General features: G+C 59.1%; 51 protein-coding genes, 1 tRNA gene, 2 pseudogenes and 1 riboswitch (2 of these 55 only partly in view). Of the genes and pseudogenes, 27 read left to right on the top strand and 27 right to left on the bottom strand.

All coding sequences use genetic code 11. The features are described 5' to 3' along the window. Both ACOI7D_RS13830 and ACOI7D_RS13825 read right to left on the bottom strand, forming a co-directional pair. Nucleotides 1-1,239, bottom strand: partial view of a multifunctional CCA addition/repair protein gene (locus ACOI7D_RS13830; RefSeq protein ID WP_023291037.1) — the 5' portion only. Its footprint begins 3 nt before the window's first position; the window shows 1,239 of its 1,242 coding nt (coding positions 1-1,239); its start codon is at nt 1,237-1,239; the stop codon falls past the left edge of the window. 61 nt (nt 1,240-1,300) lie between these two features. Further along, nucleotides 1,301-1,921, bottom strand: coding sequence for a TIGR04211 family SH3 domain-containing protein (locus ACOI7D_RS13825; RefSeq protein ID WP_023291036.1), 621 nt, complete (start codon nt 1,919-1,921; stop codon nt 1,301-1,303). Nucleotides 1,922-2,135: 214 nt separating this feature from the next. Between ACOI7D_RS13825 and ACOI7D_RS13820 the strand changes: the two genes are divergently transcribed. From ACOI7D_RS13820 to hldE, 3 genes are read left to right on the top strand one after another with little or no spacing between them, the layout of a single operon-like run. Further along, entirely contained in the window at nt 2,136-3,434 is a 1,299-nt protein-coding gene (locus ACOI7D_RS13820) for an inorganic triphosphatase (protein ID WP_080820307.1), read from the top strand. 20 nt (nt 3,435-3,454) lie between these two features. Further along, nucleotides 3,455-6,292 carry a bifunctional [glutamate--ammonia ligase]-adenylyl-L-tyrosine phosphorylase/[glutamate--ammonia-ligase] adenylyltransferase gene (gene glnE / locus ACOI7D_RS13815; RefSeq protein ID WP_162543109.1) on the top strand — a complete coding sequence of 946 codons (2,838 nt, stop codon included), beginning with the start codon at nt 3,455-3,457 and terminating at the stop codon, nt 6,290-6,292. Between the two features lie 58 nt (nt 6,293-6,350). Beyond that, on the top strand, nt 6,351-7,784 hold the full coding sequence (hldE, locus tag ACOI7D_RS13810) for a bifunctional D-glycero-beta-D-manno-heptose-7-phosphate kinase/D-glycero-beta-D-manno-heptose 1-phosphate adenylyltransferase HldE (protein ID WP_023291033.1): 1,434 nt from the start codon (nt 6,351-6,353) through the stop codon (nt 7,782-7,784). 80 nt (nt 7,785-7,864) lie between these two features. Here the strand turns inward: hldE and ACOI7D_RS13805 are convergent. Continuing rightward, a pseudogene (locus ACOI7D_RS13805) lies at nt 7,865-8,011 on the bottom strand (hypothetical protein); the annotation flags it as partial. On the opposite strand from ACOI7D_RS13805, the gene glgS reads away from it, so the two are divergent. Next, on the top strand, nt 8,003-8,200 hold the full coding sequence (glgS, locus tag ACOI7D_RS13800; protein ID WP_004205248.1) for a cell surface composition regulator GlgS: 198 nt from the start codon (nt 8,003-8,005) through the stop codon (nt 8,198-8,200). The pseudogene ACOI7D_RS13805 and the gene glgS overlap by 9 nt on opposite strands. 34 nt (nt 8,201-8,234) lie before the next feature. Here the strand turns inward: glgS and ubiK are convergent, their stop codons facing one another. Beyond that, nucleotides 8,235-8,507, bottom strand: coding sequence for a ubiquinone biosynthesis accessory factor UbiK (ubiK, locus tag ACOI7D_RS13795; protein ID WP_004174355.1), 273 nt, complete (start codon nt 8,505-8,507; stop codon nt 8,235-8,237). 120 nt (nt 8,508-8,627) lie between these two features. After that, a riboswitch (FMN riboswitch) is annotated at nt 8,628-8,779 on the top strand. A 105-nt stretch (nt 8,780-8,884) separates the two neighbouring features. On the opposite strand from ubiK, the gene ribB reads away from it, so the two are divergent. Continuing rightward, nucleotides 8,885-9,538: a 3,4-dihydroxy-2-butanone-4-phosphate synthase gene (ribB, locus tag ACOI7D_RS13790; RefSeq protein WP_023159075.1), complete on the top strand. Its 654-nt coding sequence runs from the start codon at nt 8,885-8,887 to the stop codon at nt 9,536-9,538. A 63-nt stretch (nt 9,539-9,601) separates the two neighbouring features. On the opposite strand, the gene zupT is transcribed toward ribB, so the two are convergent. Beyond that, nucleotides 9,602-10,372 (bottom strand): zinc transporter ZupT, encoded by a 771-nt coding sequence (gene zupT, locus ACOI7D_RS13785; RefSeq protein WP_064155330.1) that lies wholly within the window; start codon nt 10,370-10,372, stop codon nt 9,602-9,604. Nucleotides 10,373-10,558: 186 nt separating this feature from the next. Between zupT and ygiD the strand changes: the two genes are divergently transcribed. Beyond that, complete coding sequence (ygiD, locus tag ACOI7D_RS13780) at nt 10,559-11,350, top strand: 4,5-DOPA dioxygenase extradiol (protein ID WP_004205244.1); 792 nt, start codon at nt 10,559-10,561, stop codon at nt 11,348-11,350. A gap of 42 nt (nt 11,351-11,392) precedes the next feature. Here the strand turns inward: ygiD and ACOI7D_RS13775 are convergent, their stop codons facing one another. From ACOI7D_RS13775 to tolC, 3 genes are all read right to left on the bottom strand, one after another. Beyond that, on the bottom strand, nt 11,393-12,553 hold the full coding sequence (locus tag ACOI7D_RS13775; protein ID WP_023291031.1) for a glutathionylspermidine synthase family protein: 1,161 nt from the start codon (nt 12,551-12,553) through the stop codon (nt 11,393-11,395). Between the two features lie 5 nt (nt 12,554-12,558). Next, nucleotides 12,559-13,230, bottom strand: a complete 672-nt coding sequence (locus ACOI7D_RS13770; protein WP_281166482.1) for a DUF1190 family protein — start codon at nt 13,228-13,230, stop codon at nt 12,559-12,561. Nucleotides 13,231-13,397: 167 nt separating this feature from the next. Next, nucleotides 13,398-14,858 (bottom strand): outer membrane channel protein TolC, encoded by a 1,461-nt coding sequence (gene tolC / locus ACOI7D_RS13765; RefSeq protein WP_032454074.1) that lies wholly within the window; start codon nt 14,856-14,858, stop codon nt 13,398-13,400. Between the two features lie 196 nt (nt 14,859-15,054). Here tolC and nudF point away from each other — a divergent pair, with 196 nt between their 5' ends. The 5 genes from nudF to parE are packed head-to-tail and all read left to right on the top strand — an operon-like array spanning nt 15,055 to nt 19,459. Further along, nucleotides 15,055-15,687, top strand: a complete 633-nt coding sequence (gene nudF / locus ACOI7D_RS13760) for an ADP-ribose diphosphatase (RefSeq protein WP_004205241.1) — start codon at nt 15,055-15,057, stop codon at nt 15,685-15,687. Beyond that, nucleotides 15,684-16,106 carry a DUF1249 family protein gene (locus tag ACOI7D_RS13755; protein ID WP_004205239.1) on the top strand — a complete coding sequence of 141 codons (423 nt, stop codon included), beginning with the start codon at nt 15,684-15,686 and terminating at the stop codon, nt 16,104-16,106. Before nudF ends, ACOI7D_RS13755 begins: the two co-directional genes overlap by 4 nt. 24 nt (nt 16,107-16,130) lie before the next feature. Beyond that, nucleotides 16,131-16,958 carry a 3',5'-cyclic-AMP phosphodiesterase gene (cpdA, locus tag ACOI7D_RS13750; RefSeq protein WP_004205237.1) on the top strand — a complete coding sequence of 276 codons (828 nt, stop codon included), beginning with the start codon at nt 16,131-16,133 and terminating at the stop codon, nt 16,956-16,958. Continuing rightward, nucleotides 16,958-17,533 (top strand): esterase YqiA, encoded by a 576-nt coding sequence (yqiA, locus tag ACOI7D_RS13745; RefSeq protein WP_004205236.1) that lies wholly within the window; start codon nt 16,958-16,960, stop codon nt 17,531-17,533. The genes cpdA and yqiA overlap by 1 nt, the downstream gene beginning before the upstream one ends. A gap of 30 nt (nt 17,534-17,563) precedes the next feature. Further along, nucleotides 17,564-19,459, top strand: a complete 1,896-nt coding sequence (gene parE / locus ACOI7D_RS13740) for a DNA topoisomerase IV subunit B (protein WP_004205235.1) — start codon at nt 17,564-17,566, stop codon at nt 19,457-19,459. A gap of 73 nt (nt 19,460-19,532) precedes the next feature. Here the strand turns inward: parE and ACOI7D_RS13735 are convergent, their stop codons facing one another. The 4 genes from ACOI7D_RS13735 to qseB form a co-directional block, all read right to left on the bottom strand. After that, a complete protein-coding gene (locus ACOI7D_RS13735) occupies nt 19,533-19,847 on the bottom strand; it encodes a putative quinol monooxygenase (protein WP_109546937.1) in 315 nt (104 codons plus the stop codon). 81 nt (nt 19,848-19,928) lie between these two features. Beyond that, the gene (locus ACOI7D_RS13730; RefSeq protein WP_023291028.1) at nt 19,929-20,510 is read right to left on the bottom strand and encodes an NAD(P)H-dependent oxidoreductase; all 582 of its coding nucleotides are present in this window, start codon (nt 20,508-20,510) and stop codon (nt 19,929-19,931) included. A 106-nt stretch (nt 20,511-20,616) separates the two neighbouring features. Further along, entirely contained in the window at nt 20,617-21,966 is a 1,350-nt protein-coding gene (gene qseC, locus ACOI7D_RS13725) for a quorum sensing histidine kinase QseC (RefSeq protein WP_109546938.1), read from the bottom strand. Continuing rightward, nucleotides 21,963-22,622, bottom strand: a complete 660-nt coding sequence (qseB, locus tag ACOI7D_RS13720; protein WP_032454072.1) for a quorum sensing response regulator transcription factor QseB — start codon at nt 22,620-22,622, stop codon at nt 21,963-21,965. The genes qseC and qseB overlap by 4 nt, the downstream gene beginning before the upstream one ends. A 149-nt stretch (nt 22,623-22,771) precedes the next feature. Here qseB and ACOI7D_RS13715 point away from each other — a divergent pair, with 149 nt between their 5' ends. The 6 genes and pseudogenes from ACOI7D_RS13715 to ACOI7D_RS13690 form a co-directional block, all read left to right on the top strand. Further along, complete coding sequence (locus ACOI7D_RS13715; protein WP_023291025.1) at nt 22,772-23,179, top strand: YgiW/YdeI family stress tolerance OB fold protein; 408 nt, start codon at nt 22,772-22,774, stop codon at nt 23,177-23,179. Nucleotides 23,180-23,256: 77 nt separating this feature from the next. After that, nucleotides 23,257-24,126, top strand: a complete 870-nt coding sequence (locus ACOI7D_RS13710; protein WP_050533736.1) for an AraC family transcriptional regulator — start codon at nt 23,257-23,259, stop codon at nt 24,124-24,126. Nucleotides 24,127-24,246: 120 nt separating this feature from the next. Then, nucleotides 24,247-26,505, top strand: a complete 2,259-nt coding sequence (gene parC, locus ACOI7D_RS13705; RefSeq protein ID WP_048335295.1) for a DNA topoisomerase IV subunit A — start codon at nt 24,247-24,249, stop codon at nt 26,503-26,505. A 191-nt stretch (nt 26,506-26,696) separates the two neighbouring features. Then, a complete protein-coding gene (gene plsC / locus ACOI7D_RS13700; protein WP_004205223.1) occupies nt 26,697-27,434 on the top strand; it encodes a 1-acylglycerol-3-phosphate O-acyltransferase in 738 nt (245 codons plus the stop codon). Between the two features lie 83 nt (nt 27,435-27,517). Then, a complete protein-coding gene (ftsP, locus tag ACOI7D_RS13695; protein ID WP_044524723.1) occupies nt 27,518-28,930 on the top strand; it encodes a cell division protein FtsP in 1,413 nt (470 codons plus the stop codon). Between the two features lie 33 nt (nt 28,931-28,963). Then, nucleotides 28,964-31,203, top strand: a pseudogene (locus tag ACOI7D_RS13690) (YgiQ family radical SAM protein); the annotation flags it as partial. Between the two features lie 119 nt (nt 31,204-31,322). Here the strand turns inward: ACOI7D_RS13690 and dkgA are convergent. Together dkgA and yqhD are read right to left on the bottom strand one after the other, a co-directional pair. Beyond that, nucleotides 31,323-32,150 (bottom strand): 2,5-didehydrogluconate reductase DkgA, encoded by an 828-nt coding sequence (gene dkgA, locus ACOI7D_RS13685; RefSeq protein WP_032454068.1) that lies wholly within the window; start codon nt 32,148-32,150, stop codon nt 31,323-31,325. 144 nt (nt 32,151-32,294) lie between these two features. Further along, a complete protein-coding gene (yqhD, locus tag ACOI7D_RS13680) occupies nt 32,295-33,458 on the bottom strand; it encodes an alcohol dehydrogenase (protein WP_023291020.1) in 1,164 nt (387 codons plus the stop codon). A gap of 196 nt (nt 33,459-33,654) precedes the next feature. Here yqhD and ACOI7D_RS13675 point away from each other — a divergent pair, with 196 nt between their 5' ends. Continuing rightward, nucleotides 33,655-34,554 carry an AraC family transcriptional regulator gene (locus tag ACOI7D_RS13675; RefSeq protein ID WP_109546939.1) on the top strand — a complete coding sequence of 300 codons (900 nt, stop codon included), beginning with the start codon at nt 33,655-33,657 and terminating at the stop codon, nt 34,552-34,554. 49 nt (nt 34,555-34,603) lie between these two features. On the opposite strand, the gene yghB is transcribed toward ACOI7D_RS13675, so the two are convergent. Both yghB and metC read right to left on the bottom strand, forming a co-directional pair. Then, entirely contained in the window at nt 34,604-35,263 is a 660-nt protein-coding gene (yghB, locus tag ACOI7D_RS13670; protein ID WP_004205217.1) for a DedA family general envelope maintenance protein YghB, read from the bottom strand. 131 nt (nt 35,264-35,394) lie between these two features. Next, entirely contained in the window at nt 35,395-36,582 is a 1,188-nt protein-coding gene (metC, locus tag ACOI7D_RS13665; RefSeq protein WP_032454065.1) for a cystathionine beta-lyase, read from the bottom strand. 250 nt (nt 36,583-36,832) lie between these two features. Between metC and exbB the strand changes: the two genes are divergently transcribed. The 4 genes from exbB (at nt 36,833) to yghX (ending at nt 39,639) form a co-directional block, all read left to right on the top strand. Next, nucleotides 36,833-37,564 carry a tol-pal system-associated acyl-CoA thioesterase gene (gene exbB / locus ACOI7D_RS13660; RefSeq protein ID WP_004174395.1) on the top strand — a complete coding sequence of 244 codons (732 nt, stop codon included), beginning with the start codon at nt 36,833-36,835 and terminating at the stop codon, nt 37,562-37,564. A 6-nt stretch (nt 37,565-37,570) separates the two neighbouring features. Beyond that, the gene (gene exbD, locus ACOI7D_RS13655; protein WP_002916785.1) at nt 37,571-37,996 is read left to right on the top strand and encodes a TonB system transport protein ExbD; all 426 of its coding nucleotides are present in this window, start codon (nt 37,571-37,573) and stop codon (nt 37,994-37,996) included. Between the two features lie 140 nt (nt 37,997-38,136). Beyond that, nucleotides 38,137-38,631 (top strand): TIGR00645 family protein, encoded by a 495-nt coding sequence (locus tag ACOI7D_RS13650; protein WP_004105804.1) that lies wholly within the window; start codon nt 38,137-38,139, stop codon nt 38,629-38,631. 120 nt (nt 38,632-38,751) lie between these two features. Further along, nucleotides 38,752-39,639, top strand: coding sequence for a YghX family hydrolase (gene yghX, locus ACOI7D_RS13645; RefSeq protein WP_060590333.1), 888 nt, complete (start codon nt 38,752-38,754; stop codon nt 39,637-39,639). 95 nt (nt 39,640-39,734) lie between these two features. Here yghX and yghU read toward each other — a convergent pair whose 3' ends face one another. Then, a complete protein-coding gene (gene yghU, locus ACOI7D_RS13640; RefSeq protein ID WP_032454062.1) occupies nt 39,735-40,601 on the bottom strand; it encodes a glutathione-dependent disulfide-bond oxidoreductase in 867 nt (288 codons plus the stop codon). Between the two features lie 47 nt (nt 40,602-40,648). Continuing rightward, on the bottom strand, nt 40,649-41,209 hold the full coding sequence (locus ACOI7D_RS13635) for a DsbA family protein (protein ID WP_004150918.1): 561 nt from the start codon (nt 41,207-41,209) through the stop codon (nt 40,649-40,651). A gap of 20 nt (nt 41,210-41,229) precedes the next feature. On the opposite strand from ACOI7D_RS13635, the gene ACOI7D_RS13630 reads away from it, so the two are divergent. The 3 genes from ACOI7D_RS13630 (at nt 41,230) to ACOI7D_RS13620 (ending at nt 44,626) form a co-directional block, all read left to right on the top strand. Then, nucleotides 41,230-41,352 (top strand): hypothetical protein, encoded by a 123-nt coding sequence (locus tag ACOI7D_RS13630; RefSeq protein WP_032454061.1) that lies wholly within the window; start codon nt 41,230-41,232, stop codon nt 41,350-41,352. 76 nt (nt 41,353-41,428) lie between these two features. Next, complete coding sequence (gene gss / locus ACOI7D_RS13625) at nt 41,429-43,294, top strand: bifunctional glutathionylspermidine amidase/synthase (RefSeq protein ID WP_060590330.1); 1,866 nt, start codon at nt 41,429-41,431, stop codon at nt 43,292-43,294. Nucleotides 43,295-43,444: 150 nt separating this feature from the next. Continuing rightward, nucleotides 43,445-44,626, top strand: a complete 1,182-nt coding sequence (locus ACOI7D_RS13620; RefSeq protein ID WP_023291014.1) for a PLP-dependent aminotransferase family protein — start codon at nt 43,445-43,447, stop codon at nt 44,624-44,626. Between the two features lie 195 nt (nt 44,627-44,821). On the opposite strand, the gene ACOI7D_RS13615 is transcribed toward ACOI7D_RS13620, so the two are convergent. From ACOI7D_RS13615 to ACOI7D_RS13605, 3 genes are all read right to left on the bottom strand, one after another. Then, entirely contained in the window at nt 44,822-45,010 is a 189-nt protein-coding gene (locus tag ACOI7D_RS13615) for a hypothetical protein (RefSeq protein ID WP_004205204.1), read from the bottom strand. A gap of 205 nt (nt 45,011-45,215) precedes the next feature. Next, nucleotides 45,216-45,554: a hypothetical protein gene (locus tag ACOI7D_RS13610; protein WP_023291012.1), complete on the bottom strand. Its 339-nt coding sequence runs from the start codon at nt 45,552-45,554 to the stop codon at nt 45,216-45,218. Nucleotides 45,555-45,640: 86 nt separating this feature from the next. After that, nucleotides 45,641-46,243 (bottom strand): short chain dehydrogenase, encoded by a 603-nt coding sequence (locus ACOI7D_RS13605; RefSeq protein ID WP_032454058.1) that lies wholly within the window; start codon nt 46,241-46,243, stop codon nt 45,641-45,643. A gap of 97 nt (nt 46,244-46,340) precedes the next feature. On the opposite strand from ACOI7D_RS13605, the gene ACOI7D_RS13600 reads away from it, so the two are divergent. Beyond that, on the top strand, nt 46,341-47,252 hold the full coding sequence (locus tag ACOI7D_RS13600) for a LysR family transcriptional regulator (protein ID WP_109546940.1): 912 nt from the start codon (nt 46,341-46,343) through the stop codon (nt 47,250-47,252). Here ACOI7D_RS13600 and ACOI7D_RS13595 read toward each other — a convergent pair whose 3' ends face one another. The 4 genes from ACOI7D_RS13595 to ACOI7D_RS13580 all read right to left on the bottom strand — a co-directional run bounded on the left by ACOI7D_RS13595 (nt 47,253) and on the right by ACOI7D_RS13580 (nt 51,241). Next, complete coding sequence (locus tag ACOI7D_RS13595; protein ID WP_109546941.1) at nt 47,253-48,401, bottom strand: trans-sulfuration enzyme family protein; 1,149 nt, start codon at nt 48,399-48,401, stop codon at nt 47,253-47,255. It abuts the gene before it with no gap. 10 nt (nt 48,402-48,411) lie between these two features. Further along, nucleotides 48,412-49,788 carry a pyridoxal-phosphate dependent enzyme gene (locus tag ACOI7D_RS13590; protein WP_072421878.1) on the bottom strand — a complete coding sequence of 459 codons (1,377 nt, stop codon included), beginning with the start codon at nt 49,786-49,788 and terminating at the stop codon, nt 48,412-48,414. Nucleotides 49,789-50,346: 558 nt separating this feature from the next. After that, nucleotides 50,347-50,422: transfer RNA gene (locus ACOI7D_RS13585), tRNA-Phe, on the bottom strand. A gap of 105 nt (nt 50,423-50,527) precedes the next feature. Next, a complete protein-coding gene (locus ACOI7D_RS13580; protein WP_023291007.1) occupies nt 50,528-51,241 on the bottom strand; it encodes a DUF554 domain-containing protein in 714 nt (237 codons plus the stop codon). Nucleotides 51,242-51,660: 419 nt separating this feature from the next. Between ACOI7D_RS13580 and ACOI7D_RS13575 the strand changes: the two genes are divergently transcribed. Continuing rightward, nucleotides 51,661-53,799 (top strand): ornithine decarboxylase, encoded by a 2,139-nt coding sequence (locus ACOI7D_RS13575; protein ID WP_109546943.1) that lies wholly within the window; start codon nt 51,661-51,663, stop codon nt 53,797-53,799. A gap of 43 nt (nt 53,800-53,842) precedes the next feature. Here ACOI7D_RS13575 and ACOI7D_RS13570 read toward each other — a convergent pair whose 3' ends face one another. After that, nucleotides 53,843-55,096 carry a nucleoside permease gene (locus ACOI7D_RS13570; protein ID WP_023291005.1) on the bottom strand — a complete coding sequence of 418 codons (1,254 nt, stop codon included), beginning with the start codon at nt 55,094-55,096 and terminating at the stop codon, nt 53,843-53,845. A gap of 191 nt (nt 55,097-55,287) precedes the next feature. Continuing rightward, a protein-coding gene (mltC, locus tag ACOI7D_RS13565) for a membrane-bound lytic murein transglycosylase MltC (protein WP_002916629.1) crosses the window boundary here: on the bottom strand, nt 55,288-56,359 show its 3' portion. Its footprint extends 11 nt past the window's final position; 1,072 of the gene's 1,083 nt are visible here — the last part of the coding sequence; its start codon lies beyond the right edge, outside the window; its stop codon occupies nt 55,288-55,290.

Raw genomic sequence — 56,359 nt, 5'->3', positions numbered from 1 at the left:
GCCTTGCGGCTGGGGGCAACGCTGTTCCTTCCACTGCGCCACCGCCGCAATTCTCCGCCGCGTCAGCTCCTCGCGAATTTCCGCCCCTTTAAAGCCCGCCGCTACCACCTCTTTGGTGGAGACCGACTGCGCCACTTCCCAGGCTTCCAGCAGCAGGCGCCCCTGCGGATAATCGCTGGCCTCAAAGCCGGTGCGCCCGCGGACGTCGGCTTCGCTGGTGAGGGCGATCTGTTGCACGCGCTGCGGTTTACGCCAGGCGTCAATGCTGTCGAAAAGTTTGACGAGAGTTTTTGGCTGCAGGATCGGCAGGGTGTGGATCAGATCATGGTACTCCGCCACCAGTTTCGCGAGATCGCGGATATCGTTCGGCACCCGCAGACGCGCGCAGAGCTGCTCCACCAGCTTGACTCCCGCCGGGCCATGGCCGTGGTGACGCGGCCAGAGCGCTTTCGGCGTCAGCCCTTTGCCGAGGTCATGGCACAGGGTGGCGAAGCGCACCTCGACGTCCGGCGATAGCATCGCGGCCATCGTGACGGTCATCAGGGTGTGCAGGCCGGTATCGATTTCCGGGTGCCATTTGGCCGGGGCCGGCACGCCGTACAGGGCGTCAATCTCCGGGAACAGCACCTTGAGGGCCTGGCAGTCGCGCAGCGTCTGGAAAAAGACCTGAGGGTTGCGGGTGGTCAACGCGCTTTCCGTCTCTTTCCACACCCGCTCCGGCGTTAAATGGGCCAGTTCGCCGGCCTCAACCATGGCGGCCATCAGGGTCTGGGTCTCTTCGGCGATGCGAAAACCGAGATGGGCATAGCGGGCGGCAAAGCGCGCCACGCGCAGCACGCGCAGCGGGTCTTCGCTAAAGGCGGGAGAGACATGGCGCAGCAGGCGCTGGCGGAGATCGTTTTGTCCGCCGTAGGGGTCGATAATCGTGCCGTCGGCATCCTGGGCGAGGGCGTTGACCGTCAGGTCGCGGCGCAGCAGATCCGCCTCAAGAGTGACGTCCGGGGCGGCATAGCAGGTAAAACCGGTATAGCCTGCGCCGGATTTGCGCTCGGTGCGGGCCAGGGCATACTCTTCCCGGCTTTGCGGATGAAGAAACACGGGAAAGTCGCGGCCTACCTGCTGATAGCCCGCGTCAAGCATCTGTTGCGGGGTGGCGCCCACCACCACCCAGTCTCGGTCTTTGACCGGCAGTCCTAACAGCGCGTCGCGCACCGCACCACCGACCAGATAACTCTTCACGCCTGATTCTCCCGTATCTGTTTTTCGCAAGATGATACGTAAGTCTGGCAGAGAAGACGAATTAGTTCATCCACCGGTCTTTACGTTTGCGGCTTGGCACCAGATGCGGCAGCACCAGACCCAGCAGCAAACCGACGCCCAGCACGCCGCCGCCGTACATAAACCACTGCATGATAATGGTGCGCTGTTTATCATCAAGCTGCAGATTCGCCGCATTCACCTTCTTCTGCGCGACAACCAGCTCGTTTTTCAACTTTTGGTTCTCGTCTTTCAACGCGTTGATCACGCTGTCGCTGCCGGCGACTTTCTTCTGCATATCCGCTGTGCGCTGGTTCCAGGTGGCGTCGATATTATTCAGCTTATCGGTCAGCGTTTTGACCTGGTTTTCCAGATCCGGGACGCGGGTGCGCAGGCTGGGCTCGTTGCTCAGCTCTTTCAGCGGGATCCAGGCGGTACGCCCATTCGCGTCGCGGATCTGCGCGTAACTGGTGCTGTCGTTGGTTTGCAGCACCGACACTTCTTCCCCGGCGTTGATGGTGCCGACCAGACGATAATTATCGCCCGGGCCGCTGCGAACCCAGGTGTTCAGCTCATCGGAAACGTAGCGCTTTTCTTCTGCGTGAACCGCCGTGGCGGCGCTAAGCGCGAGCAAAGTAAAAGTAATCAGGCGTAATTTTGGCATCAGGTCATCGTTTGGTCATAAAAAGTGGAACGATAGTAGAGGCATCGCCAGAGCGACGCAAAGTTTTCCACCACAATCGGAATCATCCAGGAGGTGGCCCGGCAAAAAGCGCGTTGCATGGCGATTCGCCGCAAAATACTATCTACTGACAAAAAATATCGTCGTAAGTTCGCCGCAATTTGTCGGCGCAGCACAGAAGCGGAAGAATTCAGTCATGGCTCAAGAAATCGAACTTAAGTTTATCGTCGCTCAGGATGGGGTAGAGACGCTGCGCGAGCAGCTCAATGCGCTCGAGGCGAAACATACGCCCGCGGGCCAGTTGCTGAACATTTACTATGAAACCGCCGATAACTGGCTGCGTCGTCACGACATGGGGCTGCGCATTCGCGGCGACCAGGGGCGTTATGAGATGACGCTGAAAATCGCCGGTCGGGTGGTGGGCGGCCTGCACCAGCGCCCGGAATACAATATTCCACTGGATAAACCGGAGCTGGCGCTTGAGCGCCTGCCGGCGGAGGTCTGGCCGCAAGGGGAACTTCCAGCCGCGCTGGCGGAGCATGTGCAACCGCTGTTCAGCACCGACTTTGCTCGTGAACGCTGGGTGATCCAGGAAGGAAAGAGTGAAATTGAGATTGCCCTCGATCGCGGCGAAGTGAAGGCGGGCGAGCATCAGGAGCCGATCTGCGAGCTGGAGCTGGAGCTGCTCGCCGGGGAGACCGCCGATCTGCTGCGCCTCGCGCAGCGTTTGCTGGAGAGCGGCGTCCTGCGTCAGGGGAGCCTGAGCAAAGCCGCGCGCGGGTATCATCTGGCGCAAGGCAACGACGAGCGCCCGGTGACCAGGCTGGCGGTGCTGCCGGTGGCGGCGAAGGCCAGCGTGGAGCAGGGGCTGGAGGCGGCGCTGGAGAGCGCCCTGGCGCACTGGCTGTATCACGATGAGGTCTGGCTGCGCGGCAACGCGAAAGCCAAAGCGGAAATCCTGCTGGCGATAGCCCGCGTGCGCCATGCGCTGGTGCTGTTCGGCGGCATCGTGCCGCGGAAGGCGACCACCCACCTCCGCGCGTTGCTGAACGACGCCGAAGCGGCGCTGCTGGCCGCGGACACCGCCGATGAGGCGTTATTCCGCACCGAGGTCGTCGCCGCCAAACTGGCGCTGACCGAATGGCTGGTCCAGCGCGGCTGGCGTCCGTTCCTCAACGAGGCGGGAGAGAAAAAAATAGCCGGATCGTTCAAACGGTTTGCCGATATTCACCTTTCCCGGGCGGCGGCTGAGCTGCGCGGCGCCGTGCAGCACCTGGCGTTGGAGGATGCCGCCGACCAGCTGCCGAAGCTGGCGCGCGACATCGACAGCGTCCAGTTGCTGGCGGGCGCCTATGGCGACGCCGTCGCGCCGTGGCTGGAGAACTGGCAGGAACTACAGCGTGCGATAGAGCATGACGACCGCAGCGTCTTTGAATATTTCCGTCGCCAGGCGCTGGCTGCCGAGCCGTTCTGGCTGCATAGTGGAAAACGATAATTACAGGCCAGGGAGCCCCTATGATGCCGCTTTCTTCGCAGTTACAGCAGCACTGGCAGACGGTCGCTGACCGCCTGCCAGCGGATTTCCCCGTCGCCGAACTGAGCCCGCAGGCCAGGTCGGTGATGGCGTTCAGTGATTTTGTCGAACAGAGTGTGATCGCCCAGCCAGGCTGGCTGAACGAGCTTGCCCAGTCTTCACCGGAGGCGGAAGAGTGGCGGCATTATGAGACCTGGCTGCAGGATCGCCTGCAGGCGGTGGCTGACGAAGCGGGGTTGATGCGAGAGCTGCGTCTTTTCCGCCGTCATATGATGGTCCGCATCGCCTGGGCGCAGGCGCTGTCGCTGGTAAGCGAAGAAGAGACGCTGCAGCAGTTGAGCGTCCTGGCGGAGACCCTGATTGTCGCCGCCCGCGACTGGCTGTACGCCGCCTGCTGTAAAGAGTGGGGAACGCCCTGCAATGCCGAGGGCCAGCCGCAGCCGCTGCTGATCCTCGGGATGGGAAAGCTGGGCGGCGGCGAGCTGAACTTCTCTTCCGATATCGATCTGATTTTTGCCTGGCCTGAGCATGGCGCCACCCGCGGCGGCCGCCGCGAGCTGGATAACGCCCAGTTCTTTACCCGCCTGGGGCAGCGGCTTATCAAGGCGCTCGACCAGCCGACGCAGGACGGCTTTGTTTATCGGGTGGACATGCGCCTGCGGCCGTTTGGCGACAGCGGGCCGCTGGTGCTCAGCTTTGCGGCGCTGGAGGATTATTACCAGGAGCAGGGCCGGGACTGGGAACGCTACGCGATGGTGAAAGCACGGATCATGGGCGATAACGACGACGCCTACGCCAGCGAGCTGCGCGCGATGCTTCGCCCCTTCGTCTTCCGCCGCTATATCGACTTCAGCGTGATCCAGTCGCTGCGTAACATGAAAGGCATGATCGCTCGCGAAGTGCGGCGTCGCGGGCTGAAAGACAACATCAAGCTCGGCGCCGGCGGGATCCGTGAAATTGAGTTTATCGTGCAGGTCTTTCAGCTGATCCGCGGCGGTCGCGAACCTGCGCTGCAGCAGCGGGCGCTGCTGCCGACCCTGGCGGCGATTGATGAGCTGCATCTGCTGCCGGAAGGCGACGCGACGCTGCTGCGCGCGGCCTATCTGTTCCTGCGCCGGCTGGAAAATCTGCTGCAGAGCATCAACGATGAGCAGACTCAGACTCTGCCGCAGGATGAACTGAACCGCGCCAGGCTGGCGTGGGGGATGCATACCGACGACTGGGAGACGCTGAGCGCGCAGCTGGCGAGCCATATGGCCAGCGTGCGGCGGGTGTTTAATGAGCTGATCGGCGATGATGAGGCCCAGTCGCCGGATGAGCAGCTGGCGGAGTACTGGCGCGAACTGTGGCAGGATGCGCTGGAAGAAGATGACGCCAGCCCGGCGCTGGCGCATTTAAACGACGCCGACCGCCGCAGCGTTTTGGCGCTAATTGCTGATTTCCGTAAAGAGCTGGATCGGCGCACCATCGGCCCGCGAGGCCGCCAGGTGCTGGATCAACTGATGCCGCATCTGCTGAGCGAAATCTGCTCGCGCGCCGATGCGCCTCTGCCTCTGGCGCGGGTCACGCCGCTGTTGACCGGGATCGTCACTCGCACCACCTATCTTGAGCTACTGAGCGAATTCCCCGGCGCGCTGAAGCACCTGATTACGCTCTGCGCGGCGTCGCCGATGGTCGCCAGCCAGCTGGCGCGCCACCCGCTGCTGCTTGATGAACTGCTGGATCCCAACACCCTCTATCAGCCGACGGCGACCGATGCCTATCGCGACGAGCTGCGCCAGTATCTGCTGCGCGTGCCGGAAGAGGATGAAGAGCAGCAGCTGGAGGCACTGCGCCAGTTCAAGCAGGCGCAGCAGCTGCATATCGCCGCGGCGGATATCGCCGGCACGCTGCCGGTGATGAAGGTCAGCGATCACTTAACCTGGCTTGCCGAAGCGATCCTCGACGCGGTGGTGCAGCAGGCATGGGGACAGATGGTGGCCCGCTACGGCCAGCCGACCCACCTGCACGATCGCCAGGGGCGCGGCTTCGCCGTCGTCGGCTACGGCAAGCTCGGCGGCTGGGAGCTGGGCTACAGTTCCGATCTCGACCTGGTGTTCCTCCATGACTGTCCGGCGGAGGTGATGACCGACGGCGAGCGGGAGATCGACGGCCGTCAGTTCTACCTGCGGCTGGCTCAGCGGATCATGCATCTGTTCAGCACCCGCACCTCGTCCGGTATTCTCTACGAAGTTGACGCCCGGCTGCGCCCTTCCGGCGCGGCGGGGATGCTGGTCACCACCGCCGACGCGTTTGCCGACTATCAGCAGAACGAAGCCTGGACATGGGAGCATCAGGCGCTGGTGCGCGCTCGCGTGGTCTATGGCGACCCGGCGCTGCAGGCGCGATTTGACGCCATTCGTCGCGATATCCTGACCACCGCGCGGGATGGCGCGACCCTGCAGACCGAAGTTCGCGAGATGCGTGAGAAGATGCGCGCCCACCTCGGCAATAAACATGCCGATCGTTTTGATATCAAAGCCGATGCCGGTGGGATCACGGATATTGAATTTATTACCCAGTATCTGGTCCTACGCTATGCCAGCGACAAGCCGAAGTTGACCCGCTGGTCTGATAACGTGCGTATTCTCGAGCTGCTGGCGCAGAACGACATCATGGACGAGGAGGAAGCGCGAGCCTTAACGCACGCGTACACCACCTTGCGTGATGCGCTCCATCACCTGGCCCTGCAGGAGCTGCCGGGACACGTGGCGCCAGAGGCATTCAGCCGGGAGCGTGAGCAGGTCAGCGCCAGCTGGCAGAAGTGGCTGATGGCTTAACTATAAAATCGGGTGTGCTATTATCGCGCGCAAAGTTTGCGTCTCGCAGGAGAGAGTCATGAAAGTAACGCTGCCGGAGTTTGAACGTGCAGGAGTGTTGGTGGTGGGTGATGTGATGCTGGACCGCTACTGGTACGGCCCCACCAGTCGTATTTCCCCGGAAGCCCCGGTGCCGGTGGTGAAGGTGGAAAATATCGAAGAACGTCCCGGCGGCGCGGCAAACGTAGCGATGAACATCGCCTCCCTGGGGGCGACGTCGCGCCTGGTGGGATTGACCGGGATTGATGACGCCGCCCGCGCGCTGAGCCAGGCGCTGGCCAACGTCAATGTGAAGTGCGACTTTGTCTCCGTCCCGACTCACCCGACCATCACCAAGCTGCGGGTGCTGTCGCGCAACCAGCAGCTGATCCGCCTCGACTTTGAAGAGGGCTTTTCCGGCGTTGATCCGCAGCCGATGCACGAGCGCATTCAGCAGGCGCTGGGCTCCATTGGCGCGCTGGTTCTCTCGGACTACGCTAAAGGGGCGCTGACCAGCGTCCAGACGATGATCAAGCTCGCCCGTGAAGCAGGCGTCCCGGTGCTGATCGATCCGAAAGGTACCGATTTCGAACGCTATCGCGGCGCAACGCTGCTCACGCCGAACCTCTCTGAGTTTGAAGCGGTGGTGGGCAAGTGCCAGAATGAAGCGGAGATCGTTGAGCGCGGCATGAAGCTCATCGCCGAATTCGAACTGTCAGCGCTGCTGGTGACGCGCTCTGAGCAGGGGATGACGCTGCTGCAGCCGGGGCGTCCGCCGCTGCATATGCCGACCCAGGCCCAGGAAGTGTACGATGTCACCGGCGCCGGCGACACGGTGATTGGCGTGCTGGCGGCGACCCTGGCCTCCGGCAATACCCTGGAAGAGGCCTGCTATTTCGCCAACGCCGCGGCGGGCGTGGTGGTTGGCAAGCTGGGGACCTCCACCGTTTCTCCTGTCGAGCTGGAAAATGCGGTTCGCGGACGGGCTGAGACTGGCTTCGGCGTGATGAGCGAAGAGGAACTCAAACAGGCAGTTGCGGCAGCGCGCAAGCGCGGCGAGAAAGTGGTTATGACCAACGGCGTCTTCGATATTCTGCACGCCGGCCATGTCTCCTATCTGGCGAATGCGCGCAAACTGGGCGACCGTCTGATCGTGGCGGTCAACAGCGATGCCTCCACCAAACGTCTGAAAGGCGAAACCCGCCCGGTTAACCCGCTGGAGCAGCGGATGATCGTGCTGGGGGCGCTGGAGGCGGTCGACTGGGTGGTCTCCTTCGAAGAAGATACACCGCAGCGCCTGATTGCCGGGATCCTGCCGGATCTGCTGGTCAAAGGCGGCGACTACAAACCGGAACAGATCGCCGGCAGTGAAGAGGTCTGGGCGAACGGTGGCGAAGTGCTGGTGCTCAACTTTGAAGATGGGTGCTCAACCACCAACATTATTAAGAAAATACAGAAAGATAGCGAAAAATAACCGTTTCGCTATTCACCCACCAGAACGGTGCGGCATCACGGCCTGCGATAGCGATATCGCGGGCCGTTTTTATTTAATGATGTGGAAAATGATTTGGCGCAATAAATAATCACATTAAGCGCATTTTTCGTACAAATGGCGTTAAGGTAAGCGTAAATACTGAAGTGAGTAAAAGGCATATGACTGATCAGAACATCCACCGCTGAAGGAGTATGCGCATGAACCATAACGATATGTATTCAATGAAGAATTTTGATTTTTTGGCGCGGAGTTTCGCCAGAATGCACGCCCAGGGCCAGCCAGTTGATCTTCAGGCCATCGTCGGCAATATGGATGAAGAACATCGTGAATGGTTTTGCCAGCGCTATGAACTGTACTGTCGTCAGGTGAACAGCCCGGCGGAAGCCGCACACTAAGCCAACGCAAACGGGCCCCTGAGGGCCCGTTTTTTTACTGCTGCTCTTCGCTGCCAGGCGTCGTCGCCGGGCGGTTTTCAAGGTCATTCAGGCGCTGTTCCAGCAGCGCCAGTTTTTCGCGGGTCCGCAGCAGAACCTGAGTCTGCACGTCAAACTCTTCGCGGCTAACCAGATCCAGACGGGTCAGCTGCGACTGCAGCGCCTGGCGGATTTTCTTCTCAACATCCTCACCCAGATCGCGAAGTCCTTTTGGCATCGACTCATGGACCTGGCGGGCGATTTGTTCAATTTTTTTCGGGTCAATCATGGTGGTTTCCTGCTCGGGTCGGATGATTGATCATTGTAGTGCGAACCAGGCCGCCTATAAACCAGAAATGTTTGAAGCTTATGCATTGCCGAGGATAGTCAATAGCGTTATAGTTATCTCGCTTATTCTCAGGGCGGGGCGAAATTCCCCACCGGCGGTAAATCAACCATGGCGTTGAAAGCCCGCGAGCGCTTCCCGTGACTACGGGAAGGTCAGCAGATCCGGTGTAATTCCGGGGCCGACGGTTAAAGTCCGGATGGGAGAGAGTAACGGCACAGTCGGGCCCAGGCCCGCTCGCGTTGACTTTTGCCGCTAAACCGGCGCTCCTAAGACTGCCCTGATTCTGGTAACCATAATTTTAATGAGGTTTTTTTACCATGAATCAGACGCTCCTTTCTTCTTTTGGTACCGCTTTTGAACGTGTGGAACACGCTTTAAACGCCCTGCGCGAAGGCCGCGGCGTGATGGTGCTTGACGATGAAGACCGTGAAAACGAAGGCGATATGATTTTCGCCGCCGAAACCATGACCGTAGAGCAGATGGCGCTGACCATTCGTCACGGCAGCGGCATTGTGTGCCTGTGCCTGACCGAAGATCGCCGTAAACAGCTGGATCTGCCGATGATGGTGGAGAACAACACCAGTGCCTACGGCACCGGCTTTACCGTCACCATCGAAGCGGCCGAAGGCGTGACCACCGGCGTTTCCGCTGCCGACCGCGTGACCACCGTCCGCGCGGCGATTGCCGACGGCGCGAAACCTTCCGATCTCAACCGTCCTGGCCACGTTTTCCCGCTGCGGGCGCAGCCGGGCGGCGTACTGACCCGCGGCGGCCACACCGAAGCCACTATCGACCTCGTGACCCTCGCCGGCTTCAAACCGGCAGGCGTGCTGTGCGAGCTGACCAATGACGATGGCACTATGGCCCGCGCGCCGGAGTGCATCAAGTTCGCTCAGCAGCATAATATGGCAGTGGTCACGATTGAAGATCTGGTGGCCTATCGTCGCGAACATGAGCGCAAAGCCAGCTAATCAGCGGCTGACAACGCCAGTGAAAACAGCCCACTTTTTAGTGGGCTGTATTGTTTCTGCGCCTTAACCGATGCCCATCGTCTGGAGCACCACCAGGCTCAGCCCCATCACCGACATCCCGCACAGGACGCCATAGCTCGGGTTGCTTTGCGGATCGATCTCTTTTGCCAGCGGCATCAGTTCATCGACCGACAGCGCCACCATAATCCCGGCGACGGCGGCCATGATCGCGCCCATGACCAGCGGCGAGACCAGGCTGCCCAGAATCAGCCACGCCAGCACGCCGCCCAAAATCTCCGCCATGCCGGAAAGACCGGCCCAGAGCACCGCCTTGCTGCGCGATCCGGTAGCGGCATATACCGGCCCGGCAACCGCCAGACCTTCAGGAATATTGTGCAGGGCGACGGCAAGCGCCACTCCCATGCCAAGCTCGAGGTTGTTGCTGGCCGTGACATAGGTGGCGATGCCTTCCGGAAAATTATGCAGGCTGATACCCAGCGTCAGCAAAATGGCGGTGCGGCGTAAATTGCGCGGCCGCGGCGCGGCGGGCGGCATCAGATCCTGCGGGTGGGCGTGCGGCAGCAGGCGATCGAGACCAAAGTAGCCCAGCAGGCCGACAACAAACATTCCGTAGCCGAGCAGCGGCGACATGCCCTCGGCGGCCAGCGCGGCAGGCAGCATTTCCATCAACGAAATCAACAGCATGATCCCGGCGGCAAAGCCGAGGGAGAAGCCAAGCAGGCGGTTAGAGGGTTTCTGGCCAATCACGCCGAATATGGCGCCAATAAAGGTTGCGCTACCGGCTAACAGCGTCAATATTAAGGGTGATGACATCGCTTCTCTCCCTGCGAAAATAAGTGCATACGAGTATATTGCCTGAGGATGCGCGTACGGGACAGCTCCCTTTACCGCGAATTACATTCAAATTTTCTGACGATCATCATCATGGTTATCTGAGTTTATCCTGGCGCAAAAGCGCGTAATGTGAGCACATCACATTGACACCCTAAGGATATCATCATGTCCCGTACCCGAATGCCCGCGTTGTTCCTCGGCCATGGCAGCCCAATGAACGTGCTGGAAGACAATCGCTATACCCGCGCCTGGGCTCACCTGGGCGAAACCCTGCCGCGTCCGAAAGCGATCGTGGTGGTCTCTGCGCACTGGTTCACGCGCGGTACGGGCGTGACGGCGATGGAGGCCCCGAAGACCATTCACGACTTCGGCGGCTTCCCGCAGGCGCTGTATGACACCCATTACCCGGCTCCGGGTTCCCCGGCGCTGGCGCAACGACTGGTGGAGTTGCTCTCGCCGGTGCCGGTCACCCTCGATAAAGAAGCCTGGGGATTTGACCATGGTTCATGGGGCGTGCTGATTAAGATGTATCCGCAGGCGGATATCCCGATGGTTCAGCTGAGCATCGACAGCACCAAACCGCCGGCCTGGCATCTCGAAATGGGGCGGAAGCTGGCCTCGCTGCGTGATGAAGGCATTATGCTGGTGGCCAGCGGCAACGTGGTGCATAACCTGCGTACCGCCCGCTGGCATGGCGAGAACACGCCGTATCCGTGGGCGGAGTCCTTCAACAACTACGTGAAGGCGAATTTGCAGTGGCAGGGCCCGGACGATCAGCACCCGCTGGTTAACTACCTGGCACATGAAGGGGGCTCGCTCTCCAACCCAACGGCGGAACATTTCCTGCCGCTGTTATATGTCCTGGGGGCGTGGGACGGCGTTGAGGCGATTTCGACCCCGGTCGATGGCATCGAGATGGGCTCGTTGAGTATGCTATCGGTGGTGGTTGGCGCCTGATAGGTTGTGCTCCGGCGGCGGTATCGTCGCCGGAGCGCGACATTATTCGACGAAAATGTGCGGATAGAAGCGCGACAGATCCTGGGTAATCAGCGCCCGGTCTTCACGAATGCCGATCCCGGCGGGCTGATCGTTGATGAGCCAGCTGCCAATCAGCGTGTAGCTGTCACCAAACTTCGGCAGCGGGTAAAATTCCTGCACGATTGTGCCTTCTTCTCCGTACGGGCCTTCCACGGCTTCCAAAACTTTGCCATTCTCAACGATCGACACGTTGGCGCCTTCGCGGGAGAAGATTGGCTTAATGACGTACTTCTCCATCTCCGGATGGGCATCTTCGCTGAAGTAAGCCGCCAGCAGATTCGGATGATTAGGGAACATTTCCCACAGCATCGGCAGCAGCGCTTTGTTGGAGATGATGCTCTTCCACGCCGGCTCCAGCCAGCGGACGCCGGCGTCTTCCAGCTTGGTGGAAAACATCTCCCGCAGCATAAACTCCCACGGATAGAGCTTGAACAGGTTGCCAATCACCTGATCCTGGAGATCGGTAAACTGGCCTTTTTCACCCAGACCAATATCTTCGATGTAGAGGAATTCCGTCGCCAGCCCCGCCTCGGCGGCGCAGTCCTGCAGATATTGCACGGTGCCGCGATCTTCAACGGTATCGCGGCAGCAGGCCATATGCAGCAGCTGGAAGCCAAACTGCTCGCGCAGCTCACCGAAGCGATCGATTAGCTTTTCCTGCAGGCTGTTGAACTGATCGCTGCCCGCCGGCAGCTTGCCGGCGTTGAGCTGGTCTTCCAGCCAGATCCACTGGAAGAAGGCCGCTTCATACAGCGAGGTCGGCGTGTCGGCATTGTTCTCCAGCAGCTTCGGCTCGCCGACGCCATCCCAGGCCAGGTCGAGACGTGAGTAGAGTGACGGCTGGTTGGTTTTCCACGACTGGCGCACAAAGCCCCAGGTGTGTTTAGGGATGCGGAATTTGGCCATCAGCTCATCGCTGGCGATCACTTTTTCCACCACCTGAAGACACATCTGATGCAGCTCGGCGGTGACCTCCTCCAGCTTTTCCACCTGGGCGAGGGTCAGCTTGTAATAAGCCTCTTCGCTCCAGTAGGGCTCGCCGTACATGGTGTGGAAGTTGAAGCCGTATTCGGTCGCTTTCTCGCGCCAGTCCGGGCGCTCGGTAATGCTGACTCTTTCCATGTTGCTTAGCCGCCCATTGAGCGAGAAGAGGAGGTGGAGCCTGCGGCGCTACGCTGCATGGTCGACTGCTTCGCCACCGACTCGCCGAAGCCCCCGCGGGTGACGGTGGTGGTGGTCGCTGGCTTCGGCGCCATCGCGGTTTTCGGCACGTTCATGGTGCGGCCCGGCTGGGCGGCGCCATAGCTCTTGCCGCTGGCGTCAGTGTACTGACCGTAGGCCGGGCTGGCCGGGTTTTTGGAGCTGAACAGCGGCTGCTGTTGCGCCATGCCGCCGCCCATCAGGCGGCCCATCATGTAGCCGGCCATCAGCGGCATCCAGAAGCTGCCGCTGCTTTGCGCCTGCGCCTGGTTTTCCGGGGCGACGCCCGCCTGGGCAGGCGTTTGCTGGCACTGGCCTTCGCCAAACTCGGCGACGCAGTCTTCGCGGGTGGCATATTTCGGCGCGGTGCGCTCTGCCTCTTTCACCGCGTTGGTATAGGCCGTGGTGCATTCGGCTGCTTTGCCCGGGTTGGCGGCGGAGCAGTCATCGGCGTTCTGGTACAGCGAGACCGTTTCGTCGATTTTTTCACAACCGGCAAGCATAAAGACCGCGGTGACGGCCAGGGCGACCGGCGTCAGGTGGCGTGCGCTCCAGCTTTTGCGGAACGACGAATGATTAATATTTTTTGTCCGTTTCATATTTGTCTTCCAGGACCCAGTGGTATGGCGTGTGTTAACGCTCAGGATAGAGGATGAGTGGTGGAAAATGAAGCGAAGAGGGGCGCTAAGCGGGGGATCTTTACGTTGCCTTACGTTTAACGCATCGCCTGTCCGATGGACAGGCGATGCGCGTCACAGTATGAGAATTACTGACGGAACGGATTGCTGCCGCTGCTTTGGGTCGTCGTCCGCGCAGACGCCGGCTTCACGGCCGCGGTTGTGTTGCCGTAACCGTCGGCAGTGGCATCCTGCTGCGGATTTTCCGGCGCGACGCTGTCCGCGGAGGTGGAGATCGGTTTGCCCAGGGTGTTGTTCAGGGCGACCAGATCCTGCTCGTTCAGCGTACCTAACGCCGACTTGATGTTCAGCTCGTTGATCAGGTAGTTGTAGCGCGCATTCGAGAGCTGCTGTTTGGCGTTGTACAGCGTGGTGGTGGCGTCGAGGACGTCAACGATAGTACGGGTACCCACCGAGTAGCCTGCTTCCATCGCATCCAGGGAGCTTTGCGCAGAGACCACCGCCTGTTTGTAAGCGTTGATGCTGCTGATAGAAGCATTCACGTTGTTAAACGAAGAACGCACGGTCTGGACCACGCTGCGGTGAGCGCTTTCCAGCTGCTCGCTGGCGCCGACGAAGTTGTACTGCGCCTGTTTAACCTGCGAGTTAACCATCCCGCCCTGATACAGCGGCATGGAGAAGCTCAGGCCGATTTTGTTCTGACCGATATCAGCATCTTGCGCGATGCTGTTTGAGCCGCTGTAGCGGTTGTTGGAAACGCCCGACGAGGCGTTCAAATCCAGGGTCGGCAAATGGCCGTCCTGCGCCTGGCGAATCTGCTCGCGGGCCAGATCCTGGCTCAGACGCGCCTGCAGCAGCGACAGGTTGCGGTTCTCCGCTTCCTTCAGCAGGGCGTTCACCGCCTGCGGTTTGCTGGTTTTGAAGCCGTCTACGTTCAGGGAGGCCAGCTCCGGGTAGTAGTTGCCGGTAACCTGGCGCAGCTCTTCCACGGCGTTGTCGAGATCGTTACGCGCGGTCACTTCGTTCGCCAGCACGGCGTCGTATTGTGAACGGGCGTTCTGCACGTCGGTGATCGCCACCAGACCGACGTTAAAGCGCTGGGTGGTTTGATCCAACTGGCGGTAAATAGCCTGTTTCTGCGCTTCGGTATAAGAGAGCGTGTCGATGGCGGCCAGCACTTTGAAGTAGGCCGTCGCGGTATTCAGAATCAGCGTTTGCTGATCGGTCTGATACGTGACATCCTGAATGCCTGCCGTTTTTTCCTGCAGCGTCAGGGCGCGCCATTTCGACATATCAAACAGAACCTGCGTTAACTGCAGCGAGCCGCTGGTGACGTTAGAATTCTGGTCTTTATAATCACGGAAGCCGCTGGTATAGGTATAATCCGCTCCCAGCCCGAGCTGAGGCAGTAATGGACTGCGCGCTTCGTTGATCTTTTCGAACGCGGCGTCACGATCGGCTGCCGATTTACGCAGATCGGGGTTGCTGATGCGCGCCTGCTGGTAAACCTGAAGCAGGTTTTCCGCCTGGCTCATGGCGCTGAACCCGGTCAGGCTCAGGCCGATAAGAATGGGGAGCAATTTCTTCATTTGCATTCCTTGTTGTGAAGCATTTAGCGCTGGTCTAATTCTAAGAAAAATTCCGCTGATTGTATCGATTCTGCCGCCGTAAAAAGTTGGCGTTACGTGCCATCCGGCGGTAATTTGCACCAATCTAACATACGGACCGTAAAACGGTAGCCAAACGGTCTGGAAATCCCTCATTTCGGATTAGCAGGACATGACAATGAGCAAACCCATTCACCAGGGAATTACCTTCTCCAAAAATGATGTAGAAATTATTGCACGCGAAACGCTGTATCGTGGTTTTTTTTCGCTCGATTTATACCGTTTTCGCCACCGTCTGTTTAACGGCGGCATGAGCGGCGAAGTCACCCGTGAAATTTTTGAGCGCGGGCATGCCGCCGTCTTGCTACCCTTTGACCCGGTGCGGGACGAAGTGGTGCTGGTCGAACAAATCCGTATCGCCGCCTATGATACCAGCGAGAGCCCTTGGCTGCTGGAAATGGTCGCCGGCATGATCGAGGCGGGTGAGACGGTAGAAGATGTCGCCCGTCGGGAAGCGCTGGAGGAGGCCGGACTTGAAGTTGGGCGGACGAAACCAATATTAAGCTATCTGGCCAGTCCTGGCGGCACCAGCGAACGGTTATCGATCCTGGTGGGCGAAGTTGATGCATCGACGGCAAAAGGCATTCACGGCCTGGCCGAGGAGAATGAGGATATTCGGGTGCATGTGGTGAGCCGGGAGCAGGCTTACCAGTGGGTAGAAGAGGGGAAAATCGACAACGCAGCCTCTGTCATCGCCTTGCAATGGCTGCAATTGCATTATCACAATTTACGAAACGAGTGGACAAAATGAAGCGTTATACACCTGACTTCCCTGAGATGATGCGCCTGTGCGAGACCAATTTCGCCCAGTTGCGCCGCCTGTTGCCGCGAACGGATGCAGCGGGTGAGAAGGTGAGCTATCAGGTGGGAAGCGCGCAATATCGGTTAACGATAACGGAATCAACCCGCTACACTACTCTGGTGGCGATAGAGCAGACTCTGCCAGCGGTGAGCTACTGGAGTCTGCCGTCGATGACCGTTCGCCTCTACCATGACGCCATGGTGGCCGAAGTGTGTTCGAGTCAGCAGATCTTTCGCTTCAAAGCGCGATATGATTATCCTAATAAAAAGTTGCATCAACGCGACGAAAAGCATCAAATTAACCAGTTTCTGGCCGACTGGCTGCGTTACTGTTTAGCACATGGAGCGATGGCGATTCCGGTTTGTTAGCGTCGTTAAACCTAAGGACACCATTTGGAAAGCCTGTTAAACCTACCTCTGGCTGGTGAGGCCAGAGTCAGGATCTTACAAATTACTGATACTCACCTGTTTGCTGAAAAACATGAAACGTTGTTAGGCATCAATACCTGGGAAAGCTATCAGGCCGTACTGTCGGCCATTCATGCCTCACAGCGTCCATGCGATTTGATTGTCGCAACAGGCGATTTGGCGCAGGATCACTCCTCCGCGGCCTACCAGCATTTTGCTGAGGGCATCGCGAGTTTCGCTGCACCCTGCGTCTGGCTACCGGGCAACCATGATTTCCAGCCGGCGATGTACAGCACCCTGCAGGAGTCGGGCATTTCCCCCGCCAAGCGCGTGTTTCTCGGCGACCACTGGCAGATCCTGCTGCTGGACAGCCAGGTGTTTGGCGTTCCCCATGGCGAGCTGAGCGACTTCCAGCTGGAATGGCTCGAACATAAGCTGGCGGAGGCGCCGGAGCGTTATACCTTACTCCTGCTGCATCATCATCCGCTGCCGGCCGGCTGCAGCTGGCTGGATCAACACAGTCTGCGCAACGCCGGCGCGCTGGACAGCGCGCTGAGCGCCTGGCCGCGGGTGAAGCATCTGCTGTGCGGCCATATTCATCAGGAGCTGGATCTCGACTGGAATGGCCGACGTATGATGGCGACGCCGTCGACCTGCGTTCAGTTCAAACCGCACTGCGCCAATTTCACCCTCGATACGGTGTCGCCGGGCTGGCGCTGGCTGGAGCTTCACCCTGACGGAACGCTGACCACCGAAGTGTGCCGCCTGGAAGGCGCGGCGTTTCATCCGGATATTGCTTCAGAAGGCTACTGATGGCGACGCTCCTTTATCTGCACGGCTTTAACAGTTCTCCACGCTCGGCGAAGGCGACGGCGTTAAAGACCTGGCTGGCGCAGCACTATCCTGAGATCGCCATGGTGGTGCCGGAGCTGCCGCCTTACCCGGCGGAAACGGCGGAGCTGCTGGAGTCCATCGTGCTGGAGCACGGCGGCGAGCCGCTGGGGGTCGTAGGGTCGTCGCTGGGCGGCTACTACGCCACCTGGCTGTCGCAGTGCTTTATGCTGCCAGCGGTAGTGGTTAACCCGGCGGTGCGGCCGTTTGAGCTGCTGAACAATTTTCTCGGCCACAATGAGAATCCGTACACCGGGCAGCAATATGTGCTAGAGTCTCGCCATATTTACGATCTCAAAGTCATGCAAATCGACCCGCTCGAAGCGCCGGATTTACTCTGGCTGCTGCAGCAGACCGGGGATGAAGTGCTTGATTACCGCCAGGCCGTTCATTACTACGCCTCCTGCCGGCAGACGGTGGAGGAGGGCGGTAATCACGCATTTGTCGGCTTTGACGATCATTTCACTCAGATTATCGAATTTCTCGGCCTGCGCTAAACGGCCCTGAACGACCTACGAATACACACCATGACGCAATCTTCATATAACGCTGATGCCATTGAGGTACTCACCGGGCTAGAGCCGGTGCGCCGCCGTCCGGGCATGTATACCGACACCACCCGTCCTAACCATCTTGGTCAGGAAGTGATTGATAACAGTGTGGACGAAGCGCTGGCAGGCCATGCCAAACGCGTGGAAGTGATCCTGCACGCCGACCAGTCCCTCGAGGTGATTGACGACGGGCGCGGGATGCCGGTCGACATTCACCCGGAAGAGGGGGTGCCGGCGGTTGAACTGATCCTCTGCCGGCTGCACGCGGGCGGTAAGTTTTCCAACAAAAATTACCAGTTTTCCGGCGGTCTGCACGGGGTGGGGATTTCGGTGGTCAACGCCCTGTCAAAACGCGTGGAGGTCAACGTGCGTCGCGACGGTCAGGTCTACAGCATCGCCTTTGAGAATGGTGAGAAAGTAGAGGACCTGCACGTCACCGGCACCTGCGGTAAACGCAACACCGGGACCAGCGTCCATTTCTGGCCGGACGAAAGCTTCTTCGATAGCCCGCGCTTCTCCGTTTCGCGTTTGACCCACTTGTTAAAAGCGAAAGCGGTGCTGTGCCCGGGCGTGGAAATTGTTTTCCGCGACCAGGTCAACAACAGCGAGCAGAGCTGGTGCTATGCCGATGGCCTTAACGACTACCTGAGCGAAGCGGTGAACGGCCTGCCGCTGCTGCCGGAAAAACCCTTCGTCGGCACCTTCTCCGGTGAGACGGAAGCGGTGGACTGGGCGCTGCTGTGGCTGCCGGAAGGCGGCGAGCTGCTGACCGAGAGCTACGTCAACCTGATCCCGACCATGCAGGGCGGGACGCACGTCAACGGCCTGCGTCAGGGGCTGCTGGACGCGATGCGTGAGTTCTGCGAGTACCGTAATATCCTGCCGCGCGGTGTGAAACTGTCGGCGGAAGATATCTGGGATCGCTGCGCCTACGTGCTGTCGGTGAAGATGCAGGATCCGCAGTTCGCCGGGCAAACCAAAGAGCGCCTGTCGTCGCGCCAGTGCGCGGCGTTCGTCTCCGGCGTGGTGAAAGACGCCTTCAGCCTGTGGCTGAACCAGAACGTGCAGGCCGCGGAGCTGCTGGCGGAGATGGCCATTTCCAGCGCCCAGCGTCGTCTGCGCGCCGCCAAGAAAGTGGTGCGCAAAAAGCTGACCAGCGGTCCGGCGCTGCCGGGTAAGCTGGCCGACTGCACCGCCCAGGATCTGAACCGTACCGAGCTGTTCCTCGTCGAAGGGGATTCGGCGGGCGGTTCCGCCAAGCAGGCGCGCGATCGTGAATATCAGGCGATCATGCCGCTGAAAGGCAAGATCCTGAATACCTGGGAAGTCTCTTCCGATGAAGTGTTAGCTTCGCAAGAAGTACACGACATTTCGGTGGCGATTGGGATTGACCCGGATAGCGATGATTTAAGCCAGCTGCGCTACGGCAAAATTTGTATTCTGGCGGATGCGGACTCCGATGGTCTGCACATCGCCACGTTGCTGTGCGCGCTGTTTGTGAGACATTTCCGTACCCTGGTGAAAGAGGGGCACGTCTACGTGGCGCTGCCGCCGCTGTACCGTATCGACCTCGGCAAAGAGGTCTACTACGCGCTGACGGAAGAAGAAAAAACCGGTGTGCTGGAGCAGCTGAAGCGTAAGAAGGGCAAGCCAAACGTCCAGCGCTTTAAAGGTCTCGGCGAGATGAACCCGATGCAGCTGCGGGAAACCACCCTCGACCCGAATACCCGCCGCCTGGTGCAGCTGGTGATCAGCGATGAGGATGAGCAGCAGACCACGGCGATGATGGATATGCTGCTGGCCAAGAAGCGTTCCGAAGATCGTCGTAACTGGCTGCAGGAGAAGGGCGATATGGCGGACCTGGAAGTGTAAGACCGCGCGCTGCGCCAGACGTAAAAGGGAGCCTCAGGCTCCCTTTTCTTATTTCGTTTCTGCGTCAGCGGGCTTAGACGCCGGCCTGCAGGATACGGATGTTGGTCTCCAGCACATCGCCTTTGACCGCTTCCGACCAGGCTTTCATGTGCGGGGTCTGCAGGTGCGCTTCAAGATGCGCGACGCTTTCCCACAGCTCCACCATGACGATAGAGTCAGGAGCGGTGGTCTGGAAGCTGACGCCAGCGGCATGATCCACCATGGGCGCATAGCCGTGGCAGCCGGCTTCCTGCAAAACGGTCGGAATAATTTTCGCGAACTGATCGAGAACCGCCTGGCGGTGGTGCTGGCCCGGGCGGGTACGGATTTCTGCAATCACTGTTAACATGGTTAACTCAACTCCTTCTGTGTGGATCTTGTCATACTCCAGGTTCGAATAACTCGAAATATGTAGAGCATAGACCCCTAGTTAACCAAAAATTTCCGCCAGATGCTTGCGATATTCTGCGATATACCGTGGGACATCAGGCATTTTAATCACGTCGTTGGCGATAAAGGTTGGCAGCGCCTCCATACCCAGGAACTGGTTGGCTTTATGGAACGGCAGGTAAACGCCGTCAACGCCGACGCCGTGGAAGAACTGTTCTTCGTCGGTGAAGGCTTCCATCGGCGCGTTCCAGGTCAGGGAGAGCATATATTTTTTCCCTTGCACCAGGCCGCCGGAGCCATATTTTTTGCTGGCATCGGAGCGGGTACGGCCATCGCTGGCGTACAGCGAGCCGTGGCCTTCGGTAAAGACGTCATCCATATATTTTTTCACCGTCCACGGGGCGCCCATCCACCAGCCCGGCATCTGCCAGATCACCACATCGGCCCAGAGGAAATTCTGCACTTCGGCTTTTACGTCGTACTCGCTGTCGGCGCGAACGCTTTTAACATCGTGTCCGGCGTCGCGCAGATAACTCTCCGCGACCTCGGTCAGGGTGTCGTTCAGCTGGCCATTCGAGTGCGCGAATTTTTTTGCGCCATTGATAATCAGGATGTTGCTCATCATTTGTCCTCAATCTTGAAAATTTGCCGACGATCTTACCCCGCGAAGCGGGGCAGTAAAATGAGCAAAATGTGCAAAGTCTTTTGCTAAATGAGCAATAATATCGCTACCAGTCAACGCGGGCTTCGAAGCCGCCGTCGCGGGCATTGGCAAACTCGACGCGCATGCCGTGCAGCGAGGCGATGCGCCGGACGATCGACAAGCCCAGGCCGCTGCCCGTAGCATCCTGACCCGGCGGGCGGTAGAAACGCTCGCCGATGCGCGCCAGCGCCTGCGGGCTGATGCCGGGGCCGTTATCGCGTACCCGAAACTCGCGGGCGTTGAGGGTGATATCGACCTGGCTGCCGCGCGGGCTGTAGCGCACCGCGTTATCCAGCAGATTGCGCACCAGCAGGCTGAGGAGCAGCGGCTGGCCGGTGCGGGAGATGCCAGAGACATTAAGATGCAGGCGCAGCTCAATCCCGGCCTGCTGCGCCGGGTGGTACATCTCCATTACCGCCGACTGCAGCAGATCGTCGATGGCGACCGGCTGCACATCGTCCAGCTGGGCGAGCGAGTCCAGCCGCGACAGCGTCAGCAGCTGATCCACCAGACGGGTGGCGCGATCGATCCCCTGATGGAGCTGAGCCAGGGCTTTCTCACGCCCTTGTGGATCGTCCAGAGAGAGCTGGGCGACTTCAGTCTGCACCTTCAGCGCCGCCAGCGGGCTGCGCAGCTCGTGGGCGGCATCAGAGGTAAACCGACGCTCGCGCAGCATGACGTCGTGGGTGCGCTGGAACAGCTGATTCAGCGCCTCGACCAGCGGGCGGACTTCAGTGGGGATCTTCTCCACGCTGAGCGATTCCGCCGAGTCCGGCGCGCGCAGGCGCAGCGTGCGCGCCAGATGTTTCAACGGCGCCAGTTCGCGGCTTAACAGCACGATGAGCAGCACGAACATCAGCGGCAGGGCGATCATCCACGGCGTTAGCTGCGAGGTAACAATGTCCATCGCCATTTCGCGGCGATAATCCCACTCCTGGCCGACGGCGATACGGTGGCGGCCATCGGCGGTGGTTAACCACAGGAAGCGCCACTCGTCATCATCGCCGCGCAGGTAGCCATTGCTGAAGCCCTCGCGCTGCGAGTGCCATTGAATATCCTCCCCGTTTTCGCCGTCGTTAAGCACCATTTTGCCGTCGCGGGTGAAGATGGCGAACGCCAGCGCATCGTCGTCGATATGCCCGTGGCGCACCTTTTTCTTTTCCCCGAGCGATGTCGGCGGGGCGCGGAGCTCTTCGAAATTCATGACGCTCAGGCGGCGGGCGAACAGCAGCTGCTGGGTATCAAACAGCTTATCCAGCTTTTTACTGGTCTGCTGCCAGGCGATCACGCTGGCCACCCCCCAGGCGGCGGCGGTCAGCACGGCAAACAGCAGCGTCAGACGCAGGCGCAGGCTCAGGCGGGCAAGTCGTTTCATGCGTCACCCAGGGTATAGCCGATGCCGTGGACGGTGCGGATAAATTCACTGCCGAGTTTGCGGCGCAGATGATGGACGTGAACTTCCACGGCGTTGCTGGAGACCTCGTCGTCCCAGGTGTAGAGCTTTTCTTCAATAAGCTTACGCGGCAGTACGCGCCCGGCGTTACGCAGCAGCAGTTCCAGCAGGGCGAACTCCTTCGGCTTCAGCGTCAGGCTTTCGCCGTCGAGGCTGGCGGTTAAGCGGTTCGGGTCAAGGCTCACCTTGCCGTGGCGCAGCTCGCTGCTGCTCTGGCCGTGGGCGCGGCGGATCAATGCTTCGAGGCGGGCCGCTACCTCAATCAGGGCGAAAGGTTTGCACAGATAATCATCGGCGCCCAGGCGCAGTCCCTCCACCCGCTGGCTGAGCGCATCGCGGGCGGTGAGGATCAGCACCGGCTCATGGCGGCCTTTGTCGCGCCACTCGCGCAGAATATCGAGGCCATCGATGCCGGGAAGGGTGAGATCAAGAATTGCCGCGTCGTAGGGGGCGCTGTATAAGGCGTTTTTGCCCTCCAGCCCGGCGGTAAACCAGTCGATGCTGAAGCCCATTTTGCTCAGCCCGGCCTTGACGCCATCGCCGATTAACTTGTCATCTTCCACCAATAATATGCGCATTTTCCCTCCTGCCAACCCGGCTGCTCTGCGCAGTAAACCGCGTTGCGACCGGGGTTGTACAGCATTAAAATTTCTTTTTTCCCCTTAAGAAGTCGTTAAGTTTTGTCGGGCGTAATAGGAGCCATATCAACACGAAGGGAGAACACATCATGAAGAAAATTGCTGCGATGACCGCGATCGTTGCCCTGGTTTCCATGCCGGTGCTGGCTGCCGGACAGGGCGGGTATACCGGTCCTTCTGCGACCACGCCGGCAAGTTCGACCACCCAGGGCGGCGGATTTACCGGCCCGAGCGGCGCGGTCACCACCGTCACCAATGTCAAATCGCTGCGGGACGATACCTGGGTGACCCTGCGGGGCAAAATTACCGAGCGCGTGTCCGACGATCTGTATAAGTTCCAGGATGCTACCGGGGTGATCAATGTCGATATCGACCACAAACGCTGGAACGGCGTCACCGTCGGCCCGCAGGACACGGTAGAAATTCAGGGGGAAGTCGATAAGGACTGGAACTCGGTGGAGATCGACGTTAAACAGATCCGTAAAATCACGCCATAAGTCTCCGGCGGATAAGCGCAAGATCGGTCAGGAATCGCTATCCTCGCTCTGTCAGAGTATGTCGCGAGGAGGAGACGATGAACGATATTAAGGCCAGCCCGGCGTATGCTGGGCGCTTCCAGCGCGTCTGTAGATACATTGCGCGTCATCTTGATGAGCCGCTGTCGCTGGAGGCGCTGAGCGCGATAGCGCACAGTTCGCCTTACCATTTTCACCGGCAATTTAGCGCGTATACCGGCATTCCCTTGTACCGGTATATTCAGTGGTTACGTCTGCGACGCGCCTGTTGGCGCCTGGCGTTCAACCCCCGCGATAAAATCATCGACATTGCCCTTGATGCCGGATTTCAGAATGCGGAGTCGTTCAGCCGTGCCTTCCGTACCGCGTTTGACCAAAGCCCGACCCAGTTCCGTCAGCAACCGGACTGGGCCGAGTGGCATCGACGCGTACCGAAACATACGCTACAGGAGCAAACGTCGATGGACGTCAATATCATTTCGTTCCCCACCACCCGGGTAGCCGTCCTGCAACATCGTGGCAGCCCGGACCTTGTCAACGCCACCGCCGCGCGTTTTATCGCCTGGCGTAAGACGAGCGGATTATCGCCCGTTGCCACCAGCGAAACCTGGGGGATCGCCTGGGACGATCCGCAGACTACCCCGCAGGAGGCATTTCGTTTTGATCTCTGCGGTACGGTCGAACGGCCGGTTGGTGAAAACGCCTTTGGCGTGATTAACGGCGAAATCCCCGGCGGACGCTGCGCCGTCGTGCGCCATCACGGCTCGCTGGACACCCTGGCGAACAGCGTTTGGTATCTCTATCGCGACTGGTTACCCGCTTCAGGCGAGACGTTACGGGATTTTCCGGTCTACTTCCGTTACCACAATTTTGTCCACCAGGTGGCTGAGCATGAGCTGCAAACCGATATTTATCTGCCGCTGGCCTGATTAAGGTGACGGAATCCTCAACCGATCTCACGGCCTGTGACTCAGGGCGTGAGATCGGGTATTATCGCGGGTAGTTTTGCCGTCCGAACGGTCGGTACCCAGATTGAGGATCCACGATTAATGAGCGATATGGCAGAGCGCCTTGCGCTGCATGAATTTACGGAAAATGCTTACCTGAACTACTCCATGTACGTGATCATGGACAGGGCATTACCGTTTATTGGCGATGGCTTAAAACCGGTCCAGCGTCGCATCGTCTATGCGATGTCCGAACTGGGGCTGAACGCCAGCGCCAAATTCAAAAAGTCCGCCCGCACCGTCGGCGACGTGCTGGGTAAATATCACCCACACGGCGACAGCGCCTGCTATGAAGCGATGGTGCTGATGGCGCAACCCTTCTCCTATCGCTATCCGCTGGTGGATGGCCAGGGGAACTGGGGGGCGCCGGACGATCCGAAATCCTTCGCCGCCATGCGTTACACCGAATCCCGCCTGTCGAAGTATGCCGAGCTGCTGCTCAGCGAGCTGGGGCAGGGGACGGTCGACTGGGTGCCAAACTTTGACGGTACGCTGCAGGAGCCGAAAATGCTGCCGGCGCGCCTGCCAAACATCCTGCTCAACGGCACCACCGGCATCGCGGTGGGCATGGCGACCGATATTCCGCCTCACAACCTGCGTGAAGTGGCGAAAGCGGCGATTACGCTGATTGAGCAGCCGAAAACGACCCTCGACGAACTGCTGGATATCGTGCAGGGACCGGATTTCCCGACCGAGGCGGAGATCATCACTTCGCGGGCGGAAATTCGCAAAATCTACCAGAACGGACGCGGCTCGGTGCGCATGCGCGCGGTATGGAGCAAAGAGGACGGCGCGGTAGTGATCAGCGCGCTGCCGCACCAGGTCTCCGGCGCCAAAGTACTGGAGCAGATTGCCGCGCAGATGCGCAATAAAAAGCTGCCGATGGTGGACGACCTGCGCGACGAATCGGACCACGAAAATCCGACCCGCCTGGTGATCGTCCCGCGCTCCAACCGGGTGGATATGGAGCAGGTGATGAACCACCTGTTCGCCACCACCGATCTGGAGAAGAGCTACCGCATCAACCTCAATATGATCGGTCTCGACGGCCGCCCGGCGGTAAAAAACCTGCTGGAGATCCTCAGCGAATGGCTGGTGTTCCGTCGCGATACCGTACGTCGCCGTCTGAACCACCGGTTAGAGAAGGTCCTTAAACGCCTGCACATCCTTGAAGGTTTGCTGGTGGCGTTCCTCAATATTGATGAAGTCATCGAGATCATCCGCACGGAAGATGAGCCGAAGCCAGCCCTGATGTCGCGCTTTGCCATCAGCGAAACCCAGGCGGAAGCGATTCTGGAACTGAAACTGCGCCATCTCGCCAAACTGGAAGAGATGAAGATCCGCGGCGAGCAGAACGAGCTGGAAAAAGAGCGCGATCAGCTGCAGGCGATTCTGGCCTCAGAACGTAAGATGAACAACCTGCTGAAGAAAGAGCTGCAGGCCGATGCCGATGCTTTCGGCGACGATCGCCGCTCGCCGCTTCACGAGCGTGAAGAAGCGAAAGCGATGAGCGAGCATGATATGCTGCCGTCTGAGCCGGTCACCATCGTTCTGTCGCAGATGGGCTGGGTGCGCAGTGCCAAAGGGCACGACATCGACGCCCAGGGGCTGAGCTATAAAGCGGGCGACAGCTGGAAAGCTTCGGCGAAGGGCAAGAGCAACCAGCCGGTGGTGTTTATCGATACCACCGGGCGCAGCTATGCCATCGATCCGATTACCCTGCCCTCGGCGCGTGGCCAGGGTGAGCCGCTGACCGGCAAGCTGACGCTGCCGCCGGGCGCGACCGTGGAACATATGCTGATGGAAGGCGACGATCAGAAACTGCTGATGGCCTCCGACGCCGGCTACGGTTTTGTCTGCACCTTCAACGATCTGGTGGCGCGCAACCGCGCCGGCAAAGCGTTGATCACCCTGCCTGACAACGCGCATGTGATGCCGCCGCTGGTCATTGAGGACGAGTCCGATATGCTGCTGGCCATCACCGCCGCCGGGCGAATGCTGATGTTCCCGGTCAGCGATCTGCCGCAGCTGTCGAAAGGCAAGGGCAACAAAATCATCAACATTCCTGCGGCGGAAGCCGCCGCCGGCCAGGACGGTCTCGCACATCTGTTTGTCCTGCCGCCGCAGAGTACGCTGACCATTCATGTCGGCAAACGGAAGATCAAACTGCGTCCGGAAGAGCTGCAAAAAGTCACCGGCGAGCGCGGCCGCCGCGGTTCGCTGATGCGCGGGCTGCAGAAGATTGACCGTGTTGAAATTGACTCGCCGCGCCGCGCCGCGGCAAGCGATAGCGAAGAGTAAGCGCTTCTCCTCCCGTCTTTGGCGGGAGGAGGCGAAAAAAAGCCGCAAAATCGTTGTTTATTCAGGCGTTGCGATTAACAATGTCCATCATCAGGGGCCCAGGAAGAACGGTCCCGGCCTGCGCAGAACTTGTGAGCCTGCCTTCTGCCAGCAGCGAATAATTCTAAGCGGTTTGGGTTTTAGAGGTAGCTATGCTATTCATTTTTCGAGTAATTTTCGTGGTCATTTATTGCATCGTAGTGTGCATACTTGGCTGTCTGTACTGCTTGTTCAGCCCGCGTAATCCAAAACATGTTGCCACTTTCGGCCATCTGTTTGGCCGCTTATCCCCGGTGTTTGGTCTGAAGGTGGAGCTGCGCAAACCTGCCGATGCGGAAAGCTATGGCAACGCGATCTACATCGCTAACCACCAAAACAACTATGATATGGTGACGGCATCTAACATCGTGCAGGCCCCGACGGTCACCGTGGGGAAAAAGAGCCTGTTGTGGATCCCGTTCTTTGGCCAGCTGTACTGGCTGACCGGTAATCTGCTGATTGACCGCAATAACCGAACCAAAGCGCACGGCACCATTGCCGAGGTCGTCAACGCCTTTAAAAAGCGTAAAATTTCGTTCTGGATGTTCCCGGAAGGGACCCGCAGCCGCGGTCGCGGTCTGCTGCCGTTTAAAACCGGCGCCTTCCACGCGGCTATTGCCGCCGGCGTGCCGATTATTCCGGTGTGTGTCTCGAATACATCGAATAAAATAAAGCTCAATCGCTGGAACAACGGTCTGGTGATTGTGGAAATGCTGCCGCCGGTGGATACCAGCCAGTTCGGTAAAGACAACGTGCGCGCGCTGGCGACGCATTGCCGCGAGCTGATGGCCGCCAAAATCGCTGAGCTGGACAACGAAGTGGCCGAGCGCGAAGCGGCCGGTAAGCAATAAGACAGGAAACGCCGCCAACGCGCGCGTATTGCTGGCGGGAAACGAATTCCCTTTTTCATTTGTCAGTATGTCATGGAGTTAATATGTCACTCAGTCGGCGTCAGTTTATTAAGGCTTCCGGCGTAGCGCTGTGCGCTGGCGCCGCGCCGCTGAAGGCCCATGCCGCCGGCCAGCAGCCTGCGCTGCCGGTTCCGCCGCTGCTGGAGTCCCGTCGCGGTCAGCCGCTGTTTCTGACGCTGCAGCGTTCACACTGGTCGTTTACGCCAGGCACCCGCGCCCCCGTCTGGGGGATCAATGGCCGCTATATGGGGCCGACGATCCGCGTCTGGAGCGGGGACGACGTCAAGCTTATCTACAGCAACCGTCTGACGGAGAACGTCGCGATGACCATCCGCGGCCTGCAGGTGCCTGGCCCGCTAATCGGCGGCGCGGCGCGCATGATGTCGCCGAACGCCGACTGGGCGCCGGTGCTGCCGATCCGGCAGAGTGCGGCGACGCTGTGGTACCAGGCCAATACGCCGAACCGGATGGCGAAGCAGGTCTATAACGGTCTGGCCGGCATGTGGCTGGTGGAGGATGAGGTGAGCAAGAACCTGCCGATCCCTAACCACTATGGCGTCGATGACTTCCCGGTGATAATTCAGGACAAACGGCTGGATAACTTCGGCACGCCGGAATATAGCGAACCGGGCAGCGGCGGCTTCGTCGGCGATACGCTGCTGGTCAATGGCGCGCAGAGCCCCTATGTCGAAGTGTCCCGCGGCTGGGTGCGTCTGCGCCTGCTGAACGCTTCCAACTCCCGGCGCTATCAGCTACAGATGAGCGATGGCCGACTGCTGCATGTCATTTCCGGCGACCAGGGGTTCCTGCCGGCGCCGGTTTCGCTCAAGCAGCTGTCGCTGGCGCCGGGGGAACGGCGTGAAATTCTGGTCGATATGACCAACGGCGATGAAGTGTCCATTACCTGCGGCGAAGCGGCGAGCATCGTCGACCGTATCCGCGGCTTTTTTGAACCGTCCAGCATTCTGGTCTCCACGCTGGTGCTGACCCTGCGCCCGACCGGGCTGCTGCCGCTAGTCACCGACAGCCTGCCGGCGCGTCTGCTGCCGACGGAGCTGCTCTCCGGCACGCCGATCCGCAGCCGGGATATCACGCTCGGCGACGATCCGGGGATTAATGGCCAGCTGTGGGATCCGCAGCGTATCGATATCACGGCGCAACAGGGGACCTGGGAGCGCTGGACGGTGCGCGCCGACCGCCCGCAGTCGTTCCATATTGAAGGGGTAATGTTCCAGATCCGTAACGTCAACGGCTCGACCCCTTTCCCGGAAGACCGCGGCTGGAAGGACACCGTGTGGGTCGACGGGCAGGTCGAACTGCTGGTCTACTACGCCCAGCCGTCGTGGCCGCACTTCCCGTTCCAGTATCTGAGCCAGACGCTGGAGCTGGCCGACCGCGGTTCGATTGGCCAGATGCTGGTGAATCCCGCACCGTAAACTCTTCGACCCTGGCCGGCATACGGTCAGGGTTTGAGAAAATCCTCCTTCATTTCCACTATCATTCCGGCTTATAATCCACGCCCTTTTGGTTATTTTTTTATCATTTCCCCGGAAGCAATATGAGCGCAATATCCCTGATCCAACCGGATCGTGACCTTTTTTCCTGGCCGCAATACTGGGCTGCCTGTTTTGGCCCTGCGCCATTTTTACCGATGTCGCGTGAAGAGATGGATCAACTTGGCTGGGATAGCTGCGACATTATTCTGGTCACCGGCGACGCCTACGTCGACCACCCGAGCTTCGGGATGGCTATCTGCGGCCGCATGCTGGAAGCGCAGGGGTTCCGCGTGGGGATCATCTCCCAACCGGACTGGAACACCAAAGACGACTTCATGCGTCTGGGCAAACCGAACCTGTTCTTCGGGGTGACCGCCGGCAACATGGACTCGATGATCAACCGCTACACCGCCGACCGTAAGCTGCGCCATGACGACGCTTACACCGCCGGCAACGTGGCGGGCAAGCGCCCGGACCGCGCCACCCTGGTGTATACCCAGCGCTGTAAAGAGGCGTGGAAAGATGTGCCCGTGATCCTCGGCGGCATCGAAGCCAGCCTGCGCCGTACCGCGCATTATGATTATTGGTCCGATACCGTGCGCCGCTCGGTGCTGGTGGACTCCAAGGCCGATATGCTGATGTTCGGCAACGGCGAGCGTCCGCTGGTGGAAGTGGCTCATCGCCTGGCGATGGGCGAAACCATCGACCAGATCCGCGATGTGCGCAATACCGCCATCATGGTGAAAGAGGCTCTCCCGGGCTGGAGCGGTGTAGACTCCACCCGTCTGGATACCCCGGGCAAAATCGACCCCATCCCGCACCCGTATGGTGAAGATCTGCCGTGCGCCGATAACAAACCGGTCGCGCCGAAGAAACAGGAAGCGAAAAGCATCACTGTGCAGCCGCCGCGGCCAAAACCGTGGGAAAAAACCTATGTGCTGCTGCCTTCTTTCGAGAAGGTGAAAGGCGATAAGGTCCTGTACGCTCACGCCTCGCGCATTCTGCACCATGAAACCAACCCCGGCTGCGCCCGGGCGCTAATGCAAAAGCACGGCGAGCGCTACATCTGGATCAACCCGCCGGCAATCCCGCTCTCCACTGAAGAGATGGACAGCGTCTTCGCCCTGCCTTACAAGCGCGTGCCGCATCCTTCCTATGGCGATGCGCGCATCCCGGCGTATGAGATGATCCGTTTCTCGATCAACATCATGCGCGGCTGCTTCGGCGGGTGTTCGTTCTGCTCGATCACCGAGCACGAAGGACGCATTATCCAGAGCCGTTCAGAGGATTCGATCATCAATGAGATCGAAGCCATTCGCGACACGGTGCCGGGCTTTACCGGCGTGATCTCCGATCTCGGCGGACCCACCGCCAACATGTATATGCTGCGCTGCAAATCGCCACGCGCCGAGCAGACCTGTCGCCGTCTCTCCTGCGTCTACCCGGATATCTGCCCGCACATGGATACCAACCATGAGCCGACGATCAACCTTTACCGTCGCGCCCGCGAGCTGAAGGGCATCAAGAAGATCCTTATCGCCTCCGGGGTACGCTATGACATCGCGGTCGAAGATCCGCGCTATATTAAAGAGCTGGCGACCCACCACGTCGGCGGCTATCTGAAGATCGCGCCGGAGCATACCGAAGAGGGCCCGCTGTCGAAGATGATGAAGCCGGGAATGGGCAGCTACGACCGCTTTAAAGAGCTGTTCGACACCTATTCGAAGCAGGCGGGTAAAGAGCAGTATCTGATCCCGTACTTTATCTCCGCCCACCCGGGGACCCGTGATGAAGACATGGTGAACCTGGCGCTGTGGCTGAAGAAGCACCGCTTCCGTCTCGACCAGGTGCAGAACTTCTATCCGTCGCCGCTGGCGAACTCGACCACCATGTATTACACCGGCAAAAACCCGCTGGGCAAGATCGGCTATAAGAGTGAAGAGGTGGTGGTGCCGAAGGGCGATAAACAGCGCCGTCTGCACAAAGCGCTGCTGCGCTATCACGATCCGGCCAACTGGCCGCTGATCCGTCAGGCGCTGGAGGCGATGGGCAAGAAACACCTGATTGGCTCACGTCGCGACTGCCTGGTGCCGGCGCCGACTCTCGATGAGATGCGCGAAGCGCGTCGCCAGAACCGTCATACCCGCCCGGCGCTGACCAAGCACACGCCGATTGTGCATCAGCGTTCTAACGGTGGCGCAACGGCGAAAAAGCCCGTTAAACGGGGTAAAGTCGCCGGGCGTTAAGCCTGACTTTGCGCCCGGCAGCGTTTCGCTGGCCGGGCGGTTTCTCAAGCCGGACACGCGTCAGCGCTGCCCGGCTTTTTTACCTGTTATCCGCCGAACTGATCCGGGTCGGGCCCCAGACGCTTACCCTGATCCAGCCTGGCAATCTCCCCCAATTCTTCTTTATCCAGGCGGAAATCCCAGACGTTAAAGTTTTCGGCGATGCGCGACGGCGTGACGGATTTGGGGATCACCACCAGACCGCTGTCGAGATGCCAGCGGATGACAATCTGCGCCGGCGTTTTGCCATATTTATCAGCCAGCTGATGGATAACTTTCTGATCGAAGACGCCCTTACCGCCCTGGGCCAGCGGGCTCCAGGATTCGGTCTGGATCTTGTGGGTGGCGTTCCAGGCGTGCAGCTGCCGCTGCTGCAGCAGCGGATGCAGCTCTATCTGGTTGATCACCGGCGCGACGCCGGTTTCATCAATCAGCTTCTGCAGATGCGGCACCTGGAAATTACACACGCCGATGCTCTTCGCCAGCCCCTGCTGCTGCAGCTCAATCAGCGCCTGCCAGGCCTCGACGTAATGGCCGATAGCCGGCACCGGCCAGTGGATTAAATAGAGATCCACATAGTCCAGCTTCAGCTTGCTGAGACTCTCTTTCAGCGCCTCGTGCGGCCGTTTTTGATCGTCGTTCCACAGCTTGGTGGTGATGAATAGCTCATCGCGATTGACGCCAGCGCTTTGCAGGGCGTTGCCGACGCCAGCCTCATTTTGGTACGCGGCGGCGGTGTCAAAAGAGCGATAACCGACTTCCAGCGCCTTATGAATGGCGGAGACGACTTCCTCGTTGCCAGCTTTCCACACGCCGAGACCCAGCTGCGGCATCAGGTTGCCGTCGTGTAGTTTTATAACGGTTGGATGTGTCATGCCTTCCTCCTGTTAATGAACTCGGCGAAGCAGGATCCGCCGAGGGGTAGCATTAAGTCTGGACGAAATAGCTAAAAACGGTAGTAAAAACACCTCTCCCCGACGTTTGTTTAACGTAAGGGGAGGTGAATCAGGCGGGGTAACTTAGCGGGCAGCCTCGTAGATACGACGGCTGACGTCCAGGGTGATATCCTGGCGCTCGCCCAGTTTGGTCATGCCGTGCTCTTCCAGTTTCGCCAGCAGCGCCGGGATGGAGCTACCGTCGAGACCGTAATCGGAGAGGCGGGTCGGCACGCCCATCTGCTCGAAGAACTGGCGCGTCGCGGCGATGGCGGCATCGATGCGCTGGTCGTCTGAGCCCTCGGTGATATGCCACACGCGCTCCGCATATTGCAGCAGCTTCTCGCGCTTGGTATCACGCTTCTCATTCCACAGCGCCGGCAGAACGATAGCCAGCGTCTGGGCGTGATCGAGACCATGCATCGCCGTCAGTTCGTGACCAAGCATATGCGTTGCCCAGTCCTGCGGCACGCCTGCGCCGATCAGGCCGTTCAGCGCCTGGGTCGCGGCCCACATAATGTTGGCGCGCACGTTATAGTTTTCCGGCTCCTGCAGCGCTTTCGGGCCATCCTCGATCAGGGTCAGGAGAATGCCTTCGGCGAAGCGGTCCTGAATTTTGCCGTCAACCGGGTAGGTGACGTACTGTTCGACGGTATGGACGAAGGCGTCAACCACGCCGTTGGCGACCTGGCGCGGCGGCAGGGTATAGGTGTAGACCGGATCGAGGATCGCGAACTGCGGCTGAACATGGGAAGACATAAACGCGCGTTTGTCGCCGGTGGTTTTCCGCGAAATCACCGCCCCTTTGTTTGATTCAGAACCGGTCGCCGGCAGGGTGAGAACCGAGCCCATTGGAATGGCGCTGGCGATCTTACTGCCATAGGTTTCCAGAATTTCCCACGGATCGATGTTGGCGTCATAGTGGGCTGCTGCCGCGATAAATTTGGTGCCATCCAGCACCGAACCGCCGCCGACCGCCAGCAGGAAGGTGACCTTCTCTTCGCGGGCGAGCTTCACCGCGTTCATCAGGGTTTCGTAAGACGGGTTCGGCTCGATGCCGCCAAATTCAAGGACGTCCAGGCCATTCAGGGCGGTCAGTACCTGATCCAGGACGCCCGTTTTTTTCACGCTGCCGCCACCGTAGGTGATCAGTACGCGAGCTTCCGCCGGGATCTGTTCACGCAGTTTTTCAATCGCGCCTTTGCCAAACAGAATGCGGGTTGGGGTATGCAGGTCAAAATTATTCATTGCTTGAGTCCTCAAAAGAGTAAAACCGCCGACAGGGACGATACCGCTGCCCGATGACGGTTATTGTGGTCCTGGCGCCGTCGCCCCTCAATGCACATTTCTGCCTATGTCTTGCCTATTTCTCCATATGGCTGGAGAATTCACGGCGGCCTGCGCACAATGTACGGGTGAAGAAACATCGGGAGAGACGGTGGTAATGCAACACGCAGAGATATGTCAGACACTGACAGAGAAGGTTAACCAGCTGAAAGATAAGCACAAAATGTTAAGTTCGCTGCTACCCGACGTCCGCCTGCTGTACGGGACGCAGCCGGGACCGCGGATGCCGGTGATGTACCAGCCGGGGATCGTTTTTCTCTTTTCTGGCCATAAAATTGGTTATATCAATGAGCGGACGTTTCGCTACGATACAAACGAATATCTGCTGCTGACCGTACCGCTGCCTTTCGAATGCGAAACCTTTGCCACCCCGGAGGTGCCCCTGGCCGGCATGCGCCTGAACGTCGATATCCTGCAGCTGCAGGAGCTGCTGATGGATATTGGCGAGGATCCGCTGTTTCAGCCCGCCGTCGCCTCCAGCGGGATAAACTCCGCAGTGCTCTCGGAGGATATCTTGTGCGCTGCTGAACGGCTGCTCGACGTGATGGAGCGGCCGCTGGACGCGCGGATCCTTGGCAAGCAGATCGTCCGCGAAATCCTCTACTATGTGCTGACGGGACCCTGCGGCGGCGCGCTGCTGGCGCTGGTCAGCCGGCAGACCCACTTCAGCCTGATTAGCCGCGTACTCAAGCATATCGAGAGTCAATACACCGAAAACCTCAGCGTCGATCGGCTGGCGGCGGAAGCGAATATGAGCGTGTCGGCGTTTCACCATAATTTTAAATCGGTGACCAGTACTTCGCCGCTGCAGTATCTGAAAACCTACCGTCTGCACAAGGCGCGCATGCTGATGATCCATGACGGGATGAAGGCCAGCGCGGCGGCGATACAGGTGGGCTATGAAAGCCCTTCCCAGTTCAGTCGCGAGTTTAAGCGCTACTTCGGGATGACGCCCGGGGAAGACGCCGCGCGTATTCGTACGATGCAGGGAATGTAATACCGGGGAGGGAGCAGGCCGGGCGGGCGCAGCCCCCCGGCAGTCGACATCAGGCGCTGCAGTATTTCTTTTTGATCACCACGAACAGCGTGCCGAGCAGGCCAGCCAGCAGCAGGGCAATCGGCAGGATCATCAGGCAGGTCATCACCTGATCTTCATGACGCTTCACGAATGGGATCATGCTCAGCGCATAGCCGAGGCCCGTGACCACGCCGACCCACAGCAGGGCGCTCAGCCAGTTGAAGAACTGGAAGCGGCGGTTCGGCAGACCGGAAATCCCCGCCATGGTTGGCAGCAGGGTACGGACAAATGCCAGAAAGCGGCCCGCGAGCAGCGCCAGCAGACCGTGGCGGTCAAACATGCAGGTGGCGCGCTGATGGTATTTATGCGGCAGGTGCGCCAGCCAGCCTTTCACCGTTTGCGTATTGCCCAGCCAGCGCCCCTGTACATAGCTCAACCAGCAGCCGAGGCTGGCGGCGGCGGTCAGAATGGCGATAGTGGGCACAAAGTCCATGACGCCTTTAGCAATCAGCGCGCCGGCGAGCAGCAGCAGGCTGTCTCCAGGTAAAAAGGAGGCAGGCAGCAGCCCGTTTTCCAGAAACAGGGTCGCGAACATAACCAGATATACAACGCCCACAACATGAGGGTTCGCCAGTGCGGCAAAATCATGTTGCCACAGCGCGGCGACAATCTCTTGAATGACAACCATGGACTTTCCTAAGTGGTACCGTATTGTTGACTAGTGTACTCCTGAAGAGACCCGAGCACCTTGATCCCGGGCGCAACAAAAGCGGCCGCTCCGATAAAAAGCGTCCGCTATTGTTGCCACTGACTGTCACTTTACACGATACGCGCGAAGCCCGCTGCTAAATCCGCCTGCAGATCGTCAACATTTTCGAGTCCAATGTGCAAACGGATCAACGTGCCGCTGAAGTCGACTTCCGCATCCGGTCGGATGTGAGCGATTTGCTCCGGCTGATTGGCCAGAATCAGCGATTCAAAGCCGCCCCACGAGTAGGCCATGCTGAACAGGCTGAAGTTGTCGAGATACGCTGCCAGCTCAGCGTCGTTGAGGCGCTTGTTGAGCACAAACGAGAACAGCCCGCTGCTGCCGGTAAAATCGCGCTTCCAGAACTCATGGCCTTTACTGCCGGGCAGAGCGGGGTGGTTGACCCGCGCCACCTGCGGATGCTGCGCCAGCCACTCGGCGATGCGCAGGCTGCTTTCATGATGCTGACGCAGGCGGACGCCCAGCGTGCGCAGGCCGCGGCTGGTCATATAGGCGGTATCGGCGTCCAGCATTTGCCCCATCAGATAGGCATTCTCACGCAGCTGCGGCCAGCAGCGCGCGTTCGCCACCGCGGTGCCGACCATGGCGTCGGAGTGGCCGATCAGGTATTTGGTGCCTGCCTGAATAGAAATATCAATGCCAAAATCCAGCGCTTTGAACAGGATCCCCGCCGCCCAGGTGTTATCGATCATGATAATCGCTTCCGGGGCGACCTGACGCACGGCGGCGACAATCGCCGGCACATCGTGCACTTCCATGGTGATGGAGCCGGGCGATTCGAGGAACACCACGCGGGTCTCAGGGCGAACCAGACGGGCAATATCGGCGCCGATTAAGGGATCGAACCAGCTGGTGGTCACGCCGAGCTTGGCGAGAATTTTGGTACAAAAATCCTGGCTTGGCTCATAGGCGGTATTGGTCATCAGCACATGGTCGCCCTGCTCGACAAACGCCAGGATAGTGTTGGCCACCGCGGCGGCGCCGCAGGGGAAGAGGGCGCAGCCGGCGCCGCCCTCCAGCTCGCACATCGCTTCCTGCAGCGAGAAGTGGGTCAGGGTGCCGCGACGCCCATAGAACAGCTCGCCGTTGGCCCGATTGCGGGTGGCGTGCTTTTTGGCCTCTACGGTGTCGAACACCAGCGATGACGCGCGCTGGATCACGCTGTTCACTGAGCCCTGGGTATATTTTTTGCTCCGCCCGGCGTTGACCAGCGCGGTATCAAGATGTTTATCAGCCATGTTGATGAACCTGTTTTTATACGTCTGGACGTCTAAACTAGCATGAATCTTCTTTTCTGTACCAGCGCGCTGCCGATACAGGCGAAAATTTTACCAGGCCCGCGGTTAGCCACTTTTTTACTGCGTAAGCGCAAGGAAAATAAACGTGATTTGCTGCACAGTGTAAATACTAATGAGAACCACTATCAATTCGATGTCGTTTTGATATTATTGTGGGCAGATTTTGTAATTATCGTCGTGGAGATAGAGCGTGGGTAATAATTTGATGCAGGCGGATCTCTCCGTTTGGGGTATGTATCATCATGCCGATATTGTCGTTAAGGTGGTGATGATTGGCCTGATTCTGGCGTCGGTCGTCACCTGGGCCATCTTCTTCGGTAAAGGGGCGGAAATCCTCGCCAGCAAGCGTCGCCTCAAACGTGAACAGCAGCAGCTGGCGGAAGCCCGCTCTCTCGATCAGGCCAGCGATATCGCCAGCGCCTTTGAGGCGAAAAGCCTCACCACCCAGCTTATCAATGAAGCGCAGAACGAACTCGAACTCTCCGCCGGTGCCGAAGACAATGAAGGCATCAAGGAGCGAACCGGTTTCCGCCTTGAGCGCCGCGTCGCGGCCGTCGGTCGCCATATGGGGCGCGGCAACGGCTATCTGGCCACCATCGGCGCCATTTCGCCGTTCGTGGGCCTGTTCGGCACCGTCTGGGGCATCATGAACAGCTTTATCGGCATCGCCCAGACCCAGACCACCAACCTTGCGGTGGTGGCGCCGGGCATCGCGGAAGCGCTGCTGGCGACAGCTATCGGTCTGTTCGCCGCCATCCCGGCGGTGGTCATCTATAACATCTTCGCCCGCATGATCGGCAGCTATAAGGCCTCGCTCGGCGACGTCGCCGCTCAGGTCCTCCTGCTGCAAAGCCGCGACCTGGACCTCAGCGCCAGCGGCGTGAAGCCGGTGCGCAGCGCGCAGAAATTACGGGTAGGTTGATCGGCTATGGCGATGCGTCTTAATGAAAATCTGGACGATAACGGCGAAATGCATGAGATCAACGTGACGCCGTTTATCGACGTCATGCTGGTTCTGCTGATTATCTTCATGGTAGCCGCGCCGCTGGCGACGGTCGACGTGAAGGTCAATCTGCCGGCCTCCTCCAGCCAGCCGCAACCGCGACCGGAAAAACCTATCTACCTGTCGGTGAAGGCGGATAAGAGCATGTTCCTCGGCAACGACCCGGTGACCGAAGCGAATATGATTAACGCCCTGGATAGCCTGACCGCCGGCAAAAAAGATACCACCGTCTTCTTCCGCGCGGATAAAACCGTCGATTACGAGACGATGATGAAAGTGATGGATACCCTGCATCAGGCGGGCTATCTCAAGATCGGGCTGGTGGGCGAAGAGACCGTCAAAGCCAAATAACCCGATGCTTTTCCTGAAAAGGCTGGCCGCGCGCCGGCCTTTTTTATTGTCCTCTGCCCGCGAAGTGTTGGCCTGGCGTTGCCATCACGTTATCTGTCTGAGATATAATGTCGCTTCTTTTTGTTAACTGACAGGATCTTATGGAACGCTTTCTGGAAAATGCTATGTACGCCTCGCGCTGGCTGCTGGCGCCGGTTTATTTTGGCCTCTCGCTCGGTCTGATTGCGCTGACCATCAAATTTTTTCAGGAGATCTTCCACATACTGCCGCATATTTTTAGCGTCAGTGAGTCGGATATGATTCTGACCCTGCTGTCGCTGGTGGATATGACCCTGGTGGGCGGTTTGCTGGTGATGGTGATGTTCTCCGGGTATGAAAATTTTGTCTCGCAGTTGGATATTAACGAGGGTAAAGAAAAACTCAGCTGGCTGGGCAAAATGGACGCGACGTCGCTGAAAAATAAGGTTGCCGCCTCCATCGTGGCGATCTCCTCTATTCACCTGCTGCGGGTGTTTATGGATGCGAAAAACGTCCCGGACAATAAGCTGATGTGGTATGTCATCATCCACCTGACCTTTGTGCTGTCGGCCTTTGTGATGGGCTACCTTGATCGTCTGACCAAAGTGAAACACTGATCCTTTCTCTCCCGGCGGCGTTAGCCGCTGGGCTGTTTCTCCCCGTTTCTGCTGTTCTGGGCTGGCGTATGTCCGGGCTTCTGCTTTGCTTAAAGGGCGCTTAACAACGGAGGCAGGGTGATGACGCGATTAACGGCCAAAGATTTCCCGCAGCAGCTGCTCGAGTATTATGACTACTATGCCCACGGTAAAATCAGCAAACGCGAGTTTCTCCAGCTGGCGGGGAAATATACCGTCGGCGGGATGACCGCGCTGGCGCTATTTAATCTGCTGAAGCCCGACTATGCCCTGGCAGAGCAGGTACCGTTCACCGACCCGGATATCCGCCCGGAGTATATTCATTATCCCTCTCCTGACGGCCACGGCGAAGTGCGGGCTTACCTGGTGACGCCGACGAAAATAGCCGACAAAGCGCCCGCCGTGGTGGTGGTGCATGAGAACCGCGGCCTGAATCCCTATATTGAAGATGTCGCCCGGCGGGTAGCGAAAGCGGGGTATATCGCGCTGGCGCCGGATGGCCTGAGCTCCGTCGGCGGCTATCCGGGGAATGATGATGAAGGCCGCGCGCTGCAGCAGAAAGTCGATCCCGTGAAGCTGATGAATGACTTTTTTGCCGCGGTCGCGTTTATGGCGAAGCATCCGCAGGCGACGGGGAAGGTTGGTATCACTGGTTTTTGTTACGGCGGTGGCGTCAGCAACGCGGCGGCGGTCGCCATTCCGGAGCTGGCCTGCGCGGTGCCGTTTTACGGCCGCCAGCCGCCGCTGAAGGAGGTCGATAAAATTAAAGCGCCGCTGCTGCTGCACTATGCCGGCCTCGATAGCGGCATTAATGAAGGCTGGCCCGCCTATGAACAGGCGTTGAAGGAACACCATAAAGTCTATGAGGCCTATCTCTATCAGGGCGTGAATCACGGCTTTCATAATGATTCCACGCCGCGCTACGATCGGGCTGCGGCGGACCTGGCCTGGCAACGCACGCTGGCATGGTTTGAGAAGTATTTACGCTAGCGCAAATGTCATAAATAGCGCTACCGCTCGCTTATGGCAGGCTATCGGCTGGAAAGCTAAAAACCGGAGGCGGGCGCCTCCGGTGGGTCAGCGCGCTACGCCTGGCGCTTATCTTCCGTTTGGGTGTCAAAGTCGCGGGCGTCGTGGCGCTCATGCAGCTGCTCATTGAGCGGGCCGTTGGTGCGGTTAACGATGCGTCCGCGCTTGACGGCGGGGCGGTTGCCGACATCCTGCGCCCAGCGCAGCACGTTGGTGTAGCTCCCGGCGTCGAGGAACTCCGCCGCGTTATAGACATTGCCCAGCACCACGTTGCCATACCATGGCCAGACCGCCATATCGGCGATGGTATACTCCTCGCCGGCCACATAGCGACCGCGGGCGAGCTGTTTGTCCAGCACGTCGAGCTGGCGTTTGGCTTCCATGGTAAAGCGATCGATCGCGTACTCGATCTTCACCGGCGCATAGTTATAGAAGTGGCCGAAGCCGCCGCCGAGGAAGGGCGCGGCGCCCTGCAGCCAGAACAGCCAGTTAAGGGTTTCAGTGCGGCCGGCGGGATCCTTCGGCAGGAAGAAGCCAAATTTTTCCGCCAGATAGAGAAGAATGTTGCCGGATTCGAATACTCGGGTGGGCGGCGTGGTGGAGTGATCGCTCAGCGCCGGGATCTTCGAGTTCGGGTTGATGTCGACAAAGCCGCTGGAAAACTGATCGCCTTCGCCAATGCGTATCAGCCAGGCGTCGTACTCCGCGCCGCTGACGCCCAGCGCCAGCAGCTCCTCCAGCATGATCGTCACCTTCTGGCCGTTGGGCGTGCCAAGTGAGTATAGCTGGAGCGGATGGGTTCCCACCGGCAGGACGCGTTCATGAGTCGCGCCGGAAACGGGACGGTTGATGTTGGCGAACGCGCCGCCGCTGTTTTGCTTCCATTCCCACACTTTTGGTGGCTGGTAGTTTTGCTCTGACATGCTGGTTTGCCTTTTTCGTGGATGTACAAAAAGTGTAGCAGGTGACCTCAGGCCATAATCCGCGCGGCCCACACGCTGACATCATCGCCGCTGCCCAGATCCGGCTGCACCAGACCATTGACCATAAAGGTCGGCGAGACATGGATGCCGTTCTGGCGGGCATATTTGCTGTGCCACTTGATCACGTCCTGCAGCTCCGGGCGGGCAAAGGCGGCCCCCAGCAGGACGTGACTGTAGCGCTCAATGCGTTCAATGATTTGCTGCGGCGTGGCGTTCATGTTCGGCCCGCTGCAGTGATCGGTAAATTCAAACTCTTCCCGATGGTCTGCCACGGCCTGCATCACCTTATGCGCCTGCTCTCTGCCATGCGGCAGGGTGGACGCGGCGAGGATGCAGCGGACAATCACCCCGGAGAACAGATGCCACGGCTGCGACTGCAGCCGTATCTTGATGGTTACGTTATCGGCGCCGACCTCATCGAGCAGATCGTCGAGTTTATTAAACGCGCGGACAGAGTAGGGGCAGGTGGGCTCAAGGAACACCTCAAACGTCCGCGGGCCGTGTCCCCAGACCAGCGGTTGGGCATTCAGATGCGAGGGTGTGCTCATTGTCGACTCCTGATGTTGCGTTGTTTTTTTGTTATATCACCGATAACGATATCACTTCTGCTTTCGGCTGCAGGGTTATTTTCCTTAACGGCACGATTAGCGAAACGAATGAGTGGTATCATCGTTACACCTCTGTCTGGTAAGTGCCTGCGGCAGGATAAGAAGAGGGAGTTTTGTTTCGCCAACTGCCCGGGCTGCATTTATTTGAGGTCAGGCTAAATGAGCAAAGGATCGACAAGCAGTGACGCCCCGTTTGGGACATTGTTAGGCTACGCGCCCGGCGGCGTGGCAATTTATTCATCGAATTACAGTAGCTTAAATCCGCAGGACTATCCGGATGACGCGACGTTTCGCAGCTACATCGGCAATGAGTATATGGGGCATAAATGGCAGTGCGTTGAATTTGCGCGCCGCTTTCTGTTCCTGACCTACGGGTTTGTCTTTACCGATGTGGGGATGGCCTATGAAATCTTCTCCCTGCGCTTTCTGCGCGAAGTGGTCAATGACAATATTCTCCCGCTGCAGGCCTTCGCCAACGGCTCCCGTCGTCCGCCGATCGCCGGTTCGCTGCTGATCTGGCAGAAGGGCGGCGAGTTCAAGCACACCGGCCACGTCGCGGTGATCACCCAGCTTGTCGGCAATAAGGTGCGTATCGCCGAGCAGAACGTCATTCACTCGCCGCTGCCGCAGGGCCAGCAGTGGACCCGCGAGCTGACCCTCGAGGTCAACGCCGGCCGGTACACCATCAAAGATACCTTTGCCGATACCGAAATTTTAGGCTGGATGATCCAGACCGCCGATACCGAACACAGCCTGCCGCAGCCGGTACTGCCGGGCGAGGCGATGGCGATCAAAGGCGCGCGGCTGCCGAACAACGGCCAGTTCCGCGGCAAATGGCTGAACGAGAAAGATCCGCTGCAGAAAGCCTACGTGGCGGCCAACGGCCATTTTATCAATCAGGATCCCTATCAGTATTTCACCATCAGCGAAAGCGCCGAACAGGAGCTGATTAAAGCCACCAACGAGCTGCACCTGATGTATCTGCACGCCACCGATAAGGTAATGAAGGATGATAACCTGCTGGCGCTGTTTGATATCCCGAAAATCCTCTGGCCGCGTCTGCGTCTCTCGTGGCAGCGCCGGCGTCATCATATGATCACCGGGCGCATGGATTTTTGCATGGACGAGCGCGGGCTGAAGGTGTACGAGTACAATGCCGACTCCGCCTCCTGCCATACCGAAGGCGGGCTGATCCTCGAGCAGTGGCTGAAGCAGGGCTACTACGGCACGGGTCACAATCCGGCCGAAGGTCTGCTCGATGAGCTGGCGGGGGCGTGGAAACACAGCCGGGCGCGGCCTTTCGTGCACATCATGCAGGACAAGGATCTGGAAGAGAATTACCACGCGAAGTTTATCCAGCGTTCGCTGACCCAGGCCGGTTTTGAGAGCAAAATTCTCTTTGGCCTCGATGAACTGCGCTGGGATGCCGCCGGCCAGCTGATCGACGCCGACGGGCGGCTGGTCAACTGCGTCTGGAAAACCTGGGCATGGGAAACCGCCATTGAGCAGGTGCGCGAAGTCAGTGCCGATGAGTACGCGGCGGTGCCGATTCGTACCGGACATCCGCAGAATGAGGTGCGACTGATTGACGTCCTGCTGCGTCCTGAAGTATTGGTATTCGAACCCCTGTGGACGGTGATCCCGGGCAACAAAGCGATCCTGCCGGTGCTGTGGTCGCTGTTCCCGCATCATCGCTATCTGCTGGATACCGATTTCGTGGTTAACGACGAGCTGGCGAAAACCGGTTATGCCGTGAAGCCCATTTCCGGACGCTGCGGGAACAATATCGACCTGATCGGGCCGCAGGATGAGGTTCTGGATCAGACCAGCGGCCAGTTTGTCGATCGTAAGAATATCTACCAGCAGCTGTGGTGCCTGCCGAAAGTGGATGGCAAGTATATCCAGGTGTGCACCTTTACCGTCGGCGGTAACTACGGCGGTACCTGCCTGCGCGGCGATTCGTCGCTGGTGGTGAAAAAAGAGAGCGACATAGAGCCGCTGATCGTATTGAAAGATAAAGCGTGATGTGCTGACCCCGGATAGCGGCTCGCGCCCTGTCCGGGGAGAGCGCAGAGACACGAACCAGGATAGCCCGGTCTGGTAAGCGCCGCCGGGGAACACCTGCAACAAAGCCAAGATAATTAACACAACAACAAGACAGAAAAGGAAAATAGTATGCACGATCGGCGTCTCGCCGCCCGCGCGGGTGAACTCAAGCCCTCCGCCGTCCGCGAACTTCTCAAGCACAGTAAACTGCCGGGCGTGATCTCGCTTGGCGGCGGCATTCCGGCCCCGGAACTGTTTGATACCGAAGGCCTGGAGCTGGCGGTGCAGAAGGTGATGAGCGAGCGTTTTCATGACGCATTTCAGTACGGTCTGACCGAGGGCTACCCGCCGCTGCGTCAGGCGGTGAGTGAAATCTGCCACGCCCGTGGCGTGACCTGTTCAGCCGCTCAGGTCTATATTACCTCCGGCTCCCAGCAATCGCTGGATATCGTTGCCCGTACGCTGCTCGATCCAGGCGATACTATCGTCGTTGAGCGACCCACCTATCTGGCGGCGCTGCAGGTGTTTCAGCTGGCGCAGGCCAATATCCTCAGCGTCGATACCGATGATGACGGGATGCTGGTGGAGCAACTGGCCGACCTGCTGGAGACCACCCGCGTCAAAGCCGTCTACCTGGTGCCGACGTTCGGCAACCCCGGCGGTAAAACGCTGAGCGAGGCGCGTCGTCGCCGGCTGGTCGAGCTGGCGAAAAAATATGACTTCGTCATTCTGGAAGACGATCCCTACGGTGAAATTAGCTTTACTGACGCCGTGCGACGTCCGCTCTATCAGCACGCCGTTGAGCTGGGCTGTGAAGATCAGGTGGTTTACACCTCGACGTTTTCAAAGATCCTCGCGCCGGGGATGCGTATCGGCTGGATCGTCATGCCGGACTGGCTGGCGCAGCAGACGGTGATCGTTAAGCAGGCGGCGGATCTGCATACCAATATGCTGTCGCAGGTGATCACCGCGGAATATCTCAGCCTGAACCGGCTGCAAAATCAGATTGCGTTGATTCGCGAAGACTATCGCAAGAAGTGCGTGGCGCTGGCCGACGCGCTGGAGAGTCGCCTTGGCGAGCATCTGGAATTCAGCCGCCCACAGGGTGGGATGTTCCTGTGGGCGCGTTTCCGCTATCCGTTCGATACCATGGCATGGATGAAGAAAACGCTGGAAAACGGCGTTGTGTACGTCCCGGGGGAAGCGTTCTATCACGATAATCCGGATACCCGTACCCTGCGCCTTTCCTACTCCACGGTGTCGGAAGCGGGGCTGCTGACCGCCGTTGAGCGGCTGGCGGCCTCCCTGTAACGACCCTGCTGTGCGCCGCTAAGCGGCGGCGCACCCTCTTCGCCTCAGTAGCGAGAGGGGGTGACGCTAGCGTTCAGCGCAGGGGTCACTCCGTATCGGCGATGCGATCATCCAGCCAGACCAACATCAGCGCTGCGAGAAAAGCCACCGCAAAGGTACCAATAAACAACCACATAGATGTCCCTCACGGGTTAATTATTTTGCTGATTTTACCGGAGAGCGATCGTTTCGGTCGGAGATGGAGATTTTTGTCCCAGCCGAATGGCTGGCGAGAGAGAAAAAGTCATCGGCATCAATATCGAAGTTAAGAATAATTTCCCTGTATTCCCCACCGTTAATTAACGCTTTGGCTTCTTTAACACTACTGGCAATAATGACAGGCATCAGTTTTATCTCATTTTGAAAACTGAGAAGCAAAATAAGAGTTAGTTCGTACCAGATCAACTACTTTTTATCGTATGCGACCGCAGAAAAAAACGACATCCCGTGGCCCGGCGATAGAGGAGGATTTTGTGACAGCGATCGGCTCATCAACAGCGGGATCTTATCGGACGCTGGGACGGGCTGCTGTTTCGCCAGCCCGCCGGGATTATTCACCCTGCTGTTTTGCCCGTAATATCTCGCCGCAGCGCTGCCGGTCCTGACGCAGCGTCTGCTGTTCCTGCGGGCTGAGCTGATGCCAGGTGTCCAGCATCCGCTGCCCCAGCGCCGGCAGGTAATGCGCTTTATGCAGCGCGTAGTCAGAATTCCCCCCCTCGACGATGTTTTGCATATCGTCGAGGAACTGGCGGCTGTCGTCATGATCGATCACGCAAAATACCGCCCGGTAGTAAGCTTCGTCTTCCTCGGTGTAATGCGGGGTGAACCACCAGACCAGCAGCGCGGTAAGCGCCAGCAGCGGGATAATAAAGGGTAATTTTTTCAACATCAGTTTTTCGGCCGGAGACAATCAGCCGTCAGTGTACCTGCAACGACGTCAGGATGTAAGCGCCGGCCCCGGCGGGCCGGCACGGGCTAGTAGCCGACCGGGTAGATGCGGCCGGTCTGCACCCCTTCAATGCTGCGGCGATAGGCCTGCGCCACGGCGGCGGCGGGGACGCTGGCAAAGCCCGGGAAAAAGTCGCCGTAGGCCGCCAGCGACTCGCTGAGCACGGTGGGACTGATGAGATTAATGCGGATCCCGCGCGGTAGTTCGCAGGCGGCGGCGCGCACAAAGCCTTCCAGACCGGCGTTAACCGTCGTGGCATTGACGCCCTGAGCAATCGGCTCCTGCGCGACAATGCCGCTGACCAGAGTAATCGACCCGCCGTCGCGCAGGAAATGCTGGCCTATCAGCGCCAGGCGAATTTGCCCCAGCAGCTTGTCCTGCAGACCGAGGTTGAACTGGCTATCGGTCATGGTGCTTAACGGCCCAAAGTGCAGATTGCCGGTGGTGGAGACGATGGCGTCTACTTCGCCGGTCTGCGCAAACAGCGCCTCGACGCTCCCCTGGGAGGTAATATCCACCTGATAATCCCCCCGGGTGCGGCCGACGCGGATAACGTCATGTCTCTGGCCCAGTTCTTCGCTGACCGCGCGACCAATGGTGCCGCTGGCACCGATAACGATAATTTTCATGGCTAACTCCTGGTGAGGTGAAAGCCTATTCTTTAATAAAACGGATATCGGATAAACTGGCTAAAAGTTAGAACATTACTAACCAGAGGTTAGCAATATGGATAAGCTGCGAGGGATGGAGACGTTTATTGCCGTGGTGGAGTGCGGCAGCTTTACCGGGGCGGCGTCGCGCCTGGGGCTGTCGGCGGTAATGGTCGGGAAATACATCGCCCAGCTGGAAACCCAGCTGGCGACGCGTCTGCTGGAGCGTAACACCCGACGCCAGAGCCTCACCGACGCAGGGCGGGTCTATTTTGACGAAGCGAAACGGGTGATGGAGCAGGTCTCCATCGCCGAAAGCGCCGTTGAGCGGCTGCGGCTGGCGCCCGCCGGCACCCTGCGGGTGAGCGCGCCCACCTCGTTCGGCGCCAGCGTGATCGCTCCCCTGACCGCCACCTTTCTGCAGGCCTGGCCAGCGATTCGGGTTGAACTGGATCTGACCAACCGGATGGTCGATCTGGTGGATGAAGGTTTCGATCTGGCGATCCGCATTGGCGAGATCCATCAGGAGGATCTGGTGGCCCGCTATCTGGCGCCCTATCGGATGGTGATCTGCGCCGCGCCGGCTTATCTGGCGCGTTACGGAACGCCAGGGACGCCGGAAGATCTCGCCGATCATCTCTGCCTGTCCCATACGGTCTGGACCGCGCGCAACGAGTGGCGGCTGCCGGGCATGGAGGGGGAAGTGCGCTGGAAGCGCGATGCGGTTTTGCGCTGCAACGATGGCTATGCGCTGCGCCAGGCGGCGATCGCCGGGGCCGGGCTGCTGATGCAGCCGGAGGTGCTGCTGGCCGATGCGCTGGCCAGCGGCAGCCTGATGCGGGTGCTGGAGGCGTGGACCCCACAGCCGAGGCCCGTGCATCTGCTCTGGCGTCAGGATCGCCGGCCCCTGCCGAAGCTGACGCAGTTTATCGCCCACCTTCAGCAGGGAATGGCCGACGCGCTGGCGACGACCCGCGCGTCGGAATAATTACTCCTCCCGTAGCGCCTGCTGCCAGTCGGCAATCAGATCGTGAGGATCTTCGATCCCGACCGACAGGCGGATCAGCTGCGGCGTGATGCCGTTCGCCAGGCGCTTCTCCAGCGGGATCGAGGCGTGGGTCATGCTGAAGGGCTGGCTCACCAGGCTCTCCACGCCGCCCAGACTCTCCGCAAGGGTGAACCAGCGCAACTTGCTGATGATGCGTTCGGCGTAACCGTCATCGCCCTTCACCACGACGGAAATCATGCCGCCGGGCAGGGCCATCTGCTGGCGCGCCAGCTGATGGTGCGGGTGCGAGGCCAGCCAGGGGAACCAGACTCGCTCCACCTCCGGCTGCTGTTCCAGCCATTCGGCGAGCTGCAGCGCGTTCGCGCTGTGGCGCTCCATCCGCAGCGCCAGGGTACGGATGCCGCGTAGCGTCAGGAAGCTGCTGAACGGGTCGAGTACACCGCCTACCGCATTCTGCAGGTAGCCAAGCTTTTCCGCGAGCTCAGCGTTATCGCCAACCACCGCCAGGCCGGCGACGACATCGGAATGGCCGTTGAGGTACTTGGTCGCGGAGTGGACCACCATATCAAACCCATGCTCCAGCGGGCGATGGATCGCCGGCGAGGCGAAAGTGTTATCGGCGACGCTGATCAGGTTATGGCGGCGCGCGATGGCGGCGATGGCGCTGAGATCCGCCAGCTTCAGCAGCGGGTTAGTGGGCGTCTCCACCCAGATCATGCGCGTATCGGGGCGGATCGCCGCTTCAATCCCCGCCAGGTCGTCGGGTTTCACCCAGCTCACCTGCAGACCAGCGCTACGGCGGCGAACGTTTTCCAGCAGGCGGTAAGTGCCGCCATACACATCATCGACCGCCACCAGGTGACTGTCCTTATCCAGCAGCTCCAGCACGGTGGAGATGGCGGCCAGCCCGGAGGCGAACGCGTAGCCGCGCGTGCCGTTTTCCAGGTCGGCGATCGCCGTCTCCAGCGCGTGGCGTGTAGGGTTCCCGCTACGGGAATATTCATAGCCGGTATGCTGCCCCGGCGCAGGCTGAGCAAAAGTGGAGGTGGCGTAAATCGGCGGCATCACTGCGCCGTGGCTGTCGGTGAAGGTTCCGCTATGTACGCTCAGGGTGTGGATGGATGACATAAAAAATTCCTTATTGTGCGACTCGGTTACGCCAGGCGGTCAGTACATCGCTGCGGGTGACCAGGCCAAGAAAACGCGCGTTGTCAGCGATCACCGCCACCAGACCGCGATCGAGAATGGCCTGCAGTTCGCTCTCTGGCGCACGCTTATCGAGAGTTTCAACATGGCGGCTCATCGCTTCACTGACCGGCAGAGAGAAGCGTTGGCGATCGCCCTTTACGTGGCGGATCAAATCCCACTCATCGACGATGCCGACCACGCGGCCATCCTCCAGCACCGGCAGCTGGGAGATGTCATACAGCCGCATGCGGGTAAATACTGCGGCCAGGGTGTCGTCCGGCGCGGCCGTGACGGTGGCGCCTTCGTCATGGCGCAGGGCGATAAAATCACTGAGATCGCCCTGTTCGGGGCGGGCGATCAGCCCCTGCTGGCGCATCCAGTCGTCGTTGAACATTTTTGACAGGTATTTATTGCCGCTGTCGCAGGCGAAGGTCACCACCCGCTTCGGACGGCTTTGCGCCCGGCAGTAGCGCAGCGCGGCGCTGAGCAGGGTGCCGGTGGAGGAGCCGGCCAGTACCCCCTCGACCTGCAGCAGCTGGCGCGCGGTGTGGAACGCTTCGCGGTCGCTGACGCGATAGGCGGTATGCACCCCTTCCAGCCTGGCCAGCGGCGGGATGAAATCTTCTCCAATCCCTTCGACCAGCCAGGATCCCGTTTCGCCGTAGCGTCCGGTATCAACCTGATCGGCAAGGATCGAGCCCGCCGGATCGGCGAGGATAAATTCCGTTTTCGGCGAATGTTCTGCAAACCAGGCCTGAAGCCCGCCCAGCGTGCCGCCGGAGCCAACGCCGACGACGATGGCGTCTATGTCGCCCTCCAGCTGCTGGAAAAGTTCCGGCGCGGTGGAGGTAGCGTGCGCCAGCGGATTAGCGTCGTTGTTAAACTGGTCGATGTAAAAAGCCCCCGGCGTTTCATCGGCAAGGCGGCGGGCATAATCCTGGTAATAGGCCGGGTGGCCTTTATTGACGTCGGAGCGGGTGAGCAGCACCGTCGCGCCCAGCGCCCGCAGGTGAAAGATTTTCTCGCGGCTCATTTTGTCCGGTACCACCAGGATCAGGCGGTAATTTTTCTGCGCCGCAATCAGCGCCAGGCCGAGGCCGGTATTGCCGGCGGTGGCTTCGATAATTGTCCCGCCGGGCGCCAGTTTGCCCTGGCGCTCGGCTTCGTTAATCATCGACAGCGCAACCCGATCTTTAATTGAGCCGCCCGGGTTCTGATTTTCCAGTTTTAAAAACAGACTGCAGGGGCCGGTATCCAGTTTGTGCAACTGGAGCAGGGGAGTATGACCGATCAGGTCGCTCACGGAATGAAACAGTGACATAACCATTTACCCACTCGTTTAAGATATTTTTGCATGGTAGGTCTGTGAAATCGGTTATTTAAAGAATATTTCTCTGTCATTTAGCGCAAAATGGAATATAAGATGCTGTTCAGCCATCCGGAGGGAAAGCAGGGTAGCCGCCTGGGCGGATCGATTGCCAGAAAAGGGCGTTTTTAGTCGCTTTTGGCGACAAAAAGGCGATTTTAATCAGCGTGTTATCTGATATCTGGCAATGTATTTGCGAAAAGATTCTATGGGGAACAGGCCTGCGCTTGCCGTTAAGTGGCAGCGGGCTGGCCAGGAGAAAAACGCAGCAGGGAAATCACGGCTTAACGGAGTTCGATGAAGAGTCCGGATGCAGAAAAGCAAAAACCCAGCCATAGGCTGGGTTCTTTAAATAGTGGTGCCCGGACTCGGACTAACGCCGCAGGCGTTGAACAGCGCGCGTGTCGCGCTGGCCCCGAAGGGGTGAGCCGCTGTGCGGCGAATAATCGAACGGAGTTCGATGAAGAGTCCGGATGCAGAAAAGCAAAAACCCAGCCATAGGCTGGGTTCTTTAAATAGTGGTGCCCGGACTCGGAATCGAACCAAGGACACGGGGATTTTCAATCCCCTGCTCTACCGACTGAGCTATCCGGGCAACGGGGCGCATTAAACCGTAATCGCCGCGCCTCGTCAACGAAATTTATCTGTTTTGCAGCAGACTGAACAATCTATCACCACATTGCGCTAAAAGCACGCGTCTTCAGGCAAAAAACAGCGTCCAGGCCGCTGAAATCGGCATCGCCAGCACCAGCGCAGGCAGCATATTCACCACGGCAAACATTTTTATTCCGCAGATGCGCAGCCCTGTGGCCACCAGCAGCATACCGCCGACGGCGCTGAAATCCGCCAGCATCATCGGCGTGGTGAGCGGCATAATGATCGCCGCGCAGGCCGCGAGGGTCAGCTGGATAAGCAGCATCGGCACGCTGATGGCGGCGACGGCAATGCCCAGGGTGCAGGCGAAAATGGTGGCGGTGAAAAAATCAAGAAACGCTTTGGCAATCAGAATGCTGGCGTCGCCGGTCATCCCTTCGCGCATGGCGCCGAAGACGCCGGTGCCGCTGGCGCAGAACAGGACGATAATCGCCACATAGCTCTGAATATAGGAGTCATGCGCCGAGGCCTTTTTCTTACCCTTCGATGACAGCAACTGCTGAAGCTGACTGACCAGCGTATTTATGCCTTTTTCCATATTGCATATTTCGCCGAGCAGCGTTCCCACCAGGGTCGACAGCACCATCACCGGCAGATTGGCGCATTTAATCACCAGTAAAATACCGATGCCTAATGACGCCAGGCCAAAAATTGAGGTCATGGATGTGCGGATCCGTTCCGGCAACCGCTGGCTGAGTAAGGCGCCTAACACGCCGCCGACCAGCACCGCGCTGGCATTAATAAAAGGTCCTGTAACCACGCTGACTCCTGTTAAATATCCCTGATAACCGATTGATTATGACGTTAACCCGCCGTGAAAGCTTGTGCATCCGTGATATAAGTGCATACGGTTTTCATCTTGCGCCTGCCAGGGAAAGGTGCCATGATTGCGCGAATTTTCTCCTCCCTGATATGAGGCCGCCGATGACGACACTGCCATTACCTCGCCAGCGACGCCGCGCACAGATGCGTGGGCTGCCTCATCTTGCTACGCTTACCCCTTCGTTCACCATGCGGTGAAGGACACGTATGCTCACTGTAGGGCAACAGTAAGATCGGACGCGTCTGCTTTTACTGATGTCCGGCGGTCGGAGCTGAATCCGTCAGACCCGGACACATCGTTGGGCAAGGTTTCCCTTGTCTGAGATTTTTACACTCCCGATACGGGCATTTGCGCTTATGAAATCCATGCACATTGCCGCCAGCTGCGAGCTGGTCACCCGCTTGTCCACCCACCGTCGCGTTGTGGCGCTGGACAGTACCGATTTTACCGATGTGGCGGCAGTCGTCATCACCGCGGCGGACAGTCGCAGCGGTATTCTTGCCCTCCTCAGGCGTAGCGGATTTAACCTGCCGGTCTACCTGCTGAGCGAGACGGCGGTCGATAAGCCGGAGGGGGTACAGGCGGTGATCGCCGGTAAAGATCAGGAGTGGCTCGAGCTGGAAGCGGCGGCCTGCGATTATGAAGCGCGTCTGCTGCCGCCGTTTTTCAATACGCTGACCCAGTACGTCGAAATGGATAACAGCACCTTTGCCTGTCCGGGACACCAGCACGGGGCCTTTTTCAAAAAGCATCCCGCAGGCCGTCAGTTCTATGACTTTTTTGGCGAAAACGTCTTTCGCGCCGATATGTGTAACGCCGATGTAAAATTAGGCGATCTGCTGATCCACGAAGGGTCGGCCAAGCATGCGCAGAAGTTCGCCGCGAAGGTCTTTAATGCGGATAAAACCTACTTCGTCCTTAACGGCACCTCGGCGGCCAACAAAGTTGTGACCAACGCGCTGTTGACCCGCGGCGATCTGGTGCTGTTCGATCGCAATAACCACAAGTCAAACCATCACGGGGCGCTGATTCAGGCGGGGGCGACGCCTGTCTATCTTGAAGCCGCGCGCAATCCGTTCGGCTTTATCGGCGGCATTGACGAGCGTTGCTTTGATGAGCGCTACCTGCGGGATCTCATCCGCGAAGCGGCGCCAGAGAAAGCCACGGCCGCTCGCCCGTTTCGCCTGGCGGTGATCCAGCTCGGGACCTATGACGGCACGGTCTATAACGCCCGCCAGGTGGTCGATAAAATCGGCCACCTCTGCGATTACATCCTGTTCGACTCGGCGTGGGTGGGCTATGAGCAGTTTATCCCGATGATGGCCGACTGTTCGCCGCTGCTGCTGGAGCTGACGCCGGACGATCCGGGCATTTTTGTCACCCAGTCCGTACACAAGCAGCAGGCCGGTTTCTCGCAGACGTCGCAGATCCATAAAAAGGATAACCATCTGCGCGGCCAGGCGCGCTTCTGTCCGCACAAGCGGCTGAATAACGCCTTTATGCTGCATGCCTCCACCAGCCCGTTTTATCCGCTGTTCGCCGCGCTGGACGTCAACGCCAAAATTCACGAAGGCGAGAGCGGCCGCCGCCTGTGGGCCGAATGCGTGGCGCTGGGCATCGAGGCGCGCAAAGCGATCATCGCCAACTGTAAGATGATTCAGCCCTTTATTCCGCCGATGGTGGCGGGGCGCCCGTGGCAGGATCACCCGACCGAAGCGATCGCCCGGGAGCGTCGTTTCTTCAGCTTCGAACCGGGCGCGCGCTGGCATGGTTTCGAGGGCTATGCCGACGACCAGTATTTTGTCGACCCGTGCAAGCTGTTGTTGACCACCCCTGGCATCGACGCGGAGAGCGGGGAGTACAGTGAGTTCGGCATCCCGGCGACCATTCTGGCGCATTACCTGCGGGAAAACGGCATCGTGCCGGAGAAGTGCGATCTCAACTCGATTCTGTTCCTGCTGACGCCGGCGGAAAGCGCCGAAAAAATGGCGCAGCTGGTGGCGATGCTGGGGCAGTTTGAACAGCATATTGAAGCGGATACGCCGCTGGCCGATGTGTTGCCGACCATCTACAACAAATATCCGGTGCGCTATCGCGACTATACCCTGCGCGAGTTGTGCCAGGAAATGCACGATCTGTACGTCAGCTTTGACGTGAAGAGCCTGCAAAAAGAGATGTTCCGTAAACGGAGCTTCCCGCGGGTGGTGATGAATCCCCAGGATGCCAACCGCGAATTTATCCGCGGCGACGTGGAGCTGGTGCGTCTGAGCGAGGCGGAGGGCCGCGTCGCGGCGGAAGGGGCGCTGCCGTATCCGCCGGGGGTATTATGCGTGGTGCCCGGTGAGGTCTGGGGGAGCGCTGTGCTGCGCTATTTCCTCGCGCTGGAGGAGGGGGTCAATATGCTGCCGGGCTTCTCGCCGGAGCTGCAGGGAGTCTATAGCGAGACGGATCCGGACGGCATTAAGCGGCTGTATGGCTACGTGTTGAAGGGATAAAAAAACGCCCCGCCGAACAGGCGGGGCGTTTTACTTTTGCCGATCACGCGCTCTGCTGCGCGGCGGTCGGCTGTCTGACGTGTTTGTATTTGAACAGCGCCACGAAGGCAAAAGCCAGCGCCAGCGAATAGCCGGCGAAAATCAGCCACACGCTCTGCCAGTTAGTGATCCCTTCGACGGTAAAGTGCTCCACCACTTTGCCGCTCACCATGCCACCGAGAATACAGCCGAAGCCGTTGGTCATCATCAAGAACATCCCCTGGGCGCTGGCGCGGATTTCCGGGCGCACCTCTTTCTCAACGAACACTGAACCGGAGATGTTGAAGAAGTCGAAGGCGCAACCGTAGACGATCATCGACAGTACCAGCAGCACGGTGCCGAACGGCGTCGGGTCGCCAAAGGCGAACAGGCCGAAGCGCAGCATCCACGCCACGATACTCATCAGCATGACGTTCTTAATGCCGTAGCGGCTGAGGAAGAACGGGATGGTCAGGATAAACAGGGTCTCGGAGATCTGCGAGATCGACATCAGCACCGAGGCGTGTTCGACGATAAAGCTGCCGGCAAACAGCGGATCTTTATCGAAGCTGTGCAGGAAGGTATTACCGAACATGTTGGTGATTTGCAGCTCGGCGCCGAGCATCATTGAGAAGATAAAGAAGATGGCCATGCGCTTGTTTTTAAACAGCGCGAAAGCGTTAAGCCCCAGCATCTCCGTCCAGCTTTGATTACGCTGGGCGTTAGCCACCGGGATCGTCGGCAGCGTCAGGGTGAACAGCGCCAGCAATACCGACAGCGTCGCACCGATGTACAACTGCATATGGCTCAGCTCAAAGCCGGAGAAGCTGACGCCCCACATGGCGAAGATAAAGCCGATAGTGCCCCAGATACGGATCGGCGGAAAATCGGTAACGATATCCAGCCCCGCCGACTGCAGGCGATAGTAAGAGATGGTGTTAATCAGCCCCAGCGTCGGCATATAGGCCAGCGAGTTGAGGAGGATCACGAGGAACATTTCGCCCGGCGTGGTGACCTGCGCCGCCAGATACAGCGTCAGCGCACCCACCAGGTGACAAACGGCATACACCCATTTGGCGCTAATCCACTTGTCGGCGACGATGCCGAGCAGCGTCGGCATCAGCACCGCGGCGATACCGAGCGAGCTATAAACCGCGCCGATTGCTGCGCCGTCAAACTTCAGGGTGACAAACATGTATGAGCCAAGCGTGGTAAGCCAGCTCCCCCAAAGACAGAACTGCAGGAACGACAGTATTTTGAGCTGCAGCTTAAGATTCATGTAGTTATCCTCACGAATATGGGCTTGTTATGTTTTTAAAATAACATTAAACCCGTTATTTTGATGCGATTCTATCATTCGCCAACCGAAGGCTTCTGTTAACTGCCGCAGAAAACCGAAAGATATTGCACCGTATGGCGCAGAAAAAACGCGGCCTCAGCGCGGGGCTGAGGCCGGTGTCAGGAGGGGGGTTATTTACGGCGGTAGCTTTTCTGCGCCGTGTTAACTTTATACAGATAGCGGCGCGATTCCGCCGAAGGATGACGGGTAGTCAGGGTCTGGTAGACGTCCCCTGGCGCCATGCTGTTGATGATATTGGCCGCCTGGACTTTATCGCTGGAGAAGACCCGCAGCACGCTGCCGGCGCCGCCGTTATAGGCGGTGATCACCGCGTAGCGACGCGAGGTGGGGTTATCGATGCCGGCGAGGTAGACATTGTTCAGCATCGCCAGGTAGGCGGTACCGGTGTCAATGTTATTCGCCGGGTCGAACAGATAGCTGCGGCTTGGCAGGCCCGATTTACCCTGGGAACGGAAGACGTCTCTGCCGGCGCTGTGCTGGACCACCTGCATCAGCCCCATGGCGTCGGCATGGCTGACCGCATAAGGGTTAAAGGAGGATTCGGTCTGCATAATCGCGAGGATCAGCGACTCATCAACCCCATACTTACGCGAGGCCTGACGCACCATGCCGAGGTATTTATGCGCACGTTTGTCGAGGTGGTTCGGCACCAGGTTGATGGTGATGCTGTAGACCACGCGCAGGCCGTTGTTGCGGCTCTTCAGGCGGGTTTGCAGCAGATAGTCGGCAAAGCGCGCGGCGCGCCACTCCCAGCGAATCGATGCCCCGGTGTTATCCACCACCTGGCCATAGAGGAACGGCTCTTTGGAGATCTGAATGTCATCGACATCGGAATAGAGGTCGATGGAGTTGGGGTCATCGCCCATCAGCAGGGTTTTGACGATCGCCTGGCGCAGTCGTCCGCGCGGATCGGTGCCGGCGATGGTCTCGACGGTGATTGTCCCTTCATCGAAGTTGATGTGGCTGCGGGTTTGATACTGGTCGGTGTATTTGACGTAGTCCTTCGGCCCGGCGAGCAGGACTTCGTTGTACCCCCAAATGTTCTCGATGTTGTGGGCAAACTGGCCCATCAGGATATCAAAACCGTTGGTATCCTTGACCCAGGCCTCGTTGTATTCGGCGCCTTTTTTATTGGAGCTGGAACACGAAACGAGCAACGGCGCAATCAGCGCGAGCGCTAAG

Origin of the sequence: Klebsiella sp. C360 (genome assembly GCF_048822415.1) — a bacterium.
Taxonomy (GTDB): domain Bacteria; phylum Pseudomonadota; class Gammaproteobacteria; order Enterobacterales; family Enterobacteriaceae; genus Klebsiella; species Klebsiella quasipneumoniae.
Note: the sequence above shows the minus strand (reverse complement) of the source record. Positions and strands in the feature narration are given on the sequence as shown.

What these genes read in the sequence shown, in the direction of transcription:
- ACOI7D_RS13730 (WP_023291028.1), bottom strand. Translation starts at nt 20,510, where the DNA reads ATGAGCAACATCCTGATTATCAATGGCGCAAAAAAATTCGCGCACTCG.
- ACOI7D_RS13825 (WP_023291036.1), bottom strand. Translation starts at nt 1,921, where the DNA reads ATGCCAAAATTACGCCTGATTACTTTTACTTTGCTCGCGCTTAGCGCC.
- qseC (WP_109546938.1), bottom strand. Translation starts at nt 21,966, where the DNA reads ATGAAACGACTTGCCCGCCTGAGCCTGCGCCTGCGTCTGACGCTGCTG.
- ACOI7D_RS13650 (WP_004105804.1), top strand. Translation starts at nt 38,137, where the DNA reads ATGGAACGCTTTCTGGAAAATGCTATGTACGCCTCGCGCTGGCTGCTG.
- exbD (WP_002916785.1), top strand. Translation starts at nt 37,571, where the DNA reads ATGGCGATGCGTCTTAATGAAAATCTGGACGATAACGGCGAAATGCAT.
- ACOI7D_RS13675 (WP_109546939.1), top strand. Translation starts at nt 33,655, where the DNA reads ATGCAACACGCAGAGATATGTCAGACACTGACAGAGAAGGTTAACCAG.
- glnE (WP_162543109.1), top strand. Translation starts at nt 3,455, where the DNA reads ATGATGCCGCTTTCTTCGCAGTTACAGCAGCACTGGCAGACGGTCGCT.
- hldE (WP_023291033.1), top strand. Translation starts at nt 6,351, where the DNA reads ATGAAAGTAACGCTGCCGGAGTTTGAACGTGCAGGAGTGTTGGTGGTG.
- parE (WP_004205235.1), top strand. Translation starts at nt 17,564, where the DNA reads ATGACGCAATCTTCATATAACGCTGATGCCATTGAGGTACTCACCGGG.
- ubiK (WP_004174355.1), bottom strand. Translation starts at nt 8,507, where the DNA reads ATGATTGACCCGAAAAAAATTGAACAAATCGCCCGCCAGGTCCATGAG.
- ACOI7D_RS13635 (WP_004150918.1), bottom strand. Translation starts at nt 41,209, where the DNA reads ATGAGCACACCCTCGCATCTGAATGCCCAACCGCTGGTCTGGGGACAC.
- ygiD (WP_004205244.1), top strand. Translation starts at nt 10,559, where the DNA reads ATGTCCCGTACCCGAATGCCCGCGTTGTTCCTCGGCCATGGCAGCCCA.
- ACOI7D_RS13595 (WP_109546941.1), bottom strand. Translation starts at nt 48,401, where the DNA reads ATGTCATCCATCCACACCCTGAGCGTACATAGCGGAACCTTCACCGAC.
- yqiA (WP_004205236.1), top strand. Translation starts at nt 16,958, where the DNA reads ATGGCGACGCTCCTTTATCTGCACGGCTTTAACAGTTCTCCACGCTCG.
- yghU (WP_032454062.1), bottom strand. Translation starts at nt 40,601, where the DNA reads ATGTCAGAGCAAAACTACCAGCCACCAAAAGTGTGGGAATGGAAGCAA.
- yghX (WP_060590333.1), top strand. Translation starts at nt 38,752, where the DNA reads ATGACGCGATTAACGGCCAAAGATTTCCCGCAGCAGCTGCTCGAGTAT.
- ACOI7D_RS13575 (WP_109546943.1), top strand. Translation starts at nt 51,661, where the DNA reads ATGAAATCCATGCACATTGCCGCCAGCTGCGAGCTGGTCACCCGCTTG.
- ACOI7D_RS13710 (WP_050533736.1), top strand. Translation starts at nt 23,257, where the DNA reads ATGAACGATATTAAGGCCAGCCCGGCGTATGCTGGGCGCTTCCAGCGC.
- ACOI7D_RS13735 (WP_109546937.1), bottom strand. Translation starts at nt 19,847, where the DNA reads ATGTTAACAGTGATTGCAGAAATCCGTACCCGCCCGGGCCAGCACCAC.
- ACOI7D_RS13615 (WP_004205204.1), bottom strand. Translation starts at nt 45,010, where the DNA reads ATGCCTGTCATTATTGCCAGTAGTGTTAAAGAAGCCAAAGCGTTAATT.
- ACOI7D_RS13605 (WP_032454058.1), bottom strand. Translation starts at nt 46,243, where the DNA reads ATGAAAATTATCGTTATCGGTGCCAGCGGCACCATTGGTCGCGCGGTC.
- ACOI7D_RS13775 (WP_023291031.1), bottom strand. Translation starts at nt 12,553, where the DNA reads ATGGAAAGAGTCAGCATTACCGAGCGCCCGGACTGGCGCGAGAAAGCG.
- ACOI7D_RS13770 (WP_281166482.1), bottom strand. Translation starts at nt 13,230, where the DNA reads ATGAAACGGACAAAAAATATTAATCATTCGTCGTTCCGCAAAAGCTGG.
- gss (WP_060590330.1), top strand. Translation starts at nt 41,429, where the DNA reads ATGAGCAAAGGATCGACAAGCAGTGACGCCCCGTTTGGGACATTGTTA.
- qseB (WP_032454072.1), bottom strand. Translation starts at nt 22,622, where the DNA reads ATGCGCATATTATTGGTGGAAGATGACAAGTTAATCGGCGATGGCGTC.
- parC (WP_048335295.1), top strand. Translation starts at nt 24,247, where the DNA reads ATGAGCGATATGGCAGAGCGCCTTGCGCTGCATGAATTTACGGAAAAT.
- glgS (WP_004205248.1), top strand. Translation starts at nt 8,003, where the DNA reads ATGAACCATAACGATATGTATTCAATGAAGAATTTTGATTTTTTGGCG.
- ACOI7D_RS13600 (WP_109546940.1), top strand. Translation starts at nt 46,341, where the DNA reads ATGGATAAGCTGCGAGGGATGGAGACGTTTATTGCCGTGGTGGAGTGC.
- ACOI7D_RS13570 (WP_023291005.1), bottom strand. Translation starts at nt 55,096, where the DNA reads ATGAATCTTAAGCTGCAGCTCAAAATACTGTCGTTCCTGCAGTTCTGT.
- ACOI7D_RS13590 (WP_072421878.1), bottom strand. Translation starts at nt 49,788, where the DNA reads ATGGTTATGTCACTGTTTCATTCCGTGAGCGACCTGATCGGTCATACT.
- ribB (WP_023159075.1), top strand. Translation starts at nt 8,885, where the DNA reads ATGAATCAGACGCTCCTTTCTTCTTTTGGTACCGCTTTTGAACGTGTG.
- nudF (WP_004205241.1), top strand. Translation starts at nt 15,055, where the DNA reads ATGAGCAAACCCATTCACCAGGGAATTACCTTCTCCAAAAATGATGTA.
- ACOI7D_RS13755 (WP_004205239.1), top strand. Translation starts at nt 15,684, where the DNA reads ATGAAGCGTTATACACCTGACTTCCCTGAGATGATGCGCCTGTGCGAG.
- zupT (WP_064155330.1), bottom strand. Translation starts at nt 10,372, where the DNA reads ATGTCATCACCCTTAATATTGACGCTGTTAGCCGGTAGCGCAACCTTT.
- ACOI7D_RS13620 (WP_023291014.1), top strand. Translation starts at nt 43,445, where the DNA reads ATGCACGATCGGCGTCTCGCCGCCCGCGCGGGTGAACTCAAGCCCTCC.
- dkgA (WP_032454068.1), bottom strand. Translation starts at nt 32,150, where the DNA reads ATGACACATCCAACCGTTATAAAACTACACGACGGCAACCTGATGCCG.
- ftsP (WP_044524723.1), top strand. Translation starts at nt 27,518, where the DNA reads ATGTCACTCAGTCGGCGTCAGTTTATTAAGGCTTCCGGCGTAGCGCTG.
- metC (WP_032454065.1), bottom strand. Translation starts at nt 36,582, where the DNA reads ATGGCTGATAAACATCTTGATACCGCGCTGGTCAACGCCGGGCGGAGC.
- plsC (WP_004205223.1), top strand. Translation starts at nt 26,697, where the DNA reads ATGCTATTCATTTTTCGAGTAATTTTCGTGGTCATTTATTGCATCGTA.
- ACOI7D_RS13610 (WP_023291012.1), bottom strand. Translation starts at nt 45,554, where the DNA reads ATGTTGAAAAAATTACCCTTTATTATCCCGCTGCTGGCGCTTACCGCG.
- ACOI7D_RS13820 (WP_080820307.1), top strand. Translation starts at nt 2,136, where the DNA reads ATGGCTCAAGAAATCGAACTTAAGTTTATCGTCGCTCAGGATGGGGTA.
- tolC (WP_032454074.1), bottom strand. Translation starts at nt 14,858, where the DNA reads ATGAAGAAATTGCTCCCCATTCTTATCGGCCTGAGCCTGACCGGGTTC.
- ACOI7D_RS13715 (WP_023291025.1), top strand. Translation starts at nt 22,772, where the DNA reads ATGAAGAAAATTGCTGCGATGACCGCGATCGTTGCCCTGGTTTCCATG.
- yghB (WP_004205217.1), bottom strand. Translation starts at nt 35,263, where the DNA reads ATGGTTGTCATTCAAGAGATTGTCGCCGCGCTGTGGCAACATGATTTT.
- yqhD (WP_023291020.1), bottom strand. Translation starts at nt 33,458, where the DNA reads ATGAATAATTTTGACCTGCATACCCCAACCCGCATTCTGTTTGGCAAA.